This window comes from Streptomyces panaciradicis (assembly GCF_023516615.1).
GTDB classification, from domain to species: domain Bacteria; phylum Actinomycetota; class Actinomycetes; order Streptomycetales; family Streptomycetaceae; genus Streptomyces; species Streptomyces panaciradicis.
The window spans coordinates 114,154-167,424 of record NZ_JAMGBF010000003.1; the positions used below are offsets into that span (position 1 = coordinate 114,154).

Below are 53,271 nucleotides of genomic sequence, written 5' to 3' on the forward strand. Positions count from 1 at the left end.
GGCCCCGTTCGAGGAGGTGCCTGCGGACGGCCGCCACCGTGTCGTCGGGGGCCTGGGCGGGCCGGAAGAGGACCGTGCTGATGGTGGGGCGGTCGTAGAGCTCGAAGCCGGGTTCGCGGTGGACGAGCTCCGCGAACTCCTGGGCGAGCGCGCAGACTTGGTCGACCAGGGCGCCGAGGCCGGTGCGCCCGAGAGCCTTGAGGGTGACGGCGGTCTTCAGCACGTCCGGGCGGCGGGAGGTGCGCAGGGAGCGGCCGAGGAGGTCGGGAAGGCCCGCCTCGGTGTCGTCGGGGGCGTTGAGGTAGTCGGCGCGCTGGCGCAGGGCGTCGAGGTCGCGGGCGTCACGGACGGCGAGGAAGCCGGCGGGGACCGGCTGCCAGCCGATTTTGTGCAGGTCGAGGGTGACGGTGTGGGCGTCCGCCAGGCCGGTGAGCAGGTCGCGGTGGCGGGCGCTGAACAGCAGGCCCCCGCCGTAGGCGGCGTCGACGTGCAGCCGGGCGTGGTGTGCCCGGCACAGGGCCGCGATCTCGGGCAGCGGGTCGATGAGGCCGGCGTCGGTGGTGCCCGCGGTGCCGGCGACGAGCCACGGTCCGGGGACGGTGGTGAGGGCCTCGTCCAGGGCGGCCGGGTCGAGGGTGCCGGCCGGGGCGGGCACGATCACCGGCTCGGGCAGGCCGAGCAGCCGGGCGGCACGGGGCAGCGAGTGGTGGGCGTCGGCCCCGCAGACGAGGCGGACCCCGGCGCCGAGGGTCTCTCGGGCGAGGAGCAGGGCGAGCTGGTTGGACTCGGTGCCGCCGGTGGTGACCAGGGCGTCGGCGCCCTCCGCCCGGCGCGTTGCCGGATAGACCTCCCTCGCCAGTGCCCGGGTCACGAGGGCTTCCAGTTCCGAGGCGGCCGGCGCCTGGTCCCAGGAGTCCAGGGACGGGTTGAGCGCGCTGGCGGCGAGGTCGGCGGCGACGGCCACGGCGAGCGGCGGACAGTGCAGGTGGCCGGCGCACAGGGGGTCGGCCGGGTCGGCGGCGCCCGCAGCGAGGGCGTGCACGAGGGTGCGCAGGGCGTCCGGGTCGCCGTCGTGCGGCAGTACGTCGCCCACGGCGGCCCGCGTCCGCGCGGCGACGGCGTCGGGTCCTCCGGCGGGCAACGGGCCACCGCGTTCCCGTGTGCCGAGGGCGAGGGCGTCGAGCACGGTCGCGAGCAGGGGGCGCAGGGCGTTCGGGCCGGCCGGGCCCGAGGCGAGGCTCGGTGTGCTCATGGGTTCCTCCGGGGCGCGCGAGCAGAGGGAGTTCCAGCTTGTACGCGGATGGGCGCGCGTGCCCGAAAAGTTCAACGATCGGAACCCGAAAGGGGGTACTGCCGTGCGGGGAAAACGTGTCGGGGCCGTCGCGGCCCGTCGCGACGGCGACGGGCGCAACGGCCCCGGCTTCTTGGACCTCTGCCCCTAGCCCTCCCTCACCCGCAGCGCGCGGCGCAGGTCGTCGAGTTGGTCGACGAGCTTGCGGCGCAGGGCCGGGAGGAGGTCGGCGTCGCGCAGGCACGCCTCGCCCAGGCGCAGCGTCTCCGCGTCGACGGCGTGCACCGGGAAGGCCGAGCGGCCGGCGGCGTCGGCGATGGCCGGGCCGCGGCGGGCGGAGACGGCGACGGCGTCCTCGTAGTAGCGGGCCACGTACGGGCCGACCAGGTCGGCCTGTTCGGGCTGCCAGAAGCCCTGGGCGGTGGCGATGAAGAGGTAGTTGGACAGGTCGTCGCTGCCGAACATGGCCTCCCACGCCTTGGCCTTGCCCGCCTCGTCCGGCAGGGCGGCCCGGCAGCGGGCGGCGCCCTCCTGGCCGGTGGCCGACAGGTCGCGGTCGAGTTCGGTGGCGATCTCCGCCTCGTCGACGGCGCCGAGCACGGCGAGCCGGGCCAGGACCCGCCAGCGCAGCTCGGGGTCGAGTTCCGGGCCGCCGGGGACGGTGCCGTCGGCGAGCCAGGCGGCGATCGTGTCGGGCTGGGCGGCGACGTCGATGAAGTGGCGCACGGCGATCAGGCGCAGGCCGGGGTTGTCGCCGTCCTCGGTGCGGCGGATCAGGTCGCGGCACAGGGAGGAGAGGGTGGCCAGGGCGGCGGGGCGGCCCTCGGGGGCGATGTAGCGGCCGGCGACCTGGGCGGTGGCGAAGGCGAGGACGCCCTGGACGAGGGCGAGGTCGGTCTCGTGCGGGAGGTGGGCGCGGGCCGTCTCCAGGTAGGCGGCGGGCGCCAGTTCGCCGTCGCGGACGCTGTCGCGCAGGGCGTTCCAGACGACCGCGCGGGTGAGCGGGTCGGGCAGGCCGCACAGGTTGGCCCGCACCGTCTCGAAGGACTCCGCGTCGAAGCGGATCTTGGCGTAGGTGAGGTCGCCGTCGTTGATCACGAGCAGGGCGGGGCGCTTGCCGAGGGGGTGGGACCCGGTCTGGGGGACGTCGAGGTCGAGGCGCCGGCGCAGCACGAGGTGGCGGCTCTCGTCGGCGACGTCCTGGTCGTAGAGGCCGACGGCGACGCGGTGCGGGCGGCTGCCGGTGTGCTCGATCCGAAGGGCGTACGTGCCCTCGTCGGCGCGGGTCACCACCGGCCTGAGGGTGTCGACGCCGGTGGTGCGCAGCCAGGCGTCGGCCCAGGCGTGGACGTCGCGCTCGGTGGCGGAGGCGAGGGAGTCGATGAAGTCGGCGAGGCCGGCGTTGGCGAAGCGGTGGCGGGCGAAGTGGGTGTTGATGCCGGCCAGGAAGTCCTTCTCGCCGAGCCAGGCGACGAGCTGGCGCAGCGCGGAGGCGCCCTTGGCGTAGGAGATGCCGTCGAAGTTGAGCAGGGCGGAGGCCGTGTCGTCGACGTTCTCGGGGGCGACGGGGTGGGTGGAGGGGCGCTGGTCGGCGTCGTAGCCCCAGGCCTTGCGGGCGACGCCGAAGTCGGTCCAGGTGTCGGTGAAGCGGGTGGCCTCGGTGAGGGTCTGGTAGCCCATGTACTCGGCGAAGGACTCGTTCAGCCAGATGTCGTCCCACCAGCGCAGGGTGACCAGGTCGCCGAACCACATGTGGGCCATCTCGTGGGCGACGACCATGGCGCGGGTCTGCCGCTCGGTGTCGGTGACGGCGGAGCGGTAGACGAACTCGTCGCGGAAGGTGACCAGGCCCGGGTTCTCCATGGCGCCGGCGTTGAACTCGGGGACGAACGCCTGGTCGTAGGAGTCGAAGGGGTAGGGCTCCTCGAACTTCTCGTGGTAGCGGTCGAAGCACTGCCGGGTGATCTCGAACAGCTCGTCGGCGTCCGGGTCCAGGTAGGGGGCGAGCGAGCGGCGGCAGTGCAGGCCGAAGGGCAGCCCGCGGTGCTCGGTGCGCACGGAGTGCCAGGGGCCGGCGGCGACGGCGACGAGGTAGGTGGAGATCAGGGGCGTGGGAGCGGCCTGCCAGCGGCCGTCGTCGAGGCGCTCGGTGATGCCGTTGGCGAGGACCGTCCAGCCGTCGGGGGCCGTCACGGTCAGTTCGAAGACGGACTTCAGGTCGGGCTGGTCGAAGGCGGTGAAGACGCGCTGGACGTCGTCCAGGAACAGCTGGGTGTAGACGTAGGTCTCGCCGTCGGTGGGGTCGGTGAAGCGGTGCATGCCCTCGCCGGTGCGGGAGTAGCGCATGGCGGCCTCGACGCGCAGCTCGTGCTCGCCCGCCGTGAGGTTCTCCAGGGGCAGGCGGTTGCCGTCGAGGCTCGCCGGGTCCAGGGGCAGGCCGTCGAGGGTGGCGGCGCGCAGCTCGGCGGGCTTGAGCTCGACGAAGGTGGTGGCGTCCGTGCGGGCGCTGAAGCGGATGACGGTGCGGGAGTCGAAGGTCTCGTCGCCGGTGGTCAGATCGAGCTCGATCGAGTAGCGGTGGACGTCGAGGAGCCTGGCACGGGTCTGCGCTTCGTCGCGCGTCAGTACGGACATGCGGGTAATGCTGCCCGATGCCGCTGACAGGGCACAGAGGCGGATCGGTACGCGGCCTATGTCCGGTCCTGCTCGAGCTCCCCGTCGTGCGCCTCGGACGCCCGCTGCGGGGGCACCCGGGGGTCCGGGTGGGGCAGGGCGGCGCGGGGGCCGGGCTCGTCCGTTCCGGCGGCGCCGGGATGCTCCTTGACCAGGGCGCGCAGTTCCCGGATCTCCTGTTCCAGGGCGAGCTGGCGGCGGCGGGCGTCGTAGAGGTAGCGGACCTTGGTGCGCAGGACCCACGGGTCCACGGGTTTCATGACGAGGTCGGCGACCCCGAGGCCGAAGGCGGCGGAGGTCAGTTCGTGGTCGGAGCCGAAGCCGGTGACCAGGACGACCGGGATGTGCTGGGTCTGTTCCACGCGGCGCATGTAGCGCACCACCTCCAGGCCGCCGACCCGGGGCATGCGGACGTCGAGGACGAGGAGGCCGACCTGCCCGCGGAGCACCTGCTTGAGGGCCTCGTCGCCGCTGGTGGCGCGGCCCAGCTGGTAGCCCAGCGGGGCCAGGGCGCTCTCCAGCGCGTACAGCGTGTCCTCGTGGTCGTCGACGATGAGGATCTTGGCATCCGGCATGGCCCGACGTCCCTCCCGCGTGGGACAACCAGCTTATGACCGAACCACTGACGGGGCGTGTCCGTCAGCTGACGAGCAGTGCACAGCGCAGCATGCTCCCCGGCGCCCGCCCTGTCACCTCATTTGCCGCATCAGCCGAGGTCAATTCGCCGTTTTCGCGCTGCCGTTGACGGCGTCCTCCGCGATGCGCTCGTGGTGGCGGATGACCTCGGCGATGATGAAGTTCAGGAACTTCTCAGCGAACGCCGGGTCGAGCTTGGCGCTTTCGGCGAGGCCCCGCAGGCGCTCGATCTGGCGGGCCTCGCGGGCCGGGTCGGCGGGCGGCAGGTGGTGGGCGGCCTTGAGGTGGCCGACCTGCTGGGTGGCCTTGAAGCGTTCGGCGAGCATGTGCACGACGGCCGCGTCGATGTTGTCGATGCTGTCGCGCAGCCGGGCCAGTTCGGCGAGGACGGCCGGGTCGACGCCGCCGGCCGCGTTGTTGCTGGTGGTCATGGGCGCACAGCCTACGGGGCGGGGGCGGGCTCGATCATGGGCGGATCGTCGGGATCGGGCACCCGGCCGCTCAGGCCGCCGGGGACGGCGCGGTACGGCCGCGCCCGGTCCCGCCGCCGGGAACCCGGCCAGCGAAAATCCGCTCTCCTGCCCGTAGAGTGGAATCGGGTTCAGGGCGTCTTGGGGGTCAGGCGTGGCGAACGGCGGACCGGTCGAGCACGGCTACCCACACCTGGAGACGGTGCGGGCCGCCATCACCGCGCTCTACAAGCGGTTGTCCTACGACACCATCCACACCTTCTCGGCCAGCGTGCTCCCGGCCGACGTGGCCTTCTGCGACACCGACGACCTCCATCTGGGCACCCAGCGCGTGGCTCGCGAGCTGGTGCGCCACTACCGTCTCCCGGACGCCCGGATGATCGTCGGCTTCCGCGAGATGACGCACGCGGCGAACGTCGAACTCGCCGCCGGCCCCGAGTACTTCGTGGAACTGAACGACCGTTTCCGCACGCACCGCCGGGACATCGGCGCCGCCCTGGCCCACGAGATCATGCACGTGTACCTGCACCGCCTGGACCTGTCCTTCCCGGGCACCCGCGAGAACGAGATCCTCACGGACACGGCGGCGACCTACCTGGGCGCGGGCTGGCTGCTGCTGGACGCCTACCGGGAGGACGCGGCCTCGTCGCAGAAGCTGGGCTACCTGACCCCGGAGGAGTTCGGCTACGTCCTGGCGAAGCGGGCGCTGGTCTTCGGCGAGGACCCGTCCGTGTGGTTCACCAGCCCCCAGGCCTACGAGGCCTACACCCAGGGCATGGTCCGGGCCCGCCGCGACGAGCAGCAGCCCCCGCTGACGGCGGCCGGCTGGGCGGGCCGCCGCCGCTACGCCCGCGACCGCCGCCACGCCCAGGACCGGGCCGGCACCCCTCATCCGGAGGTCCCCTACAGCTTCACCCCCGACGGCCACGGCCCCCTGCGGGTGTCGTTCCCCTGCCCGACCTGCCACCAGCGGATCAGGGTGCCGGTGAAGGGACGGGTGCGGGCGCGGTGCGGACTGTGCAGGACGGTGCTGGAGTGCGACACCTAGACCCCGCCCAGCCGTGGCGAAGATCCCCGCCGGCCGCGCGCAGGGCCGCCGCCCGGACGTCCGCCCGAACACGCTCACGCGCCGTACACCGCCCCCGGTGTCTCGGCCTCCGCTAGCAGCTTCAGTGCCGTCTCCCCCGCCTCCGCCGGGCTCCACCGCGCCCCCTTGTCGGCGCTGGGCCCCGGCCGCCAGCCCTCCATCACGGTGATCCGGCCGCCCTCCGCCTCGAAGACCCGGCCCGTCACGCCGGCGCTCGCGGCGGAGCCGAGCCAGACGACGAGGGGGGCGACGTTCTCGGGGGCCATGGCGTCGAATCCGGCGTCGGGGGCGGCCATCGTCGCGGCGAACGTCCGTTCCGTCATGCGGGTGCGGGCGGCGGGGGCGATCGCGTTGACCTGGACGCCGTAGCGGGCGAGTTCGGCCGCGGCGACCAGCGTCAGACCGACGATCCCGGCCTTCGCGGCGCTGTAGTTGCCCTGCCCGACCGACCCCAGCAGGCCCGCGCCGCTGCTGGTGTGGACGACCCTGGCCACCGGCGTCCGGCCCGCCTTGGCCTCCGCCCGCCAGTGCGCGGCGGCGTGTCTGAGCGGCAGGAAGTGCCCCTTGAGGTGCACGCGGATCACGGCGTCCCAGTCGTCCTCGCCGAGGTTGACCAGCATCCGGTCACGCAGGAACCCGGCGTTGTTGACGAGGGTGTCGAGACGGCCGTAGGCCTCCAGGGCGGTCGTGACGAGCGAGGCCGCGCCCTCGGTGGTCGCGATGTCGCCGGCGTGGGCGACCGCCTCGCCGCCCGCCGCGCGGATCTCGTCGACGACCCGCCCCGCCGGACTGTCGGGGCCCGGCGTGCCGTCCAGGCCGACTCCCAGGTCGTTGACGACGACCCGCGCACCCTCCGCCGCGAACGCCAGGGCGTGCGCCCGCCCGAGGCCGCGTCCGGCCCCGGTGACGGCGACGACCCGGTCCTGACAGATTCCGCTCATCTCACGTCTCCTTGTTGGCGGTCGCGGCGTCGAGGAAGGCGGGCCGCTCCCCGCCCCCGTGCACCAGCAGGCTCGCGCCGGTGATGTAGGCGGCGGCGTCGGAGGCCAGGAAGACCGCGGCGGCGCCCACGTCGGCGGGTGTGGCCAGGCGGCCGAGCGGCACCGTCCGGGCGACGGCCTCGACGCCCTCCTCGCCGCCGTAGTGCAGACGGGACAGCTCGGTGCGGACCATGCCGACGACCAGGGTGTTGACGCGCACCTCGGGCGCCCACTCCACGGCCATCGAGCGGGCGAGGCTCTCCAGGCCCGCCTTGGCCGCCCCGTAGGCCGCCGAGCCGGGCGAGGGCCGGCCGCCGCTCACGCTGCCGATCATCACCACCGACCCGCCGCTGCGCCGCAGTCGCCCGTACGCGGCGAGGGACGCCGTCAGCGGGGCGAGGAGGTTCAGCTCGATCACCCGCGCGTGCCGCCGGGCGTCCCCTGCCGTCAGCCGCCTGTAGGGCGTGCCGCCCGCGTTGTTGACGAGGACGTCGACCCGGTCCAGCCCGGCGAAGAAGTCGTCCACGGCCTCCGCGTCGCGCAGGTCCAGCGGAATGAACTCCGCTCCCTCGACCGGCACTTCGGGCGGTCTGCGGGCGCAGACCACGACCTGTGCGCCGGCCTCGGCGAAGGCCCGCGCGATCCCGGCGCCGACGCCGCGCGTGCCGCCGGTGACGACCGCGACCTTCCCGTCCCACTCCATTCGCCGCTACCCTCCACCTAACAAACGTTTGGTGGAAAGGTAGCTGATGCTTCCATGGGTGTCTCCACCTCGTCCCCGGAAAAGGGGCCGGAAGATACGCGGGGACCGGACGACGACGCGATCGCCGTCGTGACGGTCGACTTCCCGCCGGTGAACGCCCTGCCGGTGCGGGGCTGGTTCGCCCTGGCGGACGCCGTGCGCATGGCCGGGCGCGACCCGCGGGTGCGGTGCGTGGTGCTCACGGCCGAGGGGCGGGGCTTCAACGCGGGCGTGGACATCAAGGAGATCCAGGCCGAGGGCCCGGGCGCGCTGGCGGGTGCGAACCGGGGCTGCTTCGAGGCGTTCGCCGCGGTCTACGAGTGCGAGGTGCCGGTGATCGCGGCCGTGCAGGGGTTCTGCCTGGGCGGCGGCATCGGGCTCGCCGGGAACGCGGACGTGATCGTGGCCAGCGAGGACGCCACCTTCGGGCTGCCCGAGCTGGACCGAGGTGCCCTGGGCGCCGCCACGCACCTGTCCCGGCTGGTCCCGCAGCACCTGATGCGCGCCCTGTACTACACCTCGCGCACCGCGACCGCGGCGGAGCTGCACGCGCACGGCTCGGTGTGGCGGGTGGTTCCGCGCGGCGAACTCCGCGCCGCAGCAATGGAGTTGGCGCGGGAGATCGCCGCCAAGGACGGGGAGCTGCTGCGGCTGGCGAAGGCCGCGATCAACGGCATCGACCCCGTCGACGTGCGCCGCAGCTACCGCTTCGAGCAGGGCTTCACGTACGAGGCGAGCACGGTCGGGGTCGCCGACCGGGTCCGGGACAGGTTCGGCAAGGAGGGCGGCTGAGTGGGCGACAAGACCATGACCGCGGACGAGGCGGTCGCGCGGCTGCGCAGCGGCATGACCCTCGGCATCGGCGGCTGGGGCTCGCGCCGCAAACCGATGGCACTGGTCAGGGCGCTGCTGCGATCCGACGTCAGGGATCTGACGGTCGTCTCCTACGGCGGCCCGGACGTCGGCATGCTGGCGGCCGCCGGGCGGATACGGAAGCTGGTCGCCGCCTTCGTCACCCTCGACTCCATCCCCCTCGAACCGCACTACCGCGCGGCCCGCGAACGCGGCGCGATCGACCTCATGGAGATCGACGAGGCGATGTTCCTGTGGGGGCTGCGCGCGGCGGCGAACCGGCTGCCCTTCCTGCCGGTGCGCGCCGGACTCGGTTCGGACGTGATGCGGGTCAACCCCGGCCTGCGCACGGTCACTTCGCCCTACGGCGACGGGGAGACGTTCGTGGCGATGCCCGCCCTGCGCCTGGACGCGGCCCTGGTGCACGTCAACCGCGCCGACCGGCTGGGCAACGGGCAGTACCTGGGCCCGGACCCCTACTTCGACGACCTGTTCTGCGAGGCGGCCGACGAGGCGTACATGTCCTGCGAACGGATCGTGGACACCGCCGAGCTGACCAAGGAGGCGGCGCCGCAGACGCTGCTGGTCGGACGGCACACCGTCACCGGTGTCGTCGAGGCCCCCGGCGGCGCGCACTTCACCTCCTGCGCGCCGGACTACGGCCGGGACGAGGCCGCGCAACGGGAGTACGCCACCACACCCTGGCCGGAGTACGCCGAACGCCTGCTCGACTCGCCCGCGAGGGAGGGTTCATGACCGTCACCCGTGCCGAGTACTGCGTGATCGCGTGCGCCGAGGCCTGGCGGGGCGACGGCGAGGTGCTGGCCAGTCCCATGGGCCTGATCCCCGCGCTCGGCGCCCGGCTGGCGCGGCTCACCTTCGCGCCGGACCTGCTGCTGACCGACGGCGAGGCGATGCTGGTCCGCCCGGACGGGACGCCGGAGGGCTGGCTGCCGTACCGGCGGCACCTGGAGTTCGTCACCGGCGGCCGGCGGCACGTGATGATGGGCGCGAGCCAGATCGACCGGTTCGGCAACCAGAACATCTCCTGCGTCGGCGACTGGGCGCGGCCCGATCGCCAGCTGCTCGGGGTGCGGGGAGCGCCCGTGAACACCCTGAACAATCCGACCAGTTACTGGATCCCGCGGCACTCGCGCCGGGTCTTCGTCGAGAAGGTCGACATGGTGTGCGGCGTGGGGTACGACCACGCGGGCGGCGCGCGGTTCCACCGGATCCCGCGGGTCGTGTCCGACCTGGGCGTCTTCGACTTCGCCACGCCGGACCACTCGATGCGGCTGGCCTCGCTGCATCCGGGGGTCACGGTGGCAGACGTCAGGGAGGCGACCTCGTTCGCCCTGGCCGTCCCGGACGGCGTACCGCCCACGCGCGAGCCCACCGCCGAGGAACTGCGGCTCGTCCGCGAGGTGCTGGACCCGGCGGGCGCCCGCGCCAAGGAGGTCTCCTAACCATGGACACCGCGCTCACCCGGCTGGTCGGGGTCCGGCATCCGATCGTGCAGACCGGCATGGGCTGGGTGGCCGGCCCCCGGCTGGTCGCCGCCACGGCGAACGCGGGCGCCCTGGGCATCCTGGCCTCCGCGACCATGACCGTCGACCGGCTGCGGGAGGCGGTGCGCGAGGTCCGCTCCCGCACGGACGCGCCGTTCGGGGTGAATCTGCGGGCCGACGCGGCGGACGCGGGCGACCGGGTCCGCGTCATGATCGAGGAGGGCGTCCGGGTCGCCTCCTTCGCCCTCGCGCCCTCCCCCGTGCTGATCGCCGAGCTGAAGGAGGCGGGCGTTCTCGTCATCCCCTCCATCGGCGCTCGGCGGCACGCGGAGAAGGTCGCCGCCTGGGGCGCGGACGCCGTGATCGTGCAGGGCGGCGAGGGCGGCGGACACACCGGCGAGGTGGCGACGACGGTCCTGCTGCCGCAGGTGGTGGACGCCGTACGGATACCGGTCGTGGCGGCGGGGGGCTTCTTCGACGGGCGGGGGCTGGTCGCGGCGCTGGCGTACGGGGCGGCGGGGGTCGCGATGGGCACGCGGTTCCTGCTCACCTCCGACTCGACCGTCCCCGACGGGGTGAAGGCGCGGTATCTGGCGGCGAGCGTCAAGGACGTCACCGTGACCAGGGCCGTGGACGGCCTGCCGCACCGGATGCTGCGCACCGACCTGGTCGACGCGCTGGAGGAGGCCGGGCGGGCGCGGGCGCTGCTGCACGCGGTGCGCCGGGCGGCCGGCTTCCGCAGGCTGTCCGGGCTGACCTGGCGGCGGATGGTGCGCGACGGGCTCGCCCTGAAGCACGGCAAGGAGCTGTCCTGGAGTCAGGTGCTGCTCGCCGCGAACACCCCGATGCTGCTGAGGTCGGCGATGGTGGACGGCCGTACGGACCTCGGGGTGATGGCGGCCGGGCAGGTCGCCGGGGTGATCGACGACCTGCCGTCGTGCGCCGAGCTGGTGGAGCGGATCATGAAGGAGGCCGAGGGGGTGCGGGAGCGGCTCACAGCCTCTCGATGATCGTCACGTTGGCCTGTCCGCCGCCCTCGCACATGGTCTGCAGGCCGAACCGGCCGCCGGTGCGCTCCAGTTCGTGCAGCAGGGTCGTCATCAGGCGGGTGCCGGTGGCGCCGAGGGGGTGGCCGAGGGAGATCGCGCCGCCGTTGACGTTGACCTTGTCCGGGTCGGCACCGGTCTCCTTCAGCCAGGCCAGGACGACCGGCGCGAAGGCCTCGTTGATCTCGACGAGGTCGATGTCGTCGACGGTCAGGCCGGTCTTCTTCAGGGCGTGGGCGGTGGCCGGGATGGGCGCGGAGAGCATGCGGATGGGGTCCTCGCCGCGCACGGAGAGGTGGTGCACACGCGCGCGGGGCGTCAGTCCGTGCTCGCGCACCGCCCGCTCCGAGGCCAGCAGCATCGCGGCGGCCCCGTCGGAGACCTGGGAGGAGCAGGCGGCGGTGATGGTGCCGCCGTCGAGGACCGGCTTCAGCCCGGCCATCTTCTCCAGCGAGGTGTCCCGGCGCGGCCCCTCGTCGACGGCCACCTCGCCGAGCGCGACGATCTCCCGCTCGAACCGGCCCTCGTCGATGGCGCGCAGCGCCCGCCGGTGCGAGCGCAGGGCGAACTCCTCCTGGTCACTCCGGGTGATCCCCCACTTGGCGGCGATCATCTCGGCGCCTGTGAACTGGTTGACGGGCCGGTCGCCGTACCGGGCCCGCCAGCCCTCGCTGCCGGCGAAGGGGCCCTGGGTGAGTCCGAGGGGCTCGGCGGCCTGCCGGGTGGCGAAGGCGATGGGGATCATCGACATGTTCTGCACCCCGCCCGCGACCACCAGGTCCTGGGTGCCGGACATCACCCCCTGCGCCGCGAAGTGCACGGCCTGCTGCGAGGAGCCGCACTGCCGGTCGACGGTGACGCCCGGCACCTCCTCGGGCAGTCCGGCCGCCAGCCAGCAGGTCCGCGCGATGTCCCCGGCCTGCGGCCCGACCGCGTCCAGACAGCCGAGGACGACGTCCTCGACGGCGGCCGGGTCCACGCCCGCCCGCGTCATCAGCTCCTTGAGCACGTGCGCGCCGAGATCGGCCGGGTGGACCCCGCTCAGCCCCCCTCCGCGCCGCCCCACGGGCGTTCGGACCGCTTCGACGATGTAGGCCTCGGCCATGGCGACTCCCCATTGGGTCAGGTGCGTACGGCGATCCCGTCCAGCACCATCGACAGGTACTGCCGGGCGATCTCCTCCGGGCTGTGCTGTCCGCCCGGCCGGTACCAGGACGCGGCGACCCACACGGTGTCGCGCACGAACCGGTAGGTCAGACGGACGTCCAGGTCGGCCCGGAACACCCGGGCGGCGACTCCGCGTTCGAGCGTGGACAGCCACGCCTTCTCGAACCTGCGCTGGGACTCGGCGAGGAACGCGAACCGCTCCTGCGCCACCAGCTGCCGGCTCTCCTTCTGGTAGATCGCGACCGCGGCGCGATGCCGGTCGATCTCCCGGAACGACTCCGTGACCAGGGCCTCCAGCGTCTCCCGCGGCCCCGACTCGGCTTCGAGGACGGCGTCGTAGCCGGCCCACAGCTCGTCGAGGAAGGTGCGCAGGATCTCCTCCAGCATCGATTCCTTGGAGTCGAAGTGGTAGTAGAGGCTGCCCGCGAGCATGCCCGCGTGGTCGGCGATCTTGCGTACGGTCGTTGCGTTGTAGCCCTGTTCGGCGAACACCTCGGCGGCGGTGCCGAGGAGTTCGCGGCGCCGCTCGGCAGCGGCGGTCACCTGGGGCTTCTTCTTGGTCGGCACGGGTACATTCTCGTCCTAGGCGTGCTGGCTGCTGACGGCGACGACCTCGCCGGTCATGTACGAGGAGTAGCCGGACGCCAGGAACACGATCACGTTGGCCACCTCCCAGGGCTCGGCGTACCGCCCGAAGGCCTCGCGGGAGGTCAGCTCGTCGAGCAGCCCGGGCGTGGTCACCTTCACCAGGTGCGGATGCATGGCGAGGCTCGGCGAGACCGCATTGACCCGTACGCCGTACTCGGCGGCCTCGATCGCCGCGCACCGGGTCAGCGCCATCACCCCGGCCTTCGCGGCGGCGTAGTGCGCCTGCCCGGCCTGGGCGCGCCAGCCCACGACGGAGGCGTTGTTGACGACGGCCCCGCCCGCGCCCTGCTCCCGCAGGATCCGCAGGGCGGCCCGGGTGCACCGGAACGTGCCGTTCAGCGTCACGTCCAGCACCCTCGACCACTGCTCGTCGGTCATGTCGACGAGGTCCGAGGTGCCGCCCAGACCGGCGTTGTTGACGACGACGTCCAGCCGTCCGTGCCGGCGCACGGCGGTGTCGAACAGCGCCCGCACCTGCGTCTCGTCGGTCACGTCGCACACGGCCGCGCCGACCGCCCCGGCACCGAACTCCGTGGCCAGCTCGGCCTCGTGCTCCTTCAGCCGGCGGGCGTGCGCGTCGCTGATCAGCACGCGCGCGCCCTCTTCCAGGAAGCGCCGCGCGGTCGCGCCGCCGATGCCCGCGCCGGCCGCGGCGGTGATGACGGCGGTGCGGCCCTTCAGCAGCCCGTGCCCGGGCACGTAGGCCGGAGTCTCGACCGTTGTCATAGGGCCACGCTAATCTACCAAATGCTTGTTAGGGAAGGAGTGTGACGACCGTGGACCTCACCGCTTCGCCTGCCGACGAGGCCTTCCGCGCCGAGGCGCGGGCCTGGCTGGCGGCCCATGTGCCGCGCGAGCCCCTGCCGTCCCTGGAGACGGAGGAGGGCTTCGCAGCCCACCGGGCCTGGGAGGCCGAACTGGCCGCGGACCGCTGGTCGGTCGTCGACTGGCCCGCGGAGTACGGCGGACGGGACGCGGGCCTGATCCGCTGGCTGGCCTTCGAGGAGGAGTACTGGGCCTCGGGCGCGCCCGGCCGGGTCGGCCAGAACGGCGTCAGCCTGCTCGCGCCGACCCTCTTCGCGCACGGCACGCCGGAGCAGCGGGCCCGGGTGCTGCCGCCGATGGCGACCGGCGAGGTGGTCTGGGCGCAGGCGTGGTCGGAGCCGGAGGCGGGCTCGGACCTGGCCTCCCTGCGGTCCCGGGCCGTGCGGGTGGCCGGCGGCTGGCGGCTGAGCGGGCAGAAGACGTGGTCGTCGCGGGCCGCCTTCGCCGACCGCGCCTTCGGGCTGTTCCGCAGCGACCCGGACGCCCCGAAGCCGCACCGGGGACTGACGTACCTGATGTTCGACCTGCGGGCCCCCGGGGTCACCGTCCGCCCGATCGGACGGCTCGACGGGAGACCCGCCTTCGCGGAGCTGTTCCTGGACGAGGTGTTCGTGCCCGACGAGGACGTGATCGGGGCGCCCGGCGAGGGCTGGCGGATCGCGATGGCGACGGCGGGCAACGAGCGGGGGCTGATGCTGCGCTCCCCCGGGCGCTACCTCGCCTCGGCCCGCCGGCTGCACGCGCTGTGGGAGGCGCAGGGGAGCCCGGAGGCCACCCGCGACCGGGTGGCCGACGCCCTGATCGGCGCCCGCGCGTACCAGCTCTTCACCCACGCCGCCGCCTGCCGTTTCCTGGAGGGCGCCTCCCTCGGGGCGGAGTCCAGCATGAACAAGGTGTTCTGGTCCGAGTACGACATCGCGCTGCACGAGACGGCACTCGATCTGCTGGGCGAGGAGGGCGAGTTGGCGGACACCGCCTGGTCCGAGGGATACGTCTTCTCCCTCGCCGGCCCGATCTACGCGGGCACGAACGAGATCCAGCGCGACATCGTCGCCGAACGCCTGCTGGGCCTGCCGAAGGGACGCCGCTGATGCGCTTCCTCCTCGACGCCGAGCAGCGCGCGTTCGCCGCGTCCCTGGACGCCCGGCTGACGGCCGCGGACACGCCGTCGGTGGTCCGGGACTGGAGCCGGGGCGAGCACGGGAGCGGACGCGCGCTGTGGCGCAAGATCGCCGACGCGGGCGTGTTCGGGCTCGCAGTACCCGAGGAGCACGGCGGACTCGGCCCGCGGCCCGTCGAACTCGTCGTCGCCTTGGTGGAGTTGGGCCGGCACGCGGTGCCGGGCCCGCTGGCGGAGACCGTCGCGGCGGCCGTGCTGCTCGCCGGCCTGGAGGACACCGGCCCCGCCAAGCGTCTGCTCCCCGCGCTGGCCTCGGGGGAGGCGATGGCGACGATGGCGTCCGAGGGGTCGTACGCGCTGGACGGTGACGTGGCGGACATCCGCCTCGCCCTGGCCCACGACGGTGTGCGGCTCGCCGCCGGTCACGGCCCGGTGAGCCGCTCCCTCGATCCCGCCCGCCGCCTCACCCCCCTGACCGAGGGCGGTGAACTCCTCGGCGGCGCCGCCCCGTTCGGACCCGCCGTCGACCACGCCCGCCTGGCCACCGCCGCCCAGGCCCTCGGTGTCGGCCTCGCCCTCCTCGACCGGACCGTGGCCTACGTCGGGCAGCGCACCCAGTTCGGCGTCCCCGTCGGCTCCTTCCAGGCCGTCAAGCACCGGCTGGCGGACGCGAAGATCGCGCTGGAGTTCGCGCGCCCCCTGCTGTTCGGGGCCGCGCTCACCCTGGACCCGGCCGACATCGCCGCCGCCAAGGTCGGCGCGTGCGAGGCGGCGTACGCCACCGCCCGCACGGCCCTCCAGCTGCACGGCGCGATCGGGTACACCGCCGAGTGCGACCTGTCCCTGTGGCTGACCAGGGCACGCGCGCTGCGCACCGCCTGGGGCGGCCCCCGGGAGTGCCGGGAGCTGGTCGTCAGTGGTGGTGGTCGCCGCTGGTGAGCTCCCGGTACTCCTCCCGCGTCGGCTTCTCGATCCGCGCCCCGGGCCCGAACATGGCGCGGGACAGCTGGGCCCGGACCCGCTGGGAGACGGTCACCGGCCGGCGCACCCCGTTGGCGTCCACCCGCGGCCCGATCTCGTAGGGCGGGTTCTGCTCGTGCTGGGTGAGGGTGAACAACTGGTCCTGCGGCAGCGGCTCGTGCAGCTCGACGAACTCGCCGTGCGGCAGCCGGGTGATGGTGCCGGTCTCCCTGCCGTGCAGCACCTTGTCCCGGTCCTTGCGCTGCAGGCCCATGCAGACCCGTGTGGTGACGACGAACGCGACGACCGGCGCCAGGAAGAAGGCGACCCGCACGAACCAGGTGATCGCGTTGATGGACAGGTGCAGATGCGTGGCCACGATGTCGTTGCCGCCGCCGATCAGCAGCACCACGTACAGCGCCAGCCAGGCCACGCCCAGCCCGGTGCGCACGGGCACGTTCCGCGGCCGGTCCAGGATGTGGTGCTCGCGCCGGTCACCGGTGATCCACGCCTCGACGAAGGGATACACGCCGAGGGCGAGCAGGAGCAGCGGGAAGAGCGAGAAGGGGATGAGGACGCCCAGCACCAGGGTGTGGCCCCAGGCGTTGATCTCCCATCCCGGCATCACCCGGATCAGGCCCTCGGAGAAGCCGAGGTACCAGTCGGGCTGGGCGCCCGTGGTGACGAGGTCCGGGCGGTAGGGGCCGAAGGCCCACACGGGGTTGATGCTCGCGATGCCGCCCATGACCGCCAGCACCCCGAAGACCAGGAAGAAGAAGCCGCCGGCCTTGGCCATGTAGACCGGCAGGAAGGGCATGCCGACCACGGTCCGCTGGTCGCGTCCGGGCCCCGGGTACTGGGTGTGCTTGTGGTAGAAGACCAGGATCAGGTGGGCGACCACGAGTCCCAGCATCAGCCCGGGCAGCAGCAGCACATGGACGGGGAAGAGCCGCGAGATGATGTCGTGGCCCGGGAACTCCCCGCCGAACAGGAACATCGACAGATAGGTGCCGACGATCGGGATCGACAGGATCGCGCCGTCGGCGAAGCGGATGCCGGTGCCGGAGAGCAGGTCGTCGGGGAGCGAGTAGCCGGTCAGGCCGGTGATGATGCCGAGCATCAGCAGGGTCCAGCCGAACAGCCAGTTGACCTCGCGGGGCTTGCGGAAGGCACCGGTGAAGAACACCCGCATCATGTGCACCAGCATGCCGGTGACGAAGACCAGCGCCGCCCAGTGGTGGATCTGCCGGATGAGCAGTCCGCCGCGCACGTCGAAGCTGATGTCGAGCGTGGACTCGTAGGCCCGGGTCATGCTGACGCCGTTGAGCGGCACGTACGAGCCGTGGTAGACGACCTCGACGCCGCTGGGCTCGAAGAACAGGGTCAGGTAGATCCCGGTGAGGATCAGGATGATGAAGCTGTACAGGCAGATCTCGCCGAGCATGAAGGACCAGTGGTCCGGAAAGACCTTGCGCATGTTGGCCTTGGCCAGCGCGTAGAGGCCGAGCCGCCCGTCGGCCCAGTCGGCGACCTTCTCGCCCTTGCCCGCGGGCCCCCGGTCGGCGGAAGCCCTGTCGTTGTCCGCACGTGCGCCGTCCATACGTTCGTCGCCTCCCCGTCGGATCATCCTCAGAGTGGCATGCCGGACCCGGCCGGGCCAACGGTGCGGTCAGGCGCGCGGCAGAATCCCCTGGCTCCGTGCGGCCGCCAGCCACTGCGGGAACTCGGCCACGAGCCGGTCGTACAGCTCCGCGTCCGACACCTTCCGCGGATCGGCACCCGCGTGGAAGAACCCGGCGTTGTCCACCACCCGTTTGCCCGGCACCGCCAGCTCGTCGAGTTTGCGCAGGAAGTCGAACTGCTTGCTGCCCGGGTCCCCGAACCCCACGAACTGCCAGAACAGCGGCAGCCTGGCCGCCTTGCACAGATACCGCTCGGCGGCGAGCTTGTTGATCGGGCCGCCGTCGGTCTGGAAGACGACCAGGGCGGGGTCGGTCGAGCCGCTGTCGAGGTAGTGGTCGATGACCGCGTCCATGGCCAGGTGGTAGCTGGTCCTGCCCATGTGCCCGAGCCCGGCGACGATCTCGTCGATCCGGCCCCGGTGGCGGTCGAGCGCGATGTCGGTCTCGGCGTCGACGTCCGTGGAGAAGAAGACCACGGGAACCCGGCCGTCGTCGTCGAGGTGCGCGGACAGGCCGAGCACCCGGTCGGCGAGGGCCTGCACACTGCCGTCCTTGTAGTACGGCTTCATCGACCCGGAGTAGTCGACCACGAGGTACACCGCGGCCCGCAGCCCGCCCAGCCCGTGCTTCTCCAGCGACACCCCGGCGCTCTTGTAGAGGCTGACCAGGGCGGGGGCGGTCTCCTCGACCTTCTGCAGACTGATCGCAACCATGGCCCCTACTCTCCCATCCTCCACACCCGTTCGTTATTTTGTTCGCCGCCGACCCCACCGGCTCACCATCCGTCCCATTGCGCCTCGAGGAGCCGGCCGTGGAGTCCGAGTCCACCGTCACCACCTGCTACCGCCATCCCAAGGTGGAGTCCCACGTCCGCTGCACCCGCTGCGACCGGTACATCTGCCCCGACTGCATGCGGGAGGCGGCCGTCGGCCACCAGTGCCCGGAGTGCGTGCGGGAGGGGGCCCGGTCGGTACGGCAGGCCCGGACGGCGTTCGGCGGCCAGATCACCGCGGCGCCGACGGTGACGTATGTGCTCATCGCGCTGAACGTCCTGGCGTATCTGGCGGAGATGGTGCGGCCCTCGGTCGTGGACCGGTTCGACATGCTGGGCACCGTGCCGCCCGGCTACCTTCCCGAGGGGATCGCCCACGGCGAGTGGTACCGCCTGCTGACCGGCGCGTTCCTGCATCTGCCGCCCACCGGGGGCACCTTCGGCATCCTGCACATCGTGATGAACATGGTGTCGCTGTGGAACATCGGCCGGGTGGTCGAGATGCAGCTCGGCCGGGTCCGCTACCTCGCCCTGTACCTGCTGTCGGCGCTGGGCGGTTCGGTCCTCGTGCTGCTGATCGCGCCGACCACGCCCACGCTGGGCGCGTCCGGCGCGATCTTCGGGCTCGGGGCCGCGTACTACGTCATGGCCCGCCGCCTGGGTGCCGACATGGACGCCGTGAACCGCTTCATGGCGGGCCTGCTGCTGTGGCTGGTGATCTCCGCCTGGGTCACCTCCTGGCAGGGCCACCTCGGCGGTCTGCTGGCGGGCGGCCTGGTGACGCTGGCCTACGCCTACGCCCCGCGGGACAGCCGCCGCACCCTCGTCCAGGCGGGCGCCTGCCTCGCGCTGCTGGCGCTGCTGGTGATCCTGGCGATGGCGAAGGTCGCGGAGCTGACGATCTGAGTGTCCGGCTCAGGGCCCCCACTTCTCCCGCAGCACCTCCTCGGCCGGTTTGCCGCGCGGCGTGTAGGCGAGCTTCACCGGCGTCTCACCGCTGTCCGGCCAGTCGTCCCACATCCACCAGCACACCCCGGCCCACCAGCGCACTCCGGTGAAGGAGTCCAGCAACGCCTTGTAGGCGGCGGCCTGTTCGGCGGGCGCGGGGTCATGGCTGACCGTCCAGGAGTACGGGGCGGTCGTGGCGCCGCGCTGGCTTACGTAGCCGGCCTCGGTGAACAGGATCCGCCGGTTCTGCGCGTGTGCGTAGGCGGCGAGTTCGTCCCTGATCGGTTTCCAGGCGCGGCTCAGGCGTGCCGGGTCGGTGGTCGGCTTGTCGGACAACGGCCAGTAGGCGTCGATGCCGATGAGGTCGAGGTCCTTCCAGAAGTGGATTTTGCGGTACTCGTCGTAGTTGGCGGCGTAGGTGAGGGGGCCGTCGTAGTGGTCGCGGACGGCCCTGATGACCGACTGCCAGTCGGCGCGGTCACCGGAGACGCCGGCGAGTTCGGTGCCCACCGCGAGGCGTTCGGCACCGGTGCCGGCGGCCAGATCGGCGTAGTGGGTGATGAAGCGGTGGTACGAGGCGAACCAGGCGGCGCGGTCGCGGGGGCGGATGTCGGCGCGGTCCTCGTCGCCGGGCAGGTCGACGTGCGGCTTGATCATCACCTTCAGGCCGAGGGCGTGGGCGCGGCGCACGATCCGGCGCAGGCTGCCGTCGCTCGCGGTCTCCTCGGTGGTGTGCAGGGAGTCGTCGGTGTGGCGCTTCTGGTACCAGGTCGGGGTGAAGGTGACCCATTCGGCGCCGGTGGCCCGGATGCCGCGCAGATAGCGGCCGGCGGCCGGGCTGTCGTAGTCGGTGCGGTACCAGGAGGGCAGGGTGATGCCGCGCATCACCGAACTGCCCTTGGCGGAGCCGCCGTTGCCCTTGGCGGTCCCGCCGGTCGTCGTGCACCCCGTCGCGGCGAGGAGGACCGCCACCGCGGCTGCGGCGACGATCCTCCTCTTCGGGGCGTTCGCCCTCACAGGCTGCCCGGGCTGACGAAGGTGTAGCCCAGGGCCTTGATGCCGTCGATGGTGTCCTTCAGCGGCTGGAGCGGGTAGTACGGGTGGTAGAAGAAGCTCGCGAACCCGTCCCGGACGGCCAGGTTGGCCTTGGCCGAGGCGACGAGGTCGGCGGGCAGGCGCGCCGGGTGGTTGTTGAAGGCCTCCGGTTCGTAGTTGCCGATGTTCTCCGGCAGCACCTTGGTGCCGTAGACGTCCTTGACCACGTACGGGAAGAACTGGCCGATGAACGAGTTCGGTCCGGCCGAGTTGCCGCCGAGCGTGCCGGAGAAGTACAGCGAACGCTCCAGGCGCGCGGAGAAGTTGGAGCTGAACACCTTGTAGTCGGTGGCGGAGCCCGCGTAGTGCGGGGTGGTCCACAGCGTCGGCTTCGGCAGGCCCGCCTTGGTGAACTCGGCGAGCGCGGCGGTCACCCTGGCCTGCGCCCAGAGGGCGGAGTCCTCGGCGACCGGGCCGTCGTAGACGACGTTGTCCGACGAGTCGACGTGCGCACGGTAGAACTCGAAGTCGTCGCCGGTGACGCCGTTGTAGGGGTTGGCGGTCTTGCCGTACTGGTGGGTGTAGCCGTGGTCCATCAGGACCGCGCCCCTGGCGAGCATGTACTTCAGGGCGCTGACCACCTGCGGGCGCTGCGAGAGCGTGATCGTCTGCGGGACGCCGTTGTTGTAGGTGCCGTTGGGGTCGGTGTAGACGGGGATCACGTTGATGCCGTAGGGGATGTTCTGCGACTTGAGGTAGTCGGCCATCGCCTTCAGCTGCGCCGGGTCGGCTTCGGGGCTGATGTCCTCCAGGCGCACCATCGCGCGGTGCCGCTCGGCGGTGGCCGGCGCGAGGGCGTCGAAGAGCAGGTCCTCGAAGGCGACGACGCGGTCGCTCTCGGAGACGTAGGCGAACGGGATCTCACCGACGTAGGTGAGGTTCGAGGAGCGCACGGCCCAGCCGAACGTGTGCCCGTTGGACGAGTCCAGGGCCTGGGCGAGCGTGGTGACGGCCGGATAGCCGGTGCCGGTGAGGATGTTGGGGCGCAGCACCCCGCCGTCCTGGCCGGCCGGGATCTTCCGGGTCAGGGTCTGGTCCTTGTACGTCACCTGCGTCACGGTGCCGACCGAGCCGCCGTCCTCGTAGTACGACGTCGTCGGGTCCCAGCCGTACTTCTGCGTGAAGGCGGCCACGCCCGTCGCGTTGGCCATGTTCCAGATGTTGGCGCCCGTCCAGATGACCGGCTTGCTGCTCGCGGCCACGTCCGCGTAGAACGCGGCCGGCACGGCGTCGGGGATGTCGCCGCCGTAGTAGGTCGAGCCGATGTAGATCACGGCCGAGTAGGAGTCGATCATCCCGGCGGTGTACTGCTGCACGGGCTTGGCCGTCACGCTGCCGAAGTGACCGGCCAGGTTGGCGGCGGCCATGGCGTACAGCTCGCCCAACTGCCCGTAGGGGCCCGCCGTGTCGTAGAGCACGAGCGCCCGCGGGTCGGCGGCCGCGTCCGCGGGCCCCAGCAGGGTCGCCTGCCGGGTCACGGCCGTCGCCGTGCGGACCGGGGCGACGGTGGTCAGCTGCGTGGACATCGACGGAGCGGCCGACGCCGGCGCCTTCGGGTGCGGCTTGGCGTGCCGCGCCCGGTCGGCCTTGAGCTGGGCGCTCGCCCAGCCCTTGAGGTCGACGTGTCCGAGCCCGGACCGGGCGCCCACGGCCTCGTGTCCGTGGCCGTGCCCGCGGCCCGCACTCTGGGCGCCCTGGGCCCCCGCGGCCAGGAAGGTGCCGCTGACCAGGGCGGCGACGAGCAGCAGAAGCACGGACAGCTTCGAGCCTCGCCGCCTGCGGCGGTGAATCATTGATCTCACGGTTGTTCCCCCCACTTTGCCGATCCTTGGCAAAGGCTTTTCTTGCAGGAAGCCACTGATTCTCACGGCGGAACGACAAAGGTGTCAATAGCCGAAGAGCGAATTCCCGAAGTCCCATGAGAGCTTACGGGAGACCGCGCATGTTCTTTTTTGAACAGTGTTCCGACCCACTCCCGGACATCTGCTAGGTTCACTTCCGCGCGTTGGGGACGCGCGTTCAAAATCTGGGGGGAACAACGTGTACGGACGACCCGCCCTGGGGGCACTGCTGCCTCTTGCAGGGGCGATGGCCGCGCCGGAAGCCATTCCAGGGCTACCTCTGGCCAAAACACTACAAGCAGCAGCCGGGGCCGGATTTCTGTTCTACTGCCTATCGGCGTGTGCGATTCTGCTGGCCCGCATACGACTGCGCCGCCAGGCGCTCAAAGCACAGCTCCAGGCCGGGAGCAGCCGTGATCACTGAACTGCTGCTATGGTCGAGCATCACTTTGATCGTGGCCGCCGGCTGTTACAACACGAGCCTGTTCGTGCTCTCGAGACGCAGAATTCGGCGTTCCCGTACCGACCGGCGAGAGCGCTTCTACATATATCTGCTCGCCTGTCTGAACGAAGAGAAAGTCCTTTCGGAAAGCCTGGCGCGCATCACGTCTCTTCCCGGCCGTAATTTCATGGCACTGGTGATCGACGACGGTTCCGACGACCGTACTTCCGAGATCGCCCTGGCCGCCGATCCGCAATTGGTCCGACTGCACCGGCGCAACCCGCCGAACGCGCGCCGGGGCAAAGGCGCCGCACTCAATGACGGCGTGCGGTACATCCGGGAATCCGGGCTGCTCGACGGCCGCGCTCCCGAGGACGTGGTGCTGTGCGTGGTCGACGCCGACGGGCGACTCGATCCGCACATCATGCAGTCCGTGGACCCGTACTTCGACGACCCGAGGACGGGCGCCGTCCAGGTCTGCGTGCGCATGTACAACCGCGACCTCGGGCTGCTCGCCCGCATGCAGGACATGGAGTTCGTCGTCTACGGCGACGTCTTCCAGAGCGCGCGCCGCTTCATCGGCAGCGTGGGCATGGGCGGCAACGGCCAGTTCATGCGGCTCGCGGCGCTCGACACCCTGGACGGCGACGGTCCGTGGAGCGACAGCCTCACCGAGGACCTCGACCTGGGCGTCCGGCTGATCGCCAAGGGCTGGACCAACCAGCACTGCACCACCGCCGCGGTCTCCCAGCAGGCCGTGCTCAGCCTGCGCCGGCTGGTCCGCCAGCGCTCCCGCTGGTTCCAGGGGCATCTGCAGTCGGCCGGGCTCGTCCCGCTCATCCTCAGGGACGTGCCGACCCGGCCCGCGCTGGACCTGCTGTACCACCTCTCCAGCCCGGTGCTGATCCTGCTCACCTCGCTGCTGCCGGTGTCGTTCCTCGCCGCCCTGGGCGCCACCACCGTGGCCTCCGTCCAGGTCGGCCACCCGCTGGTGTCGCCCATGTGGCTGCTGGGCCCGTATCTGCTGTCGTTCACGACCGCCTACGCGTACGGCTACGTGTACGCCAAGCGTGAGCGGGACCTGGGCCTGGTGCGCTCGGTGCTGATCGCCCACGTCTTCGTCCTGTACGGCTACATCTGGTTCGCGGCCGGCTGGTGGGGCTTCTGGCGGATGCTCACCGGCCAGCGCGGCTGGCTGAAGACGGCCCGCACCTGACCCACCGCACCCGCGCACCCTCAGGCCGAATCCGCATCACGGCCGCACCCGAGGACATTCAGGCCGCGCCCGGACCCGCGCGTGTCCTCATCTCTCATCACGCACCACCTCTCATCACGCGGTCCGCCGCTGCGACCGCGCACGCCCAAGGGGGGCACCCATGTCCACTCACCCGTCAGCCGTCCCCGTACGCGCCATGCTCGTGCTCGGCACCCGGCCGGAAGCCATCAAACTGGCGCCCGTGGCACGGGCCATGGCCGCGAGCCCGCAGTTCGAGCCGATCGTCGTCACCACCGGCCAGCACCGCGAGATGCTCGACCAGATGCTCGGCATGCTGCGCGTCCACGCCCGCATCGCGCTCGACGTGATGCGCAACCGCCAGCAGCTGTCCGACCTGACCGCGCGGCTGGTGCGGGAGCTCGGCGAGGTCATGCGGGAACACCGGCCGGACCTGGTCGTGGTGCAGGGGGACACCACCACCGCGCTCGCCGGGGCGCTCGCCGCCTTCTACGAGAAGATCCCGGTCGCCCACGTCGAGGCCGGGCTGCGCACCGGCGTCCTGGACAACCCGTTCCCGGAGGAGCTCAACCGCTGCCTCATCAGCCGGATGACCCGCTGGCACTTCGCGCCGACCCCGGCCGCCGCCCGGCACCTGACGGACGAAGGGGTCGCGCCGGAGCAGGTGTTCACCACCGGCAACACCGTCATCGACAACCTGCTGTGGGTGCTGGCCGAGGGCAACGGCACCTCGGCGTTCCGCACCGGCGCCAGACGCGTCCTGGTCACCCTGCACCGCCGGGAGAACCAGGGCGAGCGGATGCGCGGCATGGGCAGGGCGCTGACCCGGCTCGCGGCGCGCGGGGACGTCGAGATCGTACTGCCGCTGCACAAGAGCCCGGCCGTGCGCGAGGCGCTGCTGCCCGAGCTGGAGGGGCAGGCCGGCATCCGGCTCGTCGAGCCGCTCGGCTATCTGGACTTCGCCGCCACGCTCGCCGAGTGCGACCTGGTCCTCACCGACTCCGGCGGCATCCAGGAGGAGGCCCCGAGCCTGAGCAAGCCCGCGCTGGTCCTGCGGACGACCACCGAACGACCCGAGGCGGTGGAGGCCGGCGCGGCCCGGCTCATCGGTACCGATCCGGAGGCCGTCGTCGCCCACGCCGCCCAGCTCCTCGACGATCCGGCCGAGTACCGGAAGATGGCGGGCGCCGGCAACCCCTTCGGCGACGGCCGCGCCGCCACCCGCATCCTGGCGCAGCTGGCCGAGGACTTCGCGGCCGATGTCCCCGCCGGGCTCACGGCGTCCGGGCCATACTCGGCGGCATGACGCGCAGGGGCCGTATCGTCACCAGGCTGGCACTGGCACTCGGGCTGGCCGCGGTGGTCGCGGTCGCCGTGAGCCGGTGCCAGGGCGACGGCTCCCCGCCGCCGAAGCCGTGGGTCGACGGCACGACCCACGGCCGCTGGCTGTCGGTCTTCAACGGCATGGGCAGCAACGTCGGTGACGACGCGTCACTGTCCCTGTCCCCCATGACCGCCGAGGACCCGGGGACCACGCACGCCGGTCTGGTGGTGACCACCGCCTCCTACACGGACGTGACGTACGAGGCCCGGATGCGGACGGTGAAGCAGCTGCGCTCCCCCAGGCCGAACCCCTGGGAAGTGCCGTGGCTGGTCTGGGCGTACACCGACCCGGAGCACTTCTACTACATCACCCTCAAACCGAACGGCTGGGAGCTCGGCAAGCGGGACCCCGCGTATCCGGGCGGCCAGCGCTTCCTGGCGACGGGCCGGACGCCGTACCCGGTCGGCCGCTGGTACGACGTGACGGTCGAGCAGCGGGGCGCGGTGCTGTCGGTGTCGGTGGCCGGTAAGCCACTGGTGACGTTCACGGACGCCGAACGGCCCTACGACCGGGGCAGGGTGGGCGCGTACACCGAGGACGCGACCGTGAGGTTCGAGGGCCTGAAGGCGAGTTCGGGATGAGAAAGGCGATGGCGCCTGCCCTCAGTCCGGTCGGGGACTGGGCAGGCGCCACCTGTGTTCCGTACGCCTTTGTACGGGACGTTCTGTGACCGGCCGTCAGACCATCAGGGAGCGGTCCGTCGGGCGGATCGGGGCCGGCAGGTCGCTGGCGCCGGTCAGGAAGCGGTCGCAGCCGCGGGCGGCGGAGCGGCCCTCGGCGATCGCCCACACGATGAGCGACTGGCCGCGGCCGGCGTCACCGGCGACGAAGACGCCCGGCACGTTGGTCTGGAAGTCGGCGTCGCGGGCGATGTTGCCGCGCTCGTCGAGCTCCAGGCCGAACTGCTCGACCAGGCCGTTCTCCCGGTCGGTGCCGGTGAAGCCCATCGCGAGGGTGACCAGCTGGGCCGGGATCTTGCGCTCGGTGCCCGGCTTCGGGGTCAGCCTGCCCTCGACGAACTCCACCTCGGTGAGGTGCAGCCACTGGACGTTGCCGTCCTCGTCGCCCTCGAAGTGGGTCGTGGAGACGGAGTAGACCCGCTCGCCGCCCTCCTCGTGCGCGGACGTCACCTTGTACAGCATCGGGAACGTCGGCCACGGCTGGGTGACGTTGTTCCGCTCCTCGCCCGGGCGGGGCATGATCTCCAGCTGCGTGACGGAGGCCGCGCCCTGGCGGTGGGCGGTGCCCACGCAGTCGGCGCCGGTGTCGCCGCCGCCGATGACCACGACGTGCTTGCCCTCGGCCGAGATCGGGGCGGTGACGTAGTCGCCCTCCTGGACCTTGTTGGCCAGCGGCAGGTACTCCATCGCCTGGTAGACGCCCTTCAACTCCCGCCCGGGGACGGGGAGATCACGGGCGGTGGTGGCGCCGGCGGCGATGACGACCGCGTCGTACCGCTTCTTCAGGTCGGTCGCCTTGAGGTCGCGGCCGATCTCGACACCGGTACGGAAGCGGGTGCCCTCCGCGCGCATCTGCTCGATGCGGCGGTTGATGTGCCGCTTCTCCATCTTGAACTCGGGGATGCCGTAGCGCAGCAGGCCGCCGATGCGGTCGGCCCGCTCGTACACGGCGACGGTGTGGCCCGCCCGGGTCAGCTGCTGGGCGGCGGCCAGGCCGGCCGGGCCCGAGCCGATGACGGCGACCGTCTTGCCCGACAGGCGCTCGGGGATCTGCGCGGCGACCGTGCCGGCGTCCCACGCCTTGTCGATGATCGAGACCTCGACGTTCTTGATGGTGACGGCCGGCTGGTTGATGCCGAGCACGCACGCCGACTCACAGGGAGCCGGGCACAGACGGCCCGTGAACTCCGGGAAGTTGTTCGTGGCGTGCAGGCGCTCGGAGGCCGCCGTCCAGTCCTCGCGGTAGGCGTAGTCGTTCCACTCGGGGATCAGGTTCCCCAGCGGACAGCCGTTGTGGCAGAACGGGATGCCGCAGTCCATGCACCGGCCGGCCTGCTTGCTGATGATCGGCAGCAGGGAGCCGGGGACGTAGACCTCGTTCCAGTCCTTGACGCGCTCCTCGACGGGACGGGACTTGGCGACCTCGCGGCCGTGGTTCAAAAAGCCCTTCGGGTCAGCCATTGATCGCCGCCTCCATCATCTTCTCGGTGATCTCGGACTCGGAGAGTCCCGCCTGCTCGGCGGCGTCCTTGGCGGCGAGCACTGCCTTGTACGTGCTGGGGATGATCTTGCTGAAGCGGTCCACGGCGGTGTCCCACTCGGCCAGCAGCTTCTCGGCGACCGTGGAGCCGGTCTCCTCCTGGTGCCGGCGCACGACGTCGTGCAGCCACTGCTTGTCGGTGTCGTCCAGCGCCTCGACGGAGCCGACGTTGCCGACGTTGACGTTGTCGCGGTCGAGGTCGATCACGTAGGCGATGCCGCCGGACATGCCGGCCGCGAAGTTGCGGCCCGTCGGGCCGAGCACCACCGCGTGACCACCGGTCATGTACTCGCAGCCGTGGTCGCCCACGCCCTCGGAGACGACCAGCGCGCCGGAGTTGCGGACGCAGAACCGCTCACCGCTGCGGCCGCGCAGGAACAGCTCGCCGCCGGTCGCGCCGTAGGCGATGGTGTTGCCCGCGATCGTGGAGTACTCGGCGAGGTGGTCGGCGGCCCGGTCGGGACGCACGATCACCCGGCCGCCGGACAGGCCCTTGCCGACGTAGTCGTTGGCGTCGCCCTCCAGGCGCAGCGTGACACCGCGCGGGAGGAAGGCGCCGAAGGACTGGCCCGCGGAGCCGGTGAAGGTGATGTCGACGGTGTCGTCGGGCAGGCCCGCGCCGCCGAACTTCTTCGTCACCTCGTGGCCGAGCATGGTGCCGACCGTGCGGTTGATGTTGCGGATGGCGACCTGGGCGCGCACCGGCTGGGCGTCGGTCGCGGAGTCCGCGGCCAGCGCGTCGGCGGCGAGCCTGATGAGCTCGTTGTCGAGCGCCTTCGCCAGGCCGTGGTCCTGCTCGATCAGCTGGTGGCGCACCGCGCCCTCGGGCAGCTCGGGCACGTGGAACAGCGGCTCCAGGTCCAGGCCCTGCGCCTTCCAGTGGTTCACCGCGCGCGTCACGTCCAGCGCCTCGGCGTGGCCGACGGCCTCCTCGATGGTGCGGAAGCCGAGCTCGGCGAGGATCTCGCGGACCTCCTGGGCGATGTACTGGAAGAAGTTGACGACGTACTCGGCCTTGCCTGAGAAGCGGTCGCGCAGGACCGGGTTCTGGGTGGCGATGCCGACCGGGCAGGTGTCCAGGTGGCAGACGCGCATCATGACGCAGCCGGAGACGACGAGCGGCGCGGTCGCGAAACCGAACTCCTCGGCGCCGAGCAGCGCGGCGATGACGACGTCGCGGCCGGTCTTGAGCTGGCCGTCGGTCTGCACGACGATGCGGTCGCGCAGGCCGTTGAGCAGCAGGGTCTGCTGGGTCTCGGCGAGACCGAGCTCCCAGGGGCCGCCCGCGTGCTTCAGCGAGGTCAGCGGGGAGGCGCCGGTGCCGCCGTCGTGGCCGGAGATCAGCACGACGTCCGCGTGCGCCTTGGACACGCCCGCCGCGACCGTGCCGACGCCGACCTCGGAGACCAGCTTGACGTGAATCCGCGCCTGCGGGTTCGCGTTCTTCAGGTCGTGGATCAGCTGGGCCAGGTCCTCGATGGAGTAGATGTCGTGGTGCGGCGGCGGGGAGATCAGGCCCACGCCCGGCGTCGAGTGACGCGTCTTGGCGACCCACGGGTAGACCTTGTGGCCGGGCAGCTGGCCGCCCTCGCCGGGCTTGGCGCCCTGCGCCATCTTGATCTGGATGTCGTCCGCGTTGACCAGGTACTCGCTGGTGACGCCGAAGCGGCCGGAGGCGACCTGCTTGATGGCGGACCGGCGGGCCGGGTCGTAGAGGCGGTCCGGGTCCTCGCCGCCCTCACCGGTGTTGGACTTGCCGCCCAGCTGGTTCATGGCGATGGCGAGGGTCTCGTGCGCCTCGCGCGAGATGGAGCCGTACGACATGGCGCCGGTGGAGAACCGCTTGACGATCTCGGAGACGGGCTCGACCTCGTCGATGGAGATCGGCTGCCGGTCCGACTTGAAGCCGAACAGGCCGCGCAGCGTCATCAGGCGCTCGGACTGCTCGTTCACGCGCTCGGTGTACTTCTTGAAGATGTCGTAGCGGCCGGTGCGCGTGGAGTGCTGGAGGCGGAAGACCGTCTCCGGGTCGAACAGGTGCGGCTCGCCCTCGCGGCGCCACTGGTACTCGCCGCCGATGTCCAGCGCGCGGTGCGCGGGAGCGATGCCGGAGGCCGGGTAGGCCTTGGCGTGGCGGGCGGCGACCTCCTTGGCGATGACGTCGATGCCGACGCCGCCGATCTTGGTGGCGGTGCCGTTGAAGTACTTCTCGACGAAGGCGTCGTCGAGGCCGACGGCCTCGAAGACCTGCGCGCCGCGGTAGGAGGCGACGGTCGAGATGCCCATCTTGGACATGACCTTCAGCACGCCCTTGCCGAGGGCGTAGATCAGGTTGCGGATGGCCTGCTCGGCCTCGATGTCCGACAGGAAGGTGCCGGCGCGGACCAGGTCCTCGACCGACTCCATCGCCAGGTACGGGTTCACGGCCGCGGCGCCGTAGCCGATGAGCAGGGCGACGTGGTGGACCTCGCGGACGTCGCCGGCCTCGACCAGCAGGCCCACGTGGGTGCGCTGCTTGGTGCGGATGAGGTGGTGGTGGACGGCCGCGGTCAGCAGCAGCGAGGGGATCGGCGCGTGCTCGGCGTCGGAGTGGCGGTCCGACAGCACGATCAGGCGGGCGCCGTTGTCGATGGCCGCGTCGGCCTCGGCGCAGATCTCCTCGATGCGGGCGGCGAGGGCGTCGCCGCCGCCGGAGACCCGGTACAGGCCGGAGAGCGTCGCGGCCTTGAAGCCGGGCATGTCGCCGTCGGCGTTGATGTGGATGAGCTTGGCCAGCTCGTCGTTGTCGATCACCGGGAAGGGCAGGGTGACCGAGCGGCAGGAGGCGGCCGTCGGGTCGAGCAGGTTGCCCTGCGGGCCCAGGGAGGAGCGCAGCGAGGTGACGAGCTCCTCGCGGATCGCGTCCAGCGGCGGGTTGGTGACCTGCGCGAACAGCTGGGTGAAGTAGTCGAAGAGCAGACGCGGGCGCGAGGACAGCGCGGCGATCGGCGAGTCCGTGCCCATGGAACCGATGGGCTCGGCGCCTGCCTTGGCCATCGGCGCCAGGATGACGCGCAGCTCCTCCTCGGTGTAGCCGAAGGTCTGCTGGCGGCGGGTGACGGAGGCGTGCGTGTGCACGATGTGCTCGCGCTCGGGCAGGTCGGAGAGCTCGATCTCCCCGGCCTCCAGCCACTCCGCGTACGGCAGCTCGGCGGCGAGGCCGGCCTTGATCTCGTCGTCCTCGATGATGCGGTGCTCGGCGGTGTCCACGAGGAACATGCGGCCGGGCTGCAGGCGGCCCTTGCGGACGACCTTGGCCGGGTCGATGTCGAGGACGCCGACCTCGGAACCGAGGACGACGAGGCCGTCGTCGGTGACCCAGTAGCGGCCGGGGCGCAGGCCGTTGCGGTCGAGGACCGCGCCGACCTGGGTGCCGTCGGTGAAGGTGACGCAGGCCGGGCCGTCCCAGGGCTCCATCATCGTGGCGTGGAACTGGTAGAAGGCGCGCCGGGCCGGGTCCATGGAGTCGTGGTTCTCCCACGCCTCCGGGATCATCATCAGCACGGAGTGCGGCAGCGAACGGCCGCCCAGGTGCAGGAGTTCGAGCACCTCGTCGAAGGAGGCGGAGTCGGAGGCGTCCGGCGTGCAGATCGGGAAGATCCGCTCCAGGCCCTTGTCCCCGAACAGGTCGGAGACCAGCTGCGACTCGCGGGCGACCATCCAGTTGCGGTTGCCCTTGACGGTGTTGATCTCACCGTTGTGGGCGACGAAGCGGTAGGGGTGCGCGAGCGGCCACGACGGGAAGGTGTTCGTGGAGAAGCGCGAGTGGACCAGGGCGATGGCCGAGGCGAAACGGCGGTCGGACAGGTCCGGGAAGAAGGGCTCCAGCTGGCCGGTGGTCAGCATGCCCTTGTAGACGATGGTGCGGGCCGACAGCGACGGGAAGTAGACGCCGACCTCGCGCTCGGCGCGCTTGCGCAGCGCGAACGCCTTGCGGTCGAGGGTGATGCCCTGCGACGCGCCGTCCGTGACGAAGATCTGCCGGAAGGCGGGCATCGTCGAACGGGCGGTGGCGCCCAGCAGTTCGGGGGCGACCGGGACCTCGCGCCAGCCGAGCACCGTGAGGCCCTCGTCGGCGGCGATCGTCTCGATGCGTGAGACGGCCTCGGCGGTCCCGTCCTCGGGGAGGAAGGCGATGCCGACGGCGTAGCGGCCCGCCTCGGGCAGGTCGAATCCGGCCACGTCGCGGAAGAAGGCGTCGGGCACCTGGGAGAGGATGCCGGCGCCGTCGCCGGAGTCCGGCTCCGAGCCGGTGGCACCGCGGTGCTCCAGGTTGCGCAGGACGGTCAGGGCCTGTTCGACCAGGGTGTGGGACGCCTCGCCGGTGAGGGTGGCCACGAAGCCGACGCCGCACGCGTCGTGCTCGAAGCGGGGGTCGTACATACCCTGCGCAGCAGGGCGAGCATCCATGAAGGACCAGTTCTGGCCATTCGCGGAATGCTGGGACGGCTGGCGCGGCGTACGCATCGGCTCTCCCGTCGTCGTCTCAAGTGGCATGCATATTGCCGAGGGACGACGTTGGCCCTCTGCGGAGTGCAAAATTTCGTGCAGGTTACATGATGGAGCGATTCTCGGGAACCGGGATATCCCGTTCCAACATGCGGACACCGCGCGGCTGCGGCGCGGGTGCCGCGCCTGCGGTGGAAGCTATGGGGGCCGAACGGGACAGATCGATGTCCGCCGACCCGAAAGGCGGGGAGAGCTGCGTCGCCCTTCCCGCGGATGCGCGGCAGGCCTCATTGCCTGCAGCGCGTACGGCTCATGCCCGGTGGTCAACCATTCGAAACCAGCGAGTAACGGCTACTTATGCGGCCCAACGCATAAGTACCAGCCGCCCTATCCTACGGCCGTTCCGAAGAAGCTGCCCAGGGCGTACGTCACACCCGCCGCGGCACCACCGAGAGCGAGCTGACGCAGACCGCTGTACCACCAGCTGCGCGCGGTCACCCGGGCCACCACCGCACCGCAGGCGAAGAGCCCGAACAGCGCGAGCAGCAGGGCCGGCCACAGCGCGGTCGCACCGAGCAGGTACGGCAGTACGGGCAGCAGGGCGCCCAGCGCGAAGGAGCCGAACGAGGAGACGGCGGCGACGAGCGGCGAGGGCAGGTCGCTCGGATCGATCCCGAGCTCCTCGCGGGCGTGGATCTCCAGGGCCTGCTCGGGGTCCTTCGACAGCTGCCGGGCGACCTCGCGGGCCAGCGCGGGCTCGACGCCCCGGGCCTGGTACAGGGCCGCCAGCTCGGCCTCCTCGTCGGCCGGGTGCTTGCGCAGCTCGGCACGCTCCACGGCCAGCTCGGCCTCGACGAGCTCGCGCTGCGAGGCGACGGAGGTGTACTCTCCGGCGGCCATCGAGAAGGCGCCCGCGGCGAGCCCGGCGAGGCCGGTCAGCACGAGGGTGCTCGGGCTCACGGCCCCGCCGGCGACACCGGTCATCAGCGCGAGGTTGGAGACCAGCCCGTCCATGGCCCCGAACACGGCCGGCCGCAGCCAGCCCCCGTTGACGTCCCGGTGCGTGTGGTTGTCACGGTGCGCCTCGTGGAGCGTGGCCTCGGTCTCGATGATCGCCATAGCGGGGGTCCCCCAGGGAAGCTAAGCCAAAGCTAACTTTGGACAATGTCTACTCTTCGACAACACGGAACCTACGCCTTCGCATTCCCGTCCGCCAGCAAGGAAAGGCTGGGCTAACCTGCGCTTTCGTGGTGTCGACCGGGTGACATGAGGCCCCTCGAGGCTGAGGTCAACCGCCGATGGTGGGACTTATCCCCAAAGGGTTTCGCGCCCTTGACGGACAAAGGGGCCCGCGCCCTGTACGGCCCCCCTCCCGGAGAGGCCCCGTATGCCATCGATCCGCGAACGCGCACGCGGCGCACTGCTCGGTCTGGCGGTCGGGGACGCCCTCGGGGCCCCCGCCGAGAACCTGAGACCGTCGGAGATCAGGGCCCGCTGGGGCCGTATCACCGGTTACGTCGCGGACGAGCCGTCCGGCACGGACGACACGGAGTACGCGATCTTCTCCGGCCTGCTGCTGGCCCGCCACGGCTCGGCCCTCACCCCGGCCCATGTGGAGGCGGCCTGGCACGAGTGGATCGCGGACCGCGCGGAGGGCCCCTTCCGCGGGGCGGGCTTCAGCGAACGCGGCACCCTGCAGAACCTCCGCCGCGGTCTCGCGGCCCCCATCTCGGCCCAGCACCGGCACGCCTGGAGCGACGGCCTGGCCATGCGCGCGGCCCCCTTCGGCGTCTTCGCGGCGGGCCGCCCCGCCGAGGCGGCCCGGCTGGCGGCGATCGACGGCTCGGTGAGCCACGAGGGCGAGGGCATCTACGGCGGCCAGGCGGTGGCGGCCGGGGTGGCGGCGGCGATGGCGGGCGCGCCGCCGACCGCCGTGGTCGCCTCGGCCCTCGCGGTCGTCCCCGACGACTCCTGGACGGCCCGCTCCCTGCGCCGCGCCGTCACGGTGGCCCACCGCGGCGAACGGGCGGTCCGCTCGGCGGTCGTCATCGGCGGCTACCCCTGGACCGACCTGGCCCCGGAGGCCGTGGCGCTGGCCTTCGGCGCGTACGCGGCGGCCGACGGCGACTTCCGCGACGCGGTCCTCACCGCGGTGAACATGGGCCGCGACGCGGACACCACGGCCGCGGTCGCGGGCGCGCTGGCCGGCGCGACACGGGGCGAGGCGGAGATCCCGCGGGAGTGGGCGTCCGCGATCGGCCCGGCCCGGGGAACCTGCCTGCCGGCGATGGCGGGACACCACGTCCTGAAGGTGGCCGACCTGCTGACGACGACCCTCACGGAGGCCACCCCATGACACCACCCCTCCCCTGGGACGAGGGCACGACCACCACCGAACCGACGCTCGCGACGATTCTCGAGCCCGCGGTCGAGACGGTGATCAGCCCCCTGCCGTACGAGCCCGCGGTCGCCGACGGCGAGGACGCCCCACAGGGGCCACCCTCACCCGACGACGCGATCCGCACGGGTGGTGCGGGTGGGTACGGATCCGCCGAAGGCGAAGCCGAGGCGTACCCCGGCACCCAGCGAACCGTCGGCCTCCTGCTCGGCCTCGCCGCAGGCGACGCCGCCGGCTGGCCCGCCGCCCGCCACAGAGCCGCCCGCATGCCCGACTGGACCCGCCGCCTCACCCGCGAACTCGACACCTTCGCCGAGACCAACGCCACGACCACCCTCCCCGTCCCCCTCGCCCTCAACCAGCCCCCCGAGCCCCTCCACCTCGGCCCCTCCGACGACGCGGAATGGGCGGCCTTCACAGCGGAGGCCCTGCTGCGCGCCGGCGACGACACCGTCCTCGCCGACCTCGGCCGGGAACGCCGTACGAGGGCCGCCATCGACCTCACCTGGAACGCCCTGGCGAGCGAGGTGGCCGCCGCGGCACAACGCGCCCCCGAGGTCGAGTCCGCCGTCCTGCCCCTGCGCGCCCGCATCTCCGTCCGCGCCGGCCTCGGCAACCTCGCCGCCGGCCTGCGCCCACCCGCCACCGGCCACGACAACCCCCACTACTTCGACGACGCGGCCTGCGTCAGGGCCTGCGTCCTCGCCGTCGCCCACCCCGGCGACCCCCGACTCGCCGCGGACCTGGCCGAGTTCGACGCCCGCTACACCCAGGACGGCGACGGGGTGCACGGCGCCCGCGCGATGGCGGCGGCCGTCTCCCTCGCCCTGACCGGCGCGGACGCGGGCACCTGCGTCTCGGCGGCCCTGGCCCAGCTCCCCGAGGGCAGCGAGATCGGCCGCAACGCCCGCCACGCCCTGAAGCTGGCCCACGACACCGAATCGGCCTTCGCCCTGGTCCCCCTCCTGGAGCACCAGATCGTCGACCACGTCTACAGCTACGGCATCGCGGCGGCCGAGACGGTCCCGGTGGCCCTGGCCCTGACCGTCGCCGCCCGGGGCCGTATCACCGAGGCCGTACCGGCCGCGGCCTGTCTGTCGCGGGTCGCCGACTCCGCCCCGGCCCTGGCGGGCGCCCTGACCGGCGCGCTGGGCGGCGGCGCGTCGATCCCCGCGAGCTGGCGGGACGCCTGCCGCACGCTCTCCGGCTGCGCGCTGCCCCGCCTCACCGGCACCGACCTGGTGGAACTCGCCGAACTCCTGGAAGCCGTACAACCGGCCCCGCCGGGTGGATGATTCGGGTCATGACGCCCAAACACCCAGAAAAGAACCTAGAGGACAGCATCTCCGGAGCCCTGGTGGGCGCGGCGGTGGGCGACGCGTTGGGCGGCCCGGTCGAGGGCTACTCCCCCGCCCAGATCCTCGAACGCCACGGCGGCCGCGTCCACGGCGTCGTCGGCCCCTGGAACGGCGACGCCTGGCGCACGGCGCGCCCCCTGGCGCCGTACCACAAGGGCGACGGCCACGTCACCGACGACACCTTGATGACCCATGCCCTGGTACGGGTCTACGCGACCGTCCGCGACCACCTGGACGCGTACGCCATCGCCGACCACCTGGTCCCGGACCTGATGACGAACCCGCGCTGGATCCCGGAGCTGGAGCAGGAGGCCCTTCCCCTGCACCGCCTCTTCCTCGCCGAGAAGTGGCTGGTGACCCGCCTCCACTACGCCCACGCGGACCCCCGCGAGGCCGGCGTCGGCAACATCGTCAACTGCGGCGCGGCGATGTACATGGCCCCGGTCGGACTGGTCAACGCGGCCGACCCGGCGCGCGCCTACGCCGAGGCGATCGACGTCGCGGGCGCCCACCAGTCGTCGTACGGCCGGGAGGCGGCGGGCGTGTTCGCGGCGGCGGTGGCGGCCGCCTGCGCCCCGGACGCGACCGCGGACTCGGTCGTCGCCGCGGCCCTCGCCCTGGCGAAGGACGGCACCCGCGCGGCGATCGAGCAGGTCTGCGAAGTGGCGTCCCGCCACACGGACTTCGAGTCCGCCCTGGTCCCCCTCCGGGAGGCGGTCACCCCGTACGACACCGTGGGCCCCGACTACCGCCGGCCCTCCCTCGGCGCGCGCCGCCCCTCCCGTCTGCACGCCATCGAGGAACTCCCCGTGGCGCTGGGCATGGTGCTGGTGTCGAGCGGCGACTACCGGCACGCGGTCCTCGGTGCCGTCAACTACGGCCGCGACTGCGACTCCATCGCGACGATGGCGGGCGCGCTGACCGGCGCCCTGGGCTCGCCGGTGCCTCAGGACTGGTCGAAGACGGTGGCCGAGGCGAGCCGCCTGGACCTGTGGGAGCCGGCCGCCACCCTCACTGACGTCACCCGGGAGATCTTCGAACGGGACGTGCGCCGCCGCCGGGCCCACGAGTCGGCGTTCACCGAGATCGGGGGCCTGAGATGCTCCGACTGACCTGGGTCCAGCCGGAGGACCTGCTCGGCCACGAACTGCGCCAGGCACGGCTGGACGGCCGGGAGCCCGCGGCGATCGCGGCGCGGTGGCGGGCGGCGGGCGCCCCGGACGCCCCGACCTCGGCGGGCGCGTCGGCCGGCCGGCCCTCGCGCTACCTGCGGCAACTCGCGGAGGACCTGCTCGACGAACTCGCCGATCTGCCGGACCGGTTGGCGGACTCCGAGCCGACGGACCTCGCGCGGATCAAGGCGCTGTGCCCGCACTGGCCGGCGCCGGTGAGCGACCTGACCCCGACACCGGCCGGCCTGGAAGCCGCCTGGCTGGGACGCGCGGTCGGCTGCCTCCTGGGCAAGCCCGTGGAGAAGCTCCCCCTCGAAGCCGTCCGCGCGCTGGCCCGGTCCACCGGCAACTGGCCGCTCGGCACCTACTTCACGGCCAAGGGCGTCCCCGAGGACCTTCTGCGCGCCCACCCCTGGAACCGCCGCTCCGCCCCCACCTCACTCGCCGAGAACATCGACGGCATGCCGGAGGACGACGACCTCAACTACCCGCTTCTCAACCTGCTGTTGCTGCAACGCCACGGCCGCCGCTTCACCCTCGACGACGTGGCACGGCTCTGGCTCGACGAGCTCCCGGCCGGCCGCACCTTCACGGCCGAGCGCATCGCCTACCGGAACCTCCTCAGCGGCGTCGAACCCCCGCACACCGCCCGCCACCGCAACCCCTTCCGGGAATGGATCGGCGCCCTCATCCGCGCCGACGTCCACGGCTGGACCAACCCCGGCGACCCGGCCGCCGCGGCGGAACAGGCCCACACCGACGCCACCCTCACCCACACCGCCAACGGCGTCTACGCGGCCATGTTCACGGCCGCCACCATCGCGTGCGCGGCGACCGGCACCCACGACGTCCACGCCTGCCTGCGCACCGGCCTCACCGTCATCCCACCCCGCTCACGGCTGTCCGAGGCGATCCGTCACGCCGTGCGACTCGCCCACGAACACGCCGACTTCGACACGATCGTGGACGAACTCCACGCCACCTACGGCGCCACCCACCACTGGGTCCACGCCATCCCCAACACCGCCCTGATCGCCGCCGCCCTCACCCACGCCGACGGCGACTTCACCGGCTCCGTCTCCCGCGCGGTGGGCGGCGGCTGGGACACCGACAGCAACGGCGCCACCACCGGCGGCATCGCCGCCCTCCTCGCCGGCACCCCCACCGCGCTCCCCCACCACTGGACGGCCCCGCTGAAGAACCGGCTGGCCACCTCCGTCGGCGACTTCCACGGCATCGGCTTCGACACCCTGGCCCACCTGACCCACCGGGAGGCATCCCGCCCATGACCCACATCGTCGTGCTGGGCAGCATGAACATGGACCTCGTCACCTACGTCGAGAAGGCGCCGCAGCGCGGAGAGACCGTGACGGGACGGGAGTTCCGCACGATCCCCGGCGGCAAGGGCGCCAACCAGGCCATCGCCGCGGCCCACGCGGGCGCCACCGTCTCGATGATCGGCGCCGTCGGCACCGACCCGTACGGCCCCCGCCTGCGCGCCACCCTCGAAGGCTCGGGCGTCGACACCGATCTGCTGCGCACCATCGAGGGCCCCTCCGGCACGGCCCACATCGTCGTGGACGACGAGGGTGGCAACGCCATCGTCGTGATCCCCGGAGCGAACGGCACCGTCGACCACCTCGGCCCCGGCGACGAGGCCCTGATCGCCTCCGCCGACACCCTGCTCCTCCAGCTGGAGATCCCGATGCCGGCGGTCGTCGCGGGCGCGCGGGCCGCCCGTGCCCACGGCGTCCGCACCGTCCTCACCCCCGCCCCCGCCCAGCCCCTGCCGGCCGAACTCCTCGCCGCCGTCGACCTGTTGGTGCCCAACGAGTACGAGGCGATCACCCTCACCGGCCGGACCGACGCCGTCGAGGCGGCCATCGCCCTGCTGGACAGCGTCCCGGCGGTGGTCGTCACGCTCGGCGCGGCGGGCAGCCTGTACGTCGCGCGCGGCGCCGAACCGCTCGCCGTCCCCGCCCCGCAGGTGACCGCCGTGGACTCCACCGGCGCGGGCGACACCTTCGTCGGCGCGCTCACCACGGCCCTCGGCGAGGAGCGGCCGATCCGCGAGGCCCTGCGGTGGGCAGCAGCAGCCGCGGCCCTCTCCGTCCAGCGGCCGGGCGCCTCCGCGTCGATGCCGTACCGCTCAGAGATCGAGGCCCGGTACCCGTCATGACCACAGCCCCCGCCCCCCGCACCGCACCGCTCACCGGTCTGCGCGTCCTCGACCTCGCCACCCTCTTCGCCGGTCCCCTCGCCGCCACCATGCTCGGCGACTTCGGCGCGGAGGTGATCAAGGTCGAGCACCCCGGGAAACCCGACCCGTCACGCGGGCACGGCCCGTCGAAGGACGGCATCGGCCTGTGGTGGAAGATCCTCGGCCGCAACAAGCGCACGATCACCCTCGACCTGTCCAAGAGGGGCGGCCGCGCCACACTGCTGCGGCTCGCGGCCGAGGCCGACGTACTGATCGAGAACTTCCGCCCCGGCACCCTGGAGAAGTGGGACCTCGGCTGGCCGGAGCTCTCCGCCGTCAACCCGCGTCTGGTCCTCACCCGCGTCACCGGCTTCGGCCAGTTCGGGCCCTACGCCCACCGTCCCGGCTTCGGCACCCTCGCCGAGGCGATGAGCGGCTTCGCCGCAATCACCGGCGAGCCCGACGCCCCGCCGACGCTGCCGCCCTTCGGCCTCGCCGACAACATCGCGGGTCTGGCGACGGCGTACGCCGTCATGACGGCCCTCGCCGCCCGCGAACGCACCGGCGAGGGCCAGGTCGTCGACATGGCGATCATCGAACCGATCCTCACCGTGCTCGGCCCCCAGCCGACCTGGTACGACCAGCTCGGCTACGTCCAGCGGCGCACCGGCAACCGCTCCGCCAACAACGCCCCGCGCAACGCCTACCGCACGGCCGACGGCACCTGGGTCGCCGTCTCCACCTCGGCCCAGTCGATCGCGGAACGGCTGATGACACTGGTCGGCAGGCCCGACCTGATCGACGAGCCGTGGTTCGCGACGGGCGCCGGCCGCGCAGCGCACGCCGACGTCCTCGACCAGGCGGTCGGCGCCTGGATCGCCGCCCGTACCCGCACCGAGGTGCTGGCGGCCTTCGAGAAGGCGGAGGCGGCGGTCGCCCCCATCCAGGACGTACGGGACGTGCTGACCGACCCGCAGTACCAGGCCCTCGACACCGTCACCACCCTGGACGACCCCGACCTGGGCCCGCTGCGCATGCAGAACGTCCTCTTCCGGCTCTCCCACACGCCCGGCGCGATCCGCTGGGCGGGCCGCGCGCACGGCGCCGACACGACGGAGGTCCTCACCGAACTGGGCCTGACGGCGGCCGAGTTGGCGGCCCTGCGCGAGGAGGGCGCGGTATGACGCCACCGACCCCGCTGACCTGGCTGTACGTGCCGGGCGACCGGCCTGGCGTGGTCGCCAAGGCGCTGGTCTCCGGCGCCGACGTCGTCATCGTCGACCTGGAGGACGCGGTCGCCCCGGAACGCAAGGCCTACGCCCGGGAGGCCACCGCCGACCTGCTGTCCTGCCGCCAGCCCGTCCCGGTCCACGTCCGCGTGAACGCCCTCGACGGCCCCCTCGCGGCCCGGGACCTGGAGGCGATCGCGCCGCTCCCCGGCCTCGCGGGTCTACGGCTGCCCAAGGTGACGTCCCCGGCCCAGGTGACCCGCATCGCCGCGGCCACCGCCCGCGCCTCGGTCTCCGGGGCGGCCCCCGGCCTGTACGCCCTGCTGGAGACGGCCCTGGGCGTGGAGCACGCCTACGCCATCGCCGCCGCCCACCCGTCCCTGCGCGGCATCTCCCTCGGCGAGTCGGATCTCCGCGCCGACCTCGGCGTACGCGAGGACGCGGGTCTCGACTGGTCCCGTTCCCGGGTGATCGTCGCGGCGCGGGCGGCACGACTGCCCCCGCCGCCCCAGTCGGTCCACCCCGACATCCGCGACCTGGAGGGCCTGGCCGCCTCGTGCACCCGCGGCCGCGGCCTCGGCTTCCTCGGCCGCGCCGCCATCCACCCCCGCCAGCTCCCGATCATCGAACGCGCCTACCTCCCCACCCAGCGGGAGATCGAGGAGGCGGAGACGATCGTGAAGGCGGCGACCCGCGAGAAGGGCGCCCAGGCCCTCCCGGACGGCCGCTTCATCGACGCGGCGGTGGTGGCGGCGGCCCAGCGCACCCTTTCGCTGACCAGCCGAAACCGCTGAGATTCGGTCCGCCCGCGGGCTTCCCCCGCCGCGACGGCGAGAACCACGACGGCGGGTCCCGGCGGTGCCAAACCCACCGGGACCCGCCGTCGAACGAACAGCTCAGCTCTTCTTGGCCGACTCGGCGTCGTCCTTGACCTCGTCCTTGACCTCGTCCTTGACCTCGTCGGTCGCCTTGTCCTCGATCTCGACGTCGGCGTGGTCGCCGGAGGCACTCTCAACGCCGGAGGCCTCCTCACCGCCGGAGGCCTCGGGGGCGCCGTCGGTCACACCCGGCTCGACCACCGCTTCCCGCCCCGGCCGCTTCTTCGCCGAGACCACGATGTACGCCACCGCCAGCAGGAACACGATCCCCGCGGTCCAGTCGTTCAGCCGCAGCCCCAGGATGTGGTGCGCGTCGTCGACCCGCATGTACTCGATCCAGGCCCGGCCCACGCAGTACGCGGCGACGTACAGGGCGAACGCCCGCCCGTGCCCCATGGTGAAGCGCTTGTCGGCCCAGATGACCAGCAGTGCCACGCCGATGCACCACAGGGACTCGTACAGGAAGGTGGGGTGGTAGTACCCGGGCACGCGGCCGTCCGTCGAGGACGTGATGTGCAGCGCCCAGGGGACGTGCGTCTCCTTGCCGTACAGCTCCTGGTTGAACCAGTTGCCCCAGCGGCCGCAGGCCTGCGCGAGGGCGATGCCGGGTGCGACCGCGTCGGCGTACGCGGGCATCGGGATGCCCCGCCGGCGGCAGCCGATCCAGGCGCCCAGCGCGCCGAGCGCGATCGCGCCCCAGATGCCGAGGCCGCCCTGCCACACCTTGAAGGCGTCCACCCAGTCGCGGCCCTGGCTGAAGTACAGCTCGTAGTCCGTGATCACGTGGTAGAGCCGGCCGCCGACGAGGCCGAAGGGCACCGCCCAGACAGCGATGTCGGCCACCGTCCCGGCCCGCCCGCCGCGGGCGATCCAGCGCTTGTTGCCGAGCCAGACCGCGACGAAGACGCCGATGATGATGCAGAAGGCATAGCCGCGCAGCGGAATGGGGCCGAGATACAGCACCCCGCGTGACGGGCTCGGAATGTAGGCAAGTTCTTCCATGGCAGGGTCGACGCTACCGTGCCGGACCGGGCCCACGGCAGGCAGCCCGGCTACGGGTCCATAACGGGCGGGTGTGAATGCGCCCGCCGCGCCTTACCCCTTGTCGGCCTGCTGCACCAGCTGCTTCAGCTTCGCGGGGGTCATCGACTGGTCCTGGTAGATGTTCTTGCCGTTCAGCAGCACGGTCGGGGTGCCGGTGAAACCGCTCGACTTGAACGCGGCGTTCGACTTGTCCACCCAGCCGTCGTGCGTGCCCTTGTCGACGCAGGCACGGAAGGCCGTCGTGTCGAGCCCGCCCACCTTGCCGGCCAGCGCGATGAGCTTGGTGTTGTCGCTGAAGGCGTCGTTGGTCTCCTCGGGCTGGTTGTCGTAGAGCACGTCGTGGTAGTCGCGGAACCTGCCCGCGTCCTGGGCGCAGGCCGCGGCGTTGCCCGCGCGCAGGGAGCCGGTGCCGCCGAGGTTGCCGTCGATGAGCCTGACCAGGTGGTACTCGATCCTGAGCTGTCCGGAGTCGGCCAGTTCGTGGAGCGTGGGGCGGTACGCCGCCTCGAAGGCCTTGCAGGCCGGGCAGCGGAAGTCCTCCCAGACGGTGAGCGTGGACTTGGCGCCGTCCTTGCCGACCGGGACCGCCAGGCCGTCCTTGCCCTGGGCCCCCGACGGTGCGGTGGCCGGGCCGGAACTCTTGGAGCCCTTGTCCTTGCCGGCGTTCGCGGCGGCCACGCCGATCACCGCCGCGAGCCCGAGCACGCAGACCACGCTCGCGCCGACGATCAGGGCCCGCCGCCGCTTCTCGGCGGTCTTCTGCTTCTCGCGCTCGGCCGCCAGCCGCTCCCGGGCGGTGCGCTTTCCCTCATGGTTCTTCTCGCTCACACCCAGGGAACGAACCGGGGAGGCGCAGCGCGCCTCCCCGGTCCCAGGTCCACCCGTTCGAGTGACCGAATGATCCCTTGTGTTCTGTTCCGGACGGATTACGCCTGCCGGCGTACGCCCTGCGCGAGGTCGCCGGCGAGTGCGCGCACGGCCTCCAGGCCGGCCGCCTCGTCCGGCGCGTCGAGCATCCGCTTGACGAAGGCGGACCCGACGATCACACCGTCGGCGAAGCCGGCCACCTCGGCGGCCTGCTCGGCGTTGGAGACGCCGAGCCCGACGCAGACGGGCAGGCCGCTGCCGGTGGCGCGGGTGCGGTCGACCAGGTCGTGGGCCTGCGCGCCCACGGACTCGCGGGTGCCGGTGACGCCCATGAGCGAGGCGGCGTACACGAAGCCGCTGCCGGCCGCGGTGATCTCGGCGAGCCGCGCGTCCTTGCTGCTGGGCGCGACCACGAAGACCGTGGCGAGGCCGTGCTTCTCGGCGTGCTCCCGCCACAGCGCCGACTCCTGGACGGGCAGGTCGGGCAGGATGCACCCGGCGCCGCCCGCCTCGGCGAGTTCGGCGGTGAAGCGCTCGACGCCGTAGCGGTCGATGGGGTTCCAGTACGTCATGACCAGGATCGGCTTGCCGGTGGCCTGGTGGGCCTCCCTGACCGTGCGCATGACGTGCGCGATCTTGACGCCGCCGCGCAGGGCGATGTCGTCGGCGGTCTGGATGACGGGACCGTCGAGGACGGGGTCGCTGTGCGGCAGGCCGACCTCGACCACGTCCGCACCGCCGTCGAGGGCGGCCTTGATCGCCTCGATGCCGCCGTCCACGGTCGGGAACCCGGCCGGGAGGTAGGCGATGAGCGCGGCGCGGCCCTCGGCCTTGGCACCGGCGAGGGTGTCGGACAGCAGCTGGATGTTCCCGCTCACTTGGCGTCCCCCTCGATCTCCGCGGTGTCGGCGGCGTTGGCCGCGACCTCGGCGTCGGTGTCGTACAGGCCGAAGTAGCGCGCGGCGGTGTCCATGTCCTTGTCGCCGCGGCCGGAGAGGTTGACGACGATCAGACCGTCCTTGCCGAGCTCCCTGCCGACCTCCAGGGCGCCCGCGAGGGCGTGGGCGCTCTCGATGGCCGGGATGATGCCCTCGGTGCGCGACAGCAGGCGCAGGGCCTGCATCGCCGCGTCGTCGGTGACCGCGCGGTACTCGCCGCGGCCGCTGTCCTTGAGGAACGAGTGCTCCGGGCCGATGCCCGGGTAGTCCAGGCCGGCCGAGATGGAGTACGGCTCGGTGATCTGGCCCTCCTCGTCCTGCAGGACGTAGGACCGGGAGCCGTGCAGGATGCCGGGCTCGCCCGCGGTGAGGGTGGCCGCGTGCTCGCCGGTCTCGACGCCGTGGCCGGCCGGTTCGCAGCCGATGAGGCGGACGCCCGCGTCCGGGATGAAGGCGTGGAACAGGCCGATGGCGTTGGAGCCGCCGCCGACGCAGGCGATCGCGGCGTCCGGGAGGCGGCCGGTGCGCTCCAGCAGCTGGCGGCGGGCCTCCACGCCGATGACCCGGTGGAAGTCGCGGACCATGGCCGGGAAGGGGTGCGGGCCCGCGACCGTACCGAAGAGGTAGTGGGTGCGGTCGACGTTGGCGACCCAGTCGCGGAACGCCTCGTTGATGGCGTCCTTGAGGGTGCGCGAACCCGACTTCACGGCGATGACCTCGGCGCCGAGCATGCGCATGCGGGCCACGTTCAGGGCCTGGCGCTGGGTGTCGATCTCGCCCATGTAGATCGTGCACTCGAGGCCGAAGAGGGCACAGGCGGTGGCGGTGGCGACGCCGTGCTGGCCGGCGCCGGTCTCGGCGATGACCCGGGTCTTGCCCATGCGCTTGGTGAGCAGGGCCTGGCCGAGCACGTTGTTGATCTTGTGGGAGCCGGTGTGGTTGAGGTCCTCCCGCTTGAGGAAGACCCGGGCTCCGCCGGCGTGCTCGGCGAACCTCGGCACCTCGGTCAGGGAGCTGGGCCGGCCGGTGTAGTTGACCAGCAGGTCGTCGAGTTCGCGGGCGAACTCGGGGTCGTGCTTGGCCTTGTCGTACTCGACGGCCACCTCGTCGACGGCGGCGACGAGGGCCTCCGGGATGAACTTGCCGCCGAACGCGCCGAAGTAGCCTTCGGGGCTCGGTACTTGACCCTCGGGGTCGGGAATGAAGAAGTCGCTGGGCATGACGGAACCTCACGGTGAGTTTGGGAAAAACCTAATCGCCGTGGGGGCGGGGCTTGTTCGACGGCGAAAGGCCGTCCGTGGCGTGTCGCGCAGTTCCCCGCGCCCCTAGAGGGCGCGCTGCCATCGGCGGCCGTTGACCTGCCCGGGTTCGTCACCGATGACGTAGCGGACACGGCGGCCGTGCACGCGGCGGGCCGGGGCGCGGCAGCCGCGAGGGCGGCAGCCGCGCGCCAGGCGGGCGTACCGGTCCACGGTCGTCATGGTGAGAGTCATCGCCGTCAGCCTACCGAAGGTTCAGCCGCGTCCGTGGCGCAGAGCCGGATGCTCGCCGGCCGCGACCAGATCCGACACCGCGGTCTTCGGGTCCTTGCCGGTGACCAGGGACTCGCCGACCAGGACGGCGTCGGCGCCGGCGTTGGCGTAGGCGATGAGGTCGTGGGGACCGCGGACGCCGGACTCGGCGACCTTGACGAGGTGGTCGGGGATCTCCGGGGCCACCCGCTCGAAGGTGCCGCGGTCGACCTCCAGGGTCTTGAGGTTGCGCGCGTTGACGCCGATGATCTTGGCGCCCGCGTCCACCGCCCGCTCGACCTCGTCCTCGTCGTGCACCTCGACGAGCGGGGTGAGGCCGATGGAGACGGCGCGCTCGATGAGGGACTCCAGGGCGGGCTGTTCGAGGGCCGCGACGATCAGCAGCGCGAGGTCGGCGCCGTACGCGCGGGCCTCCCAGAGCTGGTACGACGTGACGATGAAGTCCTTGCGCAGGACCGGGATGTCCACCCGCGCGCGGACGGCCTCGAGGTCGGCCAGCGAGCCGCCGAAGCGGCGCTGTTCGGTGAGGACGGAGATGACGGCCGCGCCGCCCGCCTCGTAGTCCGCGGCGAGGCCGGCCGGGTCGGCGATCGCGGCCAGCGCGCCCTTGGAGGGGCTGGAGCGCTTGACCTCGCAGATCACCTTGACGCCGTCGCCCCGCAGGGCGGCCACCCCGTCCTTGGCCGCGGGTGCCTTCGCCGCGCGCTCCTTGAGCTCGTCGAGGCTGACGCGCGCCTGCCGCTCCGCGAGGTCGGCACGGACTCCGTCGATGATCTCGTCGAGCACACTCACGCGAGCGGCCCCCTTCCAGACGGTTGACAGTTGAAGCTTCGGACCGGCGGAAACCCGGTGGTCACTGCGATGGTATCCGCAGCGGGGCGTAGGCCTCGCATCCGGTTGACGCCCGTCCCTCTATCCGGACGCCCACCGGTTGATCAAGGACGCAGCCAGCCACCGAACGGCAGGTTCCGGACAACGGTGAAGACCAGCAGCAACGCCCCCAGCGCCCACAGGTGCGCCGGCCCGAGGGTGAGCCGCGGCGGGCGCCCGCGCGCCGTGCGCACCACCCATACGGTCCACAGGACGGCGAAGAGCGGGTAGCCGACGGTGGCCAGGGCGTTGTCGTGCAGCGCCGCCGCGAGGTCCCCGTGGACGAAGGCGTGCGCGCTGCGCAGGCCGCCGCAGCCGGGGCAGTACAGGCCGGTGACCGCGTAGAGGGGGCAGACGGGGTAGTGGCCGGACTCGTTGGGGTTCACCGCGCCCACGTAGGCGAAGGCCCCGGCGACGGCCGCCATGATCCCGGCGGGCACGGCGAGGCGCGCGACCGGCGATCCGGTGCGGGACGGTGTGACGGTCTGGCTCTCGGCGTTCACGTCTCGCATTCTCCCCCCGTCGGGCCGCCACGCACGCGTGAGGGGCGATCCGGATGCGGATCGCCCCTCCGTGGGTCCGGTGGACGGACTCGCGCGCGTCAGCCCTTCGCGGCCGCGGTGGCCTGGCTGGCGGCCAGCTCCTCCTGGAACTTCGCGTGGGTGTCCTTGGGCTGGCCGAGGCCCATCGCGCTCATGACCCAGCCGACGACGCCGCCGATCACCACGAGCGCCATGCCGGCCCAGAAGCCCACGGGCTGAGCCATCACCATGAAGGCACCCGAAACGCAGAAACCGATGAAGGCGATGATGACACCGGTCCAGGCGGCCGGGGTGTGACCGTGGCTGCTGCCCGCCATGACTTGCTCCTCGTTGCTGTTTACGTGTCTGAGCCGGATGCTCCACCTCATTGTCCCGCACGCGCACACGTGCGCGTCTCGGGGGTGGCCCCAGCGGGGTCGGCCCCGCGGGGCGTGCGGGGAACGCTACGCCCCCGTGGGGTCCTCGCCGCGGTCCAGCGCCTTCCACAGTTCCTCGGGCCGGTCGGGGTCGACGCCCTTGGCGGCCGTCCGGCGCGGGCGGGGCGCGCCGCCGCGCTCGTAGCGGCCGGACATCGCCGGCCAGTGGCGCCCGTAGCGCAGGGCCAGCAGCCCGGCCAGCAGGATCAGCGCGCCGCCGACGACCGCGACGTAGGGCCAGGCGGTGTGGGAGAGGGCGTGCACGGTCGCCGAGGTGTCGCCGGCGGCCCGCGCGGCCTCCTCGTCGAGCGCGGAGCTGTCGGAGACGCCCAGCAGGGCGGCGGCGACGGTGCCCGCGCCGCAGAGCGCGAGCAGGGCCGCGACCAGCGCGCGGCCGGCCCCGCGGACGGCGAAGACGGCGACCAGCGCGGCGAGGCCCACTATGGCGAGCGCCGCGGGGACGCCGGTGACGTCGCTGCCCTTGGCGGTCAGCGAGAAGGGGGCGCCGGCCACGGTCGCGGTGCCCTCCGCCCAGCGCTGCCGGGTGGCCAGCAGCGTCACGGCCGCGCCGAGCGCGCCGGCGGACAGGGCCACGGCGAGGGAGACGCGGCCGGCCCGGGCGGGCCCTGCGGCTTGGGAACGGGGGTGCGGTACGGCAGTCACGTACTCCACTATCGCCTGCCTTCGGCCGGACGCGTCACCCGGGGCTGTCAACCCATGGCCGGATCACGGTTTCGCCATGGACACCTCAGGCAGGTCACATGGCACGCCCAGGAAGGGCAAAGGATGGTCACGGCTTCAACGATCTTCTTGTTGACGTGTTCCAGCCACATCTAGGTTCACGCCGGTCCGCGGCGAACCCGCTCGCGGACCGATCGGCGCACCCGCATGTCTCCCCATGGTTCACCAGCCTCTCGGAGGAAGTACGTTGCGCAGAACCGTTTCATCCATGGTCGTGGCCACCCTGTCCACCGCCGCACTCGCCCTGGCCGCCCCCTCCGGCCTGGCCGCGACCCCGGCGTCCCACGGCGTCACCGTCGCCCACGCGTGCGCGACTCCCAGCCAGAAGAACGTGATGGCCTGCAACGCCCTGAAGGTCACCGCGGGCACCCCGAGGTCCGCCCACGCGGAGAGCGACCTGACGGCCGCCGCCGCACCCTCCGGCTACGGCCCCGCGTCGCTCCAGGCGGCGTACAACCTGCCGTCGGCGAGCGGTGGTTCGGGCCAGACCGTGGCGATCGTCGACGCCTACGACGACCCGAACGCCGAGGCCGACCTCGCCACCTACCGCTCGCAGTACGGGCTTTCGGCCTGCACCACGGCCAACGGCTGCTTCAGGAAGGTCGACCAGAGCGGCGGCACGAGCTATCCGCGCGGCGACTCAGGCTGGGCCGAGGAGGAGTCCCTCGACCTCGACATGGTCAGCGCGGCCTGCCCCAACTGCAAGATCCTGCTGGTGGAGGCCAGTTCGGCGTCCATGACCAACCTCGGCACGGCCGTGAACACCGCGGTCCGGCTCGGCGCCAAGTTCGTCTCCAACAGCTACGGCGGCTCCGAGTCCGCCAGCGACACGACGTACGACTCCAGCTACTTCAACCACCCGGGCGTCGCCATCACCGTCTCCTCCGGCGACAACGGCTACGGCGTGGAGTACCCCGCCTCCTCCCGGTACGTGACGGCGGTGGGCGGCACCTCGCTGAAGACCGCGTCGAACTCCCGCGGCTGGACGGACACGGTGTGGAGCGGGGCCGGCTCCGGCTGCTCCGGCTACGACGCCAAGCCCACCTGGCAGACCGACGGCGGCTGCGCCGAGCGGACCGTCGCCGACGTCTCCGCGGTCGCCGACCCCAACACCGGCGTCGCGGTGTACGACAGCTACCGGCAGGCCACCGGCTGGATGGTCTTCGGCGGCACCAGCGCCTCGGCCCCGCTGATCGCGGCGACCTACGCGCTGGCGGGCGCCCCGTCCGCCGGCTCCACCCCCGCGTCGTTCCCCTACGCCCACACCTCGGCGCTGTACGACGTGACCAGCGGCTCCAACGGCAGCTGCGGCGGCACCTACCTGTGCACCGGCACCACCGGCTACGACGGGCCGTCCGGCCTCGGCGTGCCGAACGGGACCGCCGCCTTCACCGGCTGAACGGCCCTACCCGCCCAGCCTGTTCGCGGTGTGCACGGCGCGGAGGACCGCGGCCGCCTTGTTGCGGCACTCCTGGTCCTCCGCGACCGGGTCGGAGTCGGCCACGATGCCGGCTCCGGCCTGCACGTACGCGGTGCCGTCCCGCAGCAGGGCCGTACGGATGGCGATGGCGGTGTCGGAGTCGCCCGCGAAGTCCAGGTAGCCGACGCAGCCGCCGTACAACCCGCGCCGGGACGGCTCCAGTTCGTCGATGATCTGCATCGCGCGGGGCTTGGGGGCACCCGAGAGGGTGCCCGCCGGGAAGCACGCCGTCAGCACGTCGAAGGCGGTGTGGCCCGCGGCGACCCTGCCGGTGACGGTCGAGACGATGTGCATCACGTGCGAGTACCGCTCGACCGACATGAAGTCGACCACCTCGACGGAGCCCGGCTCGCAGACCCGCCCCAGGTCGTTGCGGCCGAGGTCGACCAGCATCAGGTGCTCGGCGCGCTCCTTGGGGTCGGCGAGCAGCTCGTCGGCGAGGGCCTGGTCCTCCTGCGGGGTGGCCCCGCGGTGCCGGGTGCCGGCGATCGGATGGACCATGGCGCGTCCGGCCTCGACCTTGACCAGGGCCTCGGGGGACGAGCCGACGATGTCGAAGCCGTCGAAGCGGAACAGGTACATGTACGGGGAGGGGTTGGTCGCCCGCAGGACCCGGTAGACGTCCAACGCGCTCGCCGTGCACGGCGTTTCGAAGCGCTGCGAGGGGACGACCTGGAAGGCCTCGCCCGCGCGGATGCGCTCCTTGATGTCCTCGACCGCGTCCTGGAAGTCGGGACCGCCCCACAGGGCCGTGTACGCGGGGAGTTCGGAGGGCGGCAGCACGGCGGGCGGCTGCGGGACGGCCCGGGACAGGTCCGCCTCCATCGCGTCCAGCCGGGCCACGGCGTCCGCGTGGGCCTCGTCCACACCCGTGTCGAGGTCGTTGTGGTTGATCGCGTTGGCGATCAGCAGGACCGAGCCCTCCCAGTGGTCCATCACGGCGAGGTCGCTGGTGAGCAGCATGGTCAGCTCGGGCAGCTTCAGGTCGTCGCGCTCGCCGGGGCCGATCCGCTCCAGGCGGCGCACGATGTCGTAGCCGAGGTAGCCGACCATGCCGCCGGTGAAGGGCGGCAGGTCCTCCTGGTGCGGGGTGTGCAGCGCCTCGATGGTGGCGCGCAGGGCGGCGAGCGGGTCGCCGTCGACGGGGACGCCGACGGGCGGGGTGCCCAGCCAGTGGGCCTGCCCGTCGCGCGCGGTGAGGGTGGCGGACGAGCGGACGCCGACGAAGGAGTAGCGGGACCAGGAGCGGCCGTTCTCGGCGGACTCCAGCAGGAAGGTGCCGGGCCGCTCGGCGGCGAGCTTGCGGTAGAGCGCGACCGGGGTGTCGCCGTCGGCGAGGAGCTTGCGCGTGACCGGGATGACACGGCGGTCGGCGGCGAGCTTGCGGAAGGTCTCGAGGTCCATGGCGGATGACCTTACTGACCCGGGGCCGGGACACCGGAGTCGGCGCCCTCGAGGAGGACGTCCGCGTCGAAGCAGGTGCGGGCGCCGGTGTGGCAGGCGGCGCCGACCTGGTCGACCTTGACCAGCACGGTGTCGGCGTCGCAGTCCAGGGCGACCGACTTGACCCACTGGAAGTGCCCGGAGGTGTCGCCCTTCACCCAGTACTCCCGGCGGCTGCGGGACCAGTAGGTGCAGCGGCCGGTGGTGAGGGTGCGGTGCAGCGCCTCGTCGTCCATCCAGCCGAGCATCAGCACCTCACCGGTGTCGTACTGCTGGGCGATGGCGGGGAGGAGGCCGTCGGGGCTGCGCTTCAGGCGCGCGGCGATCTCCGGGTCGAGGGGGCTGGGCGGGGGCGTACCGGTCATGAGGCCATTGTGCCGTGCGCCACGGACAGTGACGGCGTGGTGTCCACTACGCGGACCCGTCGTCCGGTCGTAGGCTGGCGGCATGTCGACTTTCGCCAAGCGTGAACGACTTCTTCTCGCCGACCTGTTGGAGGCGGAGGGCCCGGACGCCCCGACCCTCTGCGAGGGCTGGCGCACCCGTGACCTCGCCGCGCACGTGGTGGTGCGCGAACGCCGCCCGGACGCCGCCGGCGGCATCCTGATCAAGCAGCTCGCGCCCCGCCTGGAGCGGGTGATGGCGGAGTTCGCCGCGAAGCCGTACGAGGAGCTGATCCAGCTCATCCGCACCGGGCCGCCGCGCTTCTCGCCGTTCCAGCTCAAGCAGGTCGACGAGATGTCGAACACGGTCGAGTTCTACGTCCACACCGAGGACGTCCGCCGGGCACAGCCGGACTGGACGCCGCGCGAGCTCGACCAGGTCTTCCAGGACGCCCTGTGGTCGCGGCTGGAGCGCACCGCCCGTCTGATGGGCCGCAACATCCCCACCGGGCTGGTGCTGCGCCGGCCCGACGGGCAGACGGTGGTCGCGCACCGCGGCACGCCGGTGGTGACGGCGACCGGGGAGCCGTCGGAGCTGCTGCTGTTCTCCATGGGGCGGCAGAGCACCGCCACGGTGGAGCTGGACGGCGACAAGGACGCCATCAGCAAGCTGCACGAGGCCAAGCAGCTCGGCCTCTGAGCCGGTCCGCTCACCGGATCGGCATCCGAGCCGGTCCGGTCACCGGGGCAGCTCGGCGCGGCGCAGGGAGCCGGCGCACAGCGCGACCACACCGCCGAGGGCGCAGACCGCGGCGCACACCGCGAAGACGGGCCCGGTGCCCCACAGGTCGGCCGCCCAGCCGACCACGGGGAAGGTGAGCGGTGCGACGCCGAAGCCGACGAGCGTGGAGGCGGCGGTGACCCGGCCGACGTAGGCCGGACCCGCCGCGCTCTGTATGAGCGCCCCGGTCACGGCGCCCGCCAGGCCGGCGAGCAGTCCGATGCACACGGCCACGAAGGTCCCTGCGGCGACGGTCGAGGTCTGGGCGAGCGAGCCGATGGCCACGGCGCTCAGCAGGTTCGTGACCGCGGCCACGAGGCCGGCCCGGGGCACCCGGCCGCGCCAGGTGAGCAGCAGCGAGGCGGCTCCGGCGCCGGTGCCGAAGCCGGCCAGCACCCAGCCCATGCCGGAGGAGCCCCAGCCGCGGTCCTGGGCGAGCAGGGTCAGCCCGAGGTTCATCGGGCCGACGAACCCCAGGTCGCTCAGGGCCGCGGCGATCACCAGCGGGCGCAGCACCTTGTCCTGTCGGACATGGCGCAGCCCGGCGCGCAGTTCGGCCAGGACCGAGGCCCGTTCGGGGAGGTCGTCCGGGGCCGGCGTGCCCACCCGGACGGTCAGCAGCAGCGGCAGGGACGCCCCGACCAGCAGCGCGGCCAGCCCGAACGCGCCCGCCGTGCCGCCGAGAGCGACGCCGAGGCCGCCCAGCGGGCCGCCGAGGACGTTGGCGAGCCGGACGGCCAGGCCGCGCATGCCCTGGACGCGGGCGAGCTGGCCGCGCCCGGTGATCCGGGCGGGCAGGGCGCCCGCGGCCGGCAGGAAGACGGCGTCGACGAGACCGAAGACCACGGCGACCGCGCCCAGCAGCCACAGCCCGGGGCTCGCGGCGAG

At 72.4% G+C, this 53,271-nt stretch carries 48 protein-coding genes (1 of these 48 only partly in view); 20 read left to right on the top strand and 28 right to left on the bottom strand.

Annotated features, from left to right (window positions below; all coding sequences use genetic code 11):
• The 4 genes from M8J74_RS01850 to M8J74_RS01865 all read right to left on the bottom strand — a co-directional run.
• On the bottom strand, positions 1 to 1,252 hold the 5' portion of the coding sequence (locus M8J74_RS01850) for a pyridoxal phosphate-dependent decarboxylase family protein (protein ID WP_249834707.1). It extends 182 nt beyond the left edge of the window; only the first 1,252 of its 1,434 coding nucleotides appear in the window; the start codon lies at positions 1,250 to 1,252; its stop codon lies beyond the left edge, outside the window.
• A 186-nt stretch (positions 1,253 to 1,438) separates the two neighbouring features.
• Complete coding sequence (pepN, locus tag M8J74_RS01855; protein ID WP_249834708.1) at positions 1,439 to 3,925, bottom strand: aminopeptidase N; 2,487 nt, start codon at positions 3,923 to 3,925, stop codon at positions 1,439 to 1,441.
• Between the two features lie 56 nt (positions 3,926 to 3,981).
• Positions 3,982 to 4,539, bottom strand: coding sequence for a response regulator (locus tag M8J74_RS01860; protein WP_249834709.1), 558 nt, complete (start codon positions 4,537 to 4,539; stop codon positions 3,982 to 3,984).
• Positions 4,540 to 4,680: 141 nt separating this feature from the next.
• Positions 4,681 to 5,031 carry a chorismate mutase gene (locus tag M8J74_RS01865; RefSeq protein WP_058925918.1) on the bottom strand — a complete coding sequence of 117 codons (351 nt, stop codon included), beginning with the start codon at positions 5,029 to 5,031 and terminating at the stop codon, positions 4,681 to 4,683.
• 193 nt (positions 5,032 to 5,224) lie between these two features.
• Between M8J74_RS01865 and M8J74_RS01870 the strand changes: the two genes are divergently transcribed.
• Positions 5,225 to 6,118, top strand: a complete 894-nt coding sequence (locus M8J74_RS01870; protein WP_058925917.1) for a hypothetical protein — start codon at positions 5,225 to 5,227, stop codon at positions 6,116 to 6,118.
• A gap of 74 nt (positions 6,119 to 6,192) precedes the next feature.
• Here the strand turns inward: M8J74_RS01870 and M8J74_RS01875 are convergent, their stop codons facing one another.
• Together M8J74_RS01875 and M8J74_RS01880 are read right to left on the bottom strand one after the other, a co-directional pair.
• Complete coding sequence (locus M8J74_RS01875) at positions 6,193 to 7,098, bottom strand: SDR family oxidoreductase (protein WP_249834710.1); 906 nt, start codon at positions 7,096 to 7,098, stop codon at positions 6,193 to 6,195.
• Position 7,099: 1 nt separating this feature from the next.
• Positions 7,100 to 7,840, bottom strand: coding sequence for an SDR family oxidoreductase (locus M8J74_RS01880; RefSeq protein ID WP_249834711.1), 741 nt, complete (start codon positions 7,838 to 7,840; stop codon positions 7,100 to 7,102).
• 54 nt (positions 7,841 to 7,894) lie between these two features.
• Between M8J74_RS01880 and M8J74_RS01885 the strand changes: the two genes are divergently transcribed.
• Genes M8J74_RS01885 through M8J74_RS01900 form a run of 4 tightly spaced genes read left to right on the top strand, consistent with a single transcriptional unit; the run spans position 7,895 to position 11,249 of the window.
• Positions 7,895 to 8,671 (top strand): enoyl-CoA hydratase family protein, encoded by a 777-nt coding sequence (locus M8J74_RS01885; RefSeq protein ID WP_249834712.1) that lies wholly within the window; start codon positions 7,895 to 7,897, stop codon positions 8,669 to 8,671.
• Positions 8,672 to 9,487 carry a CoA transferase subunit A gene (locus M8J74_RS01890; protein ID WP_249834713.1) on the top strand — a complete coding sequence of 272 codons (816 nt, stop codon included), beginning with the start codon at positions 8,672 to 8,674 and terminating at the stop codon, positions 9,485 to 9,487. It abuts the gene before it with no gap.
• The gene (locus M8J74_RS01895; protein WP_249834714.1) at positions 9,484 to 10,197 is read left to right on the top strand and encodes a CoA-transferase subunit beta; all 714 of its coding nucleotides are present in this window, start codon (positions 9,484 to 9,486) and stop codon (positions 10,195 to 10,197) included. Before M8J74_RS01890 ends, M8J74_RS01895 begins: the two co-directional genes overlap by 4 nt.
• Positions 10,198 to 10,199: 2 nt before the next feature.
• Positions 10,200 to 11,249: an NAD(P)H-dependent flavin oxidoreductase gene (locus M8J74_RS01900; protein WP_249834715.1), complete on the top strand. Its 1,050-nt coding sequence runs from the start codon at positions 10,200 to 10,202 to the stop codon at positions 11,247 to 11,249.
• Here the strand turns inward: M8J74_RS01900 and M8J74_RS01905 are convergent.
• The 3 genes from M8J74_RS01905 to M8J74_RS01915 are packed head-to-tail and all read right to left on the bottom strand — an operon-like array spanning position 11,233 to position 13,826.
• On the bottom strand, positions 11,233 to 12,390 hold the full coding sequence (locus M8J74_RS01905) for an acetyl-CoA C-acetyltransferase (protein WP_249834716.1): 1,158 nt from the start codon (positions 12,388 to 12,390) through the stop codon (positions 11,233 to 11,235). The genes M8J74_RS01900 and M8J74_RS01905 overlap by 17 nt on opposite strands.
• 17 nt (positions 12,391 to 12,407) lie before the next feature.
• Complete coding sequence (locus tag M8J74_RS01910; RefSeq protein ID WP_058925909.1) at positions 12,408 to 13,019, bottom strand: TetR/AcrR family transcriptional regulator; 612 nt, start codon at positions 13,017 to 13,019, stop codon at positions 12,408 to 12,410.
• Positions 13,020 to 13,034: 15 nt separating this feature from the next.
• Positions 13,035 to 13,826, bottom strand: a complete 792-nt coding sequence (locus M8J74_RS01915) for an SDR family oxidoreductase (protein ID WP_249834717.1) — start codon at positions 13,824 to 13,826, stop codon at positions 13,035 to 13,037.
• 50 nt (positions 13,827 to 13,876) lie between these two features.
• Between M8J74_RS01915 and M8J74_RS01920 the strand changes: the two genes are divergently transcribed.
• Both M8J74_RS01920 and M8J74_RS01925 read left to right on the top strand, forming a co-directional pair.
• Positions 13,877 to 15,016 carry an acyl-CoA dehydrogenase family protein gene (locus M8J74_RS01920; protein ID WP_249834718.1) on the top strand — a complete coding sequence of 380 codons (1,140 nt, stop codon included), beginning with the start codon at positions 13,877 to 13,879 and terminating at the stop codon, positions 15,014 to 15,016.
• Positions 15,016 to 15,984 carry an acyl-CoA dehydrogenase family protein gene (locus M8J74_RS01925; protein ID WP_249834719.1) on the top strand — a complete coding sequence of 323 codons (969 nt, stop codon included), beginning with the start codon at positions 15,016 to 15,018 and terminating at the stop codon, positions 15,982 to 15,984. Before M8J74_RS01920 ends, M8J74_RS01925 begins: the two co-directional genes overlap by 1 nt.
• Here M8J74_RS01925 and qcrB read toward each other — a convergent pair.
• Positions 15,959 to 17,605 carry a cytochrome bc1 complex cytochrome b subunit gene (gene qcrB / locus M8J74_RS01930; RefSeq protein ID WP_249834720.1) on the bottom strand — a complete coding sequence of 549 codons (1,647 nt, stop codon included), beginning with the start codon at positions 17,603 to 17,605 and terminating at the stop codon, positions 15,959 to 15,961. The genes M8J74_RS01925 and qcrB overlap by 26 nt on opposite strands.
• Positions 17,606 to 17,674: 69 nt before the next feature.
• The gene (locus M8J74_RS01935) at positions 17,675 to 18,400 is read right to left on the bottom strand and encodes a vWA domain-containing protein (RefSeq protein ID WP_249834721.1); all 726 of its coding nucleotides are present in this window, start codon (positions 18,398 to 18,400) and stop codon (positions 17,675 to 17,677) included.
• A 98-nt stretch (positions 18,401 to 18,498) separates the two neighbouring features.
• On the opposite strand from M8J74_RS01935, the gene M8J74_RS01940 reads away from it, so the two are divergent.
• Positions 18,499 to 19,365 carry a rhomboid family intramembrane serine protease gene (locus M8J74_RS01940; protein WP_249834722.1) on the top strand — a complete coding sequence of 289 codons (867 nt, stop codon included), beginning with the start codon at positions 18,499 to 18,501 and terminating at the stop codon, positions 19,363 to 19,365.
• A 9-nt stretch (positions 19,366 to 19,374) separates the two neighbouring features.
• On the opposite strand, the gene M8J74_RS01945 is transcribed toward M8J74_RS01940, so the two are convergent.
• Both M8J74_RS01945 and M8J74_RS01950 read right to left on the bottom strand, forming a co-directional pair.
• Positions 19,375 to 20,424 (bottom strand): glycoside hydrolase family 113, encoded by a 1,050-nt coding sequence (locus tag M8J74_RS01945; protein ID WP_249834723.1) that lies wholly within the window; start codon positions 20,422 to 20,424, stop codon positions 19,375 to 19,377.
• The gene (locus tag M8J74_RS01950) at positions 20,421 to 22,295 is read right to left on the bottom strand and encodes a DUF2334 domain-containing protein (RefSeq protein ID WP_249834753.1); all 1,875 of its coding nucleotides are present in this window, start codon (positions 22,293 to 22,295) and stop codon (positions 20,421 to 20,423) included. Before M8J74_RS01950 ends, M8J74_RS01945 begins: the two co-directional genes overlap by 4 nt.
• 536 nt (positions 22,296 to 22,831) lie before the next feature.
• Here M8J74_RS01950 and M8J74_RS01955 point away from each other — a divergent pair.
• The 3 genes from M8J74_RS01955 to M8J74_RS01965 all read left to right on the top strand — a co-directional run bounded on the left by M8J74_RS01955 (position 22,832) and on the right by M8J74_RS01965 (position 25,984).
• On the top strand, positions 22,832 to 24,001 hold the full coding sequence (locus M8J74_RS01955) for a glycosyltransferase (protein ID WP_249834754.1): 1,170 nt from the start codon (positions 22,832 to 22,834) through the stop codon (positions 23,999 to 24,001).
• Positions 24,002 to 24,161: 160 nt separating this feature from the next.
• The gene (gene wecB / locus M8J74_RS01960) at positions 24,162 to 25,325 is read left to right on the top strand and encodes a non-hydrolyzing UDP-N-acetylglucosamine 2-epimerase (protein ID WP_249834724.1); all 1,164 of its coding nucleotides are present in this window, start codon (positions 24,162 to 24,164) and stop codon (positions 25,323 to 25,325) included.
• Positions 25,322 to 25,984 carry a LamG domain-containing protein gene (locus M8J74_RS01965; RefSeq protein WP_249834725.1) on the top strand — a complete coding sequence of 221 codons (663 nt, stop codon included), beginning with the start codon at positions 25,322 to 25,324 and terminating at the stop codon, positions 25,982 to 25,984. Before wecB ends, M8J74_RS01965 begins: the two co-directional genes overlap by 4 nt.
• Before the next feature lie 96 nt (positions 25,985 to 26,080).
• On the opposite strand, the gene M8J74_RS01970 is transcribed toward M8J74_RS01965, so the two are convergent.
• The 3 genes from M8J74_RS01970 to M8J74_RS01980 all read right to left on the bottom strand — a co-directional run bounded on the left by M8J74_RS01970 (position 26,081) and on the right by M8J74_RS01980 (position 33,230).
• Complete coding sequence (locus M8J74_RS01970; RefSeq protein WP_249834726.1) at positions 26,081 to 27,544, bottom strand: glutamate synthase subunit beta; 1,464 nt, start codon at positions 27,542 to 27,544, stop codon at positions 26,081 to 26,083.
• Positions 27,537 to 32,129: a glutamate synthase large subunit gene (gene gltB / locus M8J74_RS01975; RefSeq protein ID WP_249834727.1), complete on the bottom strand. Its 4,593-nt coding sequence runs from the start codon at positions 32,127 to 32,129 to the stop codon at positions 27,537 to 27,539. Before gltB ends, M8J74_RS01970 begins: the two co-directional genes overlap by 8 nt.
• Positions 32,130 to 32,498: 369 nt before the next feature.
• Complete coding sequence (locus tag M8J74_RS01980; protein WP_249834728.1) at positions 32,499 to 33,230, bottom strand: VIT1/CCC1 transporter family protein; 732 nt, start codon at positions 33,228 to 33,230, stop codon at positions 32,499 to 32,501.
• Positions 33,231 to 33,498: 268 nt separating this feature from the next.
• On the opposite strand from M8J74_RS01980, the gene M8J74_RS01985 reads away from it, so the two are divergent.
• The 7 genes from M8J74_RS01985 to M8J74_RS02015 are packed head-to-tail and all read left to right on the top strand — an operon-like array spanning position 33,499 to position 41,262.
• Positions 33,499 to 34,467, top strand: a complete 969-nt coding sequence (locus M8J74_RS01985) for an ADP-ribosylglycohydrolase family protein (RefSeq protein WP_249834729.1) — start codon at positions 33,499 to 33,501, stop codon at positions 34,465 to 34,467.
• Positions 34,464 to 35,804, top strand: a complete 1,341-nt coding sequence (locus M8J74_RS01990) for an ADP-ribosylglycohydrolase family protein (protein ID WP_249834730.1) — start codon at positions 34,464 to 34,466, stop codon at positions 35,802 to 35,804. Before M8J74_RS01985 ends, M8J74_RS01990 begins: the two co-directional genes overlap by 4 nt.
• A gap of 8 nt (positions 35,805 to 35,812) precedes the next feature.
• On the top strand, positions 35,813 to 36,979 hold the full coding sequence (locus tag M8J74_RS01995) for an ADP-ribosylglycohydrolase family protein (protein WP_249834731.1): 1,167 nt from the start codon (positions 35,813 to 35,815) through the stop codon (positions 36,977 to 36,979).
• Complete coding sequence (locus tag M8J74_RS02000; protein ID WP_249834732.1) at positions 36,967 to 38,328, top strand: ADP-ribosylglycohydrolase family protein; 1,362 nt, start codon at positions 36,967 to 36,969, stop codon at positions 38,326 to 38,328. The genes M8J74_RS01995 and M8J74_RS02000 overlap by 13 nt, the downstream gene beginning before the upstream one ends.
• Positions 38,325 to 39,218 carry a ribokinase gene (gene rbsK, locus M8J74_RS02005; RefSeq protein ID WP_249834733.1) on the top strand — a complete coding sequence of 298 codons (894 nt, stop codon included), beginning with the start codon at positions 38,325 to 38,327 and terminating at the stop codon, positions 39,216 to 39,218. Before M8J74_RS02000 ends, rbsK begins: the two co-directional genes overlap by 4 nt.
• Positions 39,215 to 40,423 carry a CaiB/BaiF CoA transferase family protein gene (locus M8J74_RS02010; protein ID WP_249834734.1) on the top strand — a complete coding sequence of 403 codons (1,209 nt, stop codon included), beginning with the start codon at positions 39,215 to 39,217 and terminating at the stop codon, positions 40,421 to 40,423. Before rbsK ends, M8J74_RS02010 begins: the two co-directional genes overlap by 4 nt.
• Positions 40,420 to 41,262 carry an HpcH/HpaI aldolase/citrate lyase family protein gene (locus M8J74_RS02015; RefSeq protein ID WP_249834735.1) on the top strand — a complete coding sequence of 281 codons (843 nt, stop codon included), beginning with the start codon at positions 40,420 to 40,422 and terminating at the stop codon, positions 41,260 to 41,262. The genes M8J74_RS02010 and M8J74_RS02015 overlap by 4 nt, the downstream gene beginning before the upstream one ends.
• A gap of 102 nt (positions 41,263 to 41,364) precedes the next feature.
• Here the strand turns inward: M8J74_RS02015 and lgt are convergent, their stop codons facing one another.
• The 9 genes from lgt to M8J74_RS02060 all read right to left on the bottom strand — a co-directional run bounded on the left by lgt (position 41,365) and on the right by M8J74_RS02060 (position 48,227).
• The gene (lgt, locus tag M8J74_RS02020) at positions 41,365 to 42,348 is read right to left on the bottom strand and encodes a prolipoprotein diacylglyceryl transferase (RefSeq protein ID WP_249834736.1); all 984 of its coding nucleotides are present in this window, start codon (positions 42,346 to 42,348) and stop codon (positions 41,365 to 41,367) included.
• Between the two features lie 93 nt (positions 42,349 to 42,441).
• Positions 42,442 to 43,218, bottom strand: coding sequence for a DsbA family protein (locus M8J74_RS02025; protein ID WP_249834737.1), 777 nt, complete (start codon positions 43,216 to 43,218; stop codon positions 42,442 to 42,444).
• 98 nt (positions 43,219 to 43,316) lie between these two features.
• Complete coding sequence (gene trpA, locus M8J74_RS02030) at positions 43,317 to 44,135, bottom strand: tryptophan synthase subunit alpha (protein ID WP_249834738.1); 819 nt, start codon at positions 44,133 to 44,135, stop codon at positions 43,317 to 43,319.
• Complete coding sequence (gene trpB, locus M8J74_RS02035; RefSeq protein WP_249834739.1) at positions 44,132 to 45,415, bottom strand: tryptophan synthase subunit beta; 1,284 nt, start codon at positions 45,413 to 45,415, stop codon at positions 44,132 to 44,134. Before trpB ends, trpA begins: the two co-directional genes overlap by 4 nt.
• Positions 45,416 to 45,520: 105 nt before the next feature.
• Positions 45,521 to 45,688, bottom strand: a complete 168-nt coding sequence (trpM, locus tag M8J74_RS02040) for a tryptophan biosynthesis modulator TrpM (protein WP_249834740.1) — start codon at positions 45,686 to 45,688, stop codon at positions 45,521 to 45,523.
• A 21-nt stretch (positions 45,689 to 45,709) separates the two neighbouring features.
• Positions 45,710 to 46,519: an indole-3-glycerol phosphate synthase TrpC gene (trpC, locus tag M8J74_RS02045; RefSeq protein ID WP_249834741.1), complete on the bottom strand. Its 810-nt coding sequence runs from the start codon at positions 46,517 to 46,519 to the stop codon at positions 45,710 to 45,712.
• Positions 46,520 to 46,662: 143 nt separating this feature from the next.
• A complete protein-coding gene (locus tag M8J74_RS02050; RefSeq protein WP_249834742.1) occupies positions 46,663 to 47,109 on the bottom strand; it encodes a DUF2752 domain-containing protein in 447 nt (148 codons plus the stop codon).
• 89 nt (positions 47,110 to 47,198) lie between these two features.
• Complete coding sequence (locus tag M8J74_RS02055) at positions 47,199 to 47,456, bottom strand: HGxxPAAW family protein (RefSeq protein WP_249834743.1); 258 nt, start codon at positions 47,454 to 47,456, stop codon at positions 47,199 to 47,201.
• A 126-nt stretch (positions 47,457 to 47,582) separates the two neighbouring features.
• A complete protein-coding gene (locus tag M8J74_RS02060) occupies positions 47,583 to 48,227 on the bottom strand; it encodes a TIGR02234 family membrane protein (protein ID WP_058925884.1) in 645 nt (214 codons plus the stop codon).
• Positions 48,228 to 48,504: 277 nt separating this feature from the next.
• Between M8J74_RS02060 and M8J74_RS02065 the strand changes: the two genes are divergently transcribed.
• Positions 48,505 to 49,695: a S53 family peptidase gene (locus tag M8J74_RS02065; RefSeq protein ID WP_249834744.1), complete on the top strand. Its 1,191-nt coding sequence runs from the start codon at positions 48,505 to 48,507 to the stop codon at positions 49,693 to 49,695.
• 6 nt (positions 49,696 to 49,701) lie between these two features.
• On the opposite strand, the gene M8J74_RS02070 is transcribed toward M8J74_RS02065, so the two are convergent.
• On the bottom strand, positions 49,702 to 51,180 hold the full coding sequence (locus M8J74_RS02070; protein ID WP_249834745.1) for an anthranilate synthase component I: 1,479 nt from the start codon (positions 51,178 to 51,180) through the stop codon (positions 49,702 to 49,704).
• Between the two features lie 11 nt (positions 51,181 to 51,191).
• On the bottom strand, positions 51,192 to 51,584 hold the full coding sequence (gene hisI, locus M8J74_RS02075; RefSeq protein WP_058925881.1) for a phosphoribosyl-AMP cyclohydrolase: 393 nt from the start codon (positions 51,582 to 51,584) through the stop codon (positions 51,192 to 51,194).
• Between the two features lie 82 nt (positions 51,585 to 51,666).
• Between hisI and M8J74_RS02080 the strand changes: the two genes are divergently transcribed.
• A complete protein-coding gene (locus M8J74_RS02080; RefSeq protein ID WP_249834746.1) occupies positions 51,667 to 52,302 on the top strand; it encodes a TIGR03085 family metal-binding protein in 636 nt (211 codons plus the stop codon).
• A gap of 39 nt (positions 52,303 to 52,341) precedes the next feature.
• On the opposite strand, the gene M8J74_RS02085 is transcribed toward M8J74_RS02080, so the two are convergent.
• Positions 52,342 to 53,271: MFS transporter (locus M8J74_RS02085; RefSeq protein WP_249834747.1), on the bottom strand; the 930-nt coding region annotated here is incomplete at its 5' end.

Excerpts from the sequence above, each read along its gene's own strand:
- M8J74_RS02000 (WP_249834732.1), top strand. The coding sequence starts at position 36,967 with ATGCTCCGACTGACCTGGGTCCAGCCGGAGGACCTGCTCGGCCACGAA.
- M8J74_RS01980 (WP_249834728.1), bottom strand. The coding sequence starts at position 33,230 with ATGGCGATCATCGAGACCGAGGCCACGCTCCACGAGGCGCACCGTGAC.
- M8J74_RS02010 (WP_249834734.1), top strand. The coding sequence starts at position 39,215 with ATGACCACAGCCCCCGCCCCCCGCACCGCACCGCTCACCGGTCTGCGC.
- M8J74_RS01995 (WP_249834731.1), top strand. The coding sequence starts at position 35,813 with ATGACGCCCAAACACCCAGAAAAGAACCTAGAGGACAGCATCTCCGGA.
- M8J74_RS01860 (WP_249834709.1), bottom strand. The coding sequence starts at position 4,539 with ATGCCGGATGCCAAGATCCTCATCGTCGACGACCACGAGGACACGCTG.
- pepN (WP_249834708.1), bottom strand. The coding sequence starts at position 3,925 with ATGTCCGTACTGACGCGCGACGAAGCGCAGACCCGTGCCAGGCTCCTC.
- M8J74_RS02065 (WP_249834744.1), top strand. The coding sequence starts at position 48,505 with ATGGTCGTGGCCACCCTGTCCACCGCCGCACTCGCCCTGGCCGCCCCC.
- M8J74_RS01925 (WP_249834719.1), top strand. The coding sequence starts at position 15,016 with ATGCGCTTCCTCCTCGACGCCGAGCAGCGCGCGTTCGCCGCGTCCCTG.
- M8J74_RS01895 (WP_249834714.1), top strand. The coding sequence starts at position 9,484 with ATGACCGTCACCCGTGCCGAGTACTGCGTGATCGCGTGCGCCGAGGCC.
- M8J74_RS01915 (WP_249834717.1), bottom strand. The coding sequence starts at position 13,826 with ATGACAACGGTCGAGACTCCGGCCTACGTGCCCGGGCACGGGCTGCTG.
- M8J74_RS02070 (WP_249834745.1), bottom strand. The coding sequence starts at position 51,180 with ATGGACCTCGAGACCTTCCGCAAGCTCGCCGCCGACCGCCGTGTCATC.
- wecB (WP_249834724.1), top strand. The coding sequence starts at position 24,162 with ATGTCCACTCACCCGTCAGCCGTCCCCGTACGCGCCATGCTCGTGCTC.
- M8J74_RS01880 (WP_249834711.1), bottom strand. The coding sequence starts at position 7,840 with ATGGAGTGGGACGGGAAGGTCGCGGTCGTCACCGGCGGCACGCGCGGC.
- M8J74_RS02080 (WP_249834746.1), top strand. The coding sequence starts at position 51,667 with ATGTCGACTTTCGCCAAGCGTGAACGACTTCTTCTCGCCGACCTGTTG.
- hisI (WP_058925881.1), bottom strand. The coding sequence starts at position 51,584 with ATGACCGGTACGCCCCCGCCCAGCCCCCTCGACCCGGAGATCGCCGCG.
- M8J74_RS01865 (WP_058925918.1), bottom strand. The coding sequence starts at position 5,031 with ATGACCACCAGCAACAACGCGGCCGGCGGCGTCGACCCGGCCGTCCTC.
- rbsK (WP_249834733.1), top strand. The coding sequence starts at position 38,325 with ATGACCCACATCGTCGTGCTGGGCAGCATGAACATGGACCTCGTCACC.
- M8J74_RS01970 (WP_249834726.1), bottom strand. The coding sequence starts at position 27,544 with ATGGCTGACCCGAAGGGCTTTTTGAACCACGGCCGCGAGGTCGCCAAG.
- M8J74_RS02050 (WP_249834742.1), bottom strand. The coding sequence starts at position 47,109 with ATGCGAGACGTGAACGCCGAGAGCCAGACCGTCACACCGTCCCGCACC.
- M8J74_RS01885 (WP_249834712.1), top strand. The coding sequence starts at position 7,895 with ATGGGTGTCTCCACCTCGTCCCCGGAAAAGGGGCCGGAAGATACGCGG.
- M8J74_RS01900 (WP_249834715.1), top strand. The coding sequence starts at position 10,200 with ATGGACACCGCGCTCACCCGGCTGGTCGGGGTCCGGCATCCGATCGTG.
- M8J74_RS01985 (WP_249834729.1), top strand. The coding sequence starts at position 33,499 with ATGCCATCGATCCGCGAACGCGCACGCGGCGCACTGCTCGGTCTGGCG.
- M8J74_RS01990 (WP_249834730.1), top strand. The coding sequence starts at position 34,464 with ATGACACCACCCCTCCCCTGGGACGAGGGCACGACCACCACCGAACCG.
- trpM (WP_249834740.1), bottom strand. The coding sequence starts at position 45,688 with ATGACTCTCACCATGACGACCGTGGACCGGTACGCCCGCCTGGCGCGC.
- M8J74_RS01950 (WP_249834753.1), bottom strand. The coding sequence starts at position 22,295 with ATGATTCACCGCCGCAGGCGGCGAGGCTCGAAGCTGTCCGTGCTTCTG.
- qcrB (WP_249834720.1), bottom strand. The coding sequence starts at position 17,605 with ATGGACGGCGCACGTGCGGACAACGACAGGGCTTCCGCCGACCGGGGG.
- lgt (WP_249834736.1), bottom strand. The coding sequence starts at position 42,348 with ATGGAAGAACTTGCCTACATTCCGAGCCCGTCACGCGGGGTGCTGTAT.
- M8J74_RS01905 (WP_249834716.1), bottom strand. The coding sequence starts at position 12,390 with ATGGCCGAGGCCTACATCGTCGAAGCGGTCCGAACGCCCGTGGGGCGG.
- M8J74_RS01875 (WP_249834710.1), bottom strand. The coding sequence starts at position 7,098 with ATGAGCGGAATCTGTCAGGACCGGGTCGTCGCCGTCACCGGGGCCGGA.
- M8J74_RS02015 (WP_249834735.1), top strand. The coding sequence starts at position 40,420 with ATGACGCCACCGACCCCGCTGACCTGGCTGTACGTGCCGGGCGACCGG.
- M8J74_RS02055 (WP_249834743.1), bottom strand. The coding sequence starts at position 47,456 with ATGGCGGGCAGCAGCCACGGTCACACCCCGGCCGCCTGGACCGGTGTC.
- gltB (WP_249834727.1), bottom strand. The coding sequence starts at position 32,129 with ATGCGTACGCCGCGCCAGCCGTCCCAGCATTCCGCGAATGGCCAGAAC.
- trpB (WP_249834739.1), bottom strand. The coding sequence starts at position 45,415 with ATGCCCAGCGACTTCTTCATTCCCGACCCCGAGGGTCAAGTACCGAGC.
- M8J74_RS01965 (WP_249834725.1), top strand. The coding sequence starts at position 25,322 with ATGACGCGCAGGGGCCGTATCGTCACCAGGCTGGCACTGGCACTCGGG.
- M8J74_RS01935 (WP_249834721.1), bottom strand. The coding sequence starts at position 18,400 with ATGGTTGCGATCAGTCTGCAGAAGGTCGAGGAGACCGCCCCCGCCCTG.